Origin of the sequence: Bacteroides fluxus YIT 12057 (genome assembly GCF_000195635.1) — a bacterium.
GTDB classification, from domain to species: domain Bacteria; phylum Bacteroidota; class Bacteroidia; order Bacteroidales; family Bacteroidaceae; genus Bacteroides; species Bacteroides fluxus.
In genome coordinates this window covers 1-57,671 of sequence record NZ_GL882614.1, presented here as the reverse complement: position 1 = coordinate 57,671, position 57,671 = coordinate 1, and the positions used below count along the sequence as shown (strand labels likewise).

Annotated in this window: 47 protein-coding genes; 9 read left to right on the top strand and 38 right to left on the bottom strand. The window is 46.4% G+C overall.

Translation table 11 applies throughout. The features are described from left to right. Positions 1–132: 132 nt before the first annotated feature. The 11 genes from HMPREF9446_RS03310 to HMPREF9446_RS03260 form a co-directional block, all read right to left on the bottom strand. Positions 133–1,998 carry a YgiQ family radical SAM protein gene (locus tag HMPREF9446_RS03310; RefSeq protein ID WP_009123995.1) on the bottom strand — a complete coding sequence of 622 codons (1,866 nt, stop codon included), beginning with the start codon at positions 1,996–1,998 and terminating at the stop codon, positions 133–135. Positions 1,999–2,038: 40 nt separating this feature from the next. Then, the gene (locus tag HMPREF9446_RS03305) at positions 2,039–2,251 is read right to left on the bottom strand and encodes a sulfurtransferase TusA family protein (protein ID WP_009123994.1); all 213 of its coding nucleotides are present in this window, start codon (positions 2,249–2,251) and stop codon (positions 2,039–2,041) included. After that, positions 2,248–2,571, bottom strand: a complete 324-nt coding sequence (locus HMPREF9446_RS03300; RefSeq protein ID WP_039968474.1) for a hypothetical protein — start codon at positions 2,569–2,571, stop codon at positions 2,248–2,250. The genes HMPREF9446_RS03305 and HMPREF9446_RS03300 overlap by 4 nt, the downstream gene beginning before the upstream one ends. Before the next feature lie 76 nt (positions 2,572–2,647). Continuing rightward, positions 2,648–5,575: a golvesin C-terminal-like domain-containing protein gene (locus HMPREF9446_RS03295; RefSeq protein WP_009123992.1), complete on the bottom strand. Its 2,928-nt coding sequence runs from the start codon at positions 5,573–5,575 to the stop codon at positions 2,648–2,650. Between the two features lie 96 nt (positions 5,576–5,671). After that, positions 5,672–7,663, bottom strand: a complete 1,992-nt coding sequence (locus HMPREF9446_RS03290) for a glucosamine-6-phosphate deaminase (RefSeq protein ID WP_009123991.1) — start codon at positions 7,661–7,663, stop codon at positions 5,672–5,674. Positions 7,664–7,762: 99 nt separating this feature from the next. Beyond that, positions 7,763–8,929, bottom strand: a complete 1,167-nt coding sequence (gene nagA / locus HMPREF9446_RS03285; RefSeq protein ID WP_009123990.1) for an N-acetylglucosamine-6-phosphate deacetylase — start codon at positions 8,927–8,929, stop codon at positions 7,763–7,765. Between the two features lie 176 nt (positions 8,930–9,105). Beyond that, positions 9,106–11,433 carry a penicillin-binding protein 1C gene (gene pbpC, locus HMPREF9446_RS03280; protein WP_009123988.1) on the bottom strand — a complete coding sequence of 776 codons (2,328 nt, stop codon included), beginning with the start codon at positions 11,431–11,433 and terminating at the stop codon, positions 9,106–9,108. Between the two features lie 30 nt (positions 11,434–11,463). Beyond that, positions 11,464–17,085, bottom strand: a complete 5,622-nt coding sequence (locus HMPREF9446_RS03275; protein ID WP_039968382.1) for an alpha-2-macroglobulin family protein — start codon at positions 17,083–17,085, stop codon at positions 11,464–11,466. After that, positions 17,066–17,887, bottom strand: coding sequence for an amidohydrolase (locus HMPREF9446_RS03270; protein ID WP_009123986.1), 822 nt, complete (start codon positions 17,885–17,887; stop codon positions 17,066–17,068). The genes HMPREF9446_RS03275 and HMPREF9446_RS03270 overlap by 20 nt, the downstream gene beginning before the upstream one ends. Next, a complete protein-coding gene (locus HMPREF9446_RS03265; RefSeq protein WP_009123985.1) occupies positions 17,884–18,429 on the bottom strand; it encodes a 1-acyl-sn-glycerol-3-phosphate acyltransferase in 546 nt (181 codons plus the stop codon). Before HMPREF9446_RS03265 ends, HMPREF9446_RS03270 begins: the two co-directional genes overlap by 4 nt. Positions 18,430–18,431: 2 nt before the next feature. Further along, the gene (locus tag HMPREF9446_RS03260; RefSeq protein ID WP_009123984.1) at positions 18,432–18,701 is read right to left on the bottom strand and encodes a hypothetical protein; all 270 of its coding nucleotides are present in this window, start codon (positions 18,699–18,701) and stop codon (positions 18,432–18,434) included. A gap of 305 nt (positions 18,702–19,006) precedes the next feature. On the opposite strand from HMPREF9446_RS03260, the gene HMPREF9446_RS03255 reads away from it, so the two are divergent. Genes HMPREF9446_RS03255 through HMPREF9446_RS03245 form a run of 3 tightly spaced genes read left to right on the top strand, consistent with a single transcriptional unit; the run spans position 19,007 to position 24,804 of the window. After that, positions 19,007–20,284 (top strand): efflux RND transporter periplasmic adaptor subunit, encoded by a 1,278-nt coding sequence (locus HMPREF9446_RS03255; protein ID WP_009123983.1) that lies wholly within the window; start codon positions 19,007–19,009, stop codon positions 20,282–20,284. Between the two features lie 7 nt (positions 20,285–20,291). Further along, positions 20,292–23,402 carry an efflux RND transporter permease subunit gene (locus tag HMPREF9446_RS03250; RefSeq protein WP_009123982.1) on the top strand — a complete coding sequence of 1,037 codons (3,111 nt, stop codon included), beginning with the start codon at positions 20,292–20,294 and terminating at the stop codon, positions 23,400–23,402. A gap of 22 nt (positions 23,403–23,424) precedes the next feature. Continuing rightward, a complete protein-coding gene (locus tag HMPREF9446_RS03245) occupies positions 23,425–24,804 on the top strand; it encodes an efflux transporter outer membrane subunit (protein WP_009123981.1) in 1,380 nt (459 codons plus the stop codon). Between the two features lie 44 nt (positions 24,805–24,848). Here the strand turns inward: HMPREF9446_RS03245 and HMPREF9446_RS03240 are convergent, their stop codons facing one another. Continuing rightward, positions 24,849–25,154, bottom strand: a complete 306-nt coding sequence (locus tag HMPREF9446_RS03240; protein WP_009123980.1) for an RNA recognition motif domain-containing protein — start codon at positions 25,152–25,154, stop codon at positions 24,849–24,851. A 441-nt stretch (positions 25,155–25,595) separates the two neighbouring features. On the opposite strand from HMPREF9446_RS03240, the gene HMPREF9446_RS03235 reads away from it, so the two are divergent. Then, positions 25,596–27,242, top strand: a complete 1,647-nt coding sequence (locus HMPREF9446_RS03235) for a diphosphate--fructose-6-phosphate 1-phosphotransferase (RefSeq protein WP_009123978.1) — start codon at positions 25,596–25,598, stop codon at positions 27,240–27,242. Positions 27,243–27,346: 104 nt separating this feature from the next. Then, entirely contained in the window at positions 27,347–28,195 is an 849-nt protein-coding gene (locus HMPREF9446_RS03230; RefSeq protein ID WP_087943533.1) for a glycoside hydrolase family 25 protein, read from the top strand. Between the two features lie 2 nt (positions 28,196–28,197). On the opposite strand, the gene prmA is transcribed toward HMPREF9446_RS03230, so the two are convergent. Further along, the gene (gene prmA, locus HMPREF9446_RS03225; protein ID WP_009123975.1) at positions 28,198–29,040 is read right to left on the bottom strand and encodes a 50S ribosomal protein L11 methyltransferase; all 843 of its coding nucleotides are present in this window, start codon (positions 29,038–29,040) and stop codon (positions 28,198–28,200) included. A gap of 278 nt (positions 29,041–29,318) precedes the next feature. Here prmA and HMPREF9446_RS03220 point away from each other — a divergent pair, with 278 nt between their 5' ends. After that, positions 29,319–30,677, top strand: a complete 1,359-nt coding sequence (locus HMPREF9446_RS03220) for a hypothetical protein (protein ID WP_009123973.1) — start codon at positions 29,319–29,321, stop codon at positions 30,675–30,677. Positions 30,678–30,706: 29 nt separating this feature from the next. Beyond that, a complete protein-coding gene (locus HMPREF9446_RS03215) occupies positions 30,707–32,293 on the top strand; it encodes a hypothetical protein (protein WP_009123972.1) in 1,587 nt (528 codons plus the stop codon). 114 nt (positions 32,294–32,407) lie between these two features. On the opposite strand, the gene HMPREF9446_RS03210 is transcribed toward HMPREF9446_RS03215, so the two are convergent. The 6 genes from HMPREF9446_RS03210 to HMPREF9446_RS03185 all read right to left on the bottom strand — a co-directional run bounded on the left by HMPREF9446_RS03210 (position 32,408) and on the right by HMPREF9446_RS03185 (position 35,905). After that, positions 32,408–33,316, bottom strand: coding sequence for a hypothetical protein (locus HMPREF9446_RS03210; RefSeq protein ID WP_009123971.1), 909 nt, complete (start codon positions 33,314–33,316; stop codon positions 32,408–32,410). Positions 33,317–33,335: 19 nt separating this feature from the next. Next, positions 33,336–33,806 (bottom strand): DUF6108 family protein, encoded by a 471-nt coding sequence (locus tag HMPREF9446_RS03205; protein WP_009123970.1) that lies wholly within the window; start codon positions 33,804–33,806, stop codon positions 33,336–33,338. A 13-nt stretch (positions 33,807–33,819) separates the two neighbouring features. After that, positions 33,820–34,251 carry a hypothetical protein gene (locus tag HMPREF9446_RS03200; RefSeq protein ID WP_009123969.1) on the bottom strand — a complete coding sequence of 144 codons (432 nt, stop codon included), beginning with the start codon at positions 34,249–34,251 and terminating at the stop codon, positions 33,820–33,822. Further along, on the bottom strand, positions 34,248–34,769 hold the full coding sequence (locus HMPREF9446_RS03195) for an RNA polymerase sigma factor (RefSeq protein WP_009123968.1): 522 nt from the start codon (positions 34,767–34,769) through the stop codon (positions 34,248–34,250). Before HMPREF9446_RS03195 ends, HMPREF9446_RS03200 begins: the two co-directional genes overlap by 4 nt. 125 nt (positions 34,770–34,894) lie before the next feature. Further along, entirely contained in the window at positions 34,895–35,452 is a 558-nt protein-coding gene (locus HMPREF9446_RS03190) for an NADH peroxidase (protein WP_009123967.1), read from the bottom strand. Positions 35,453–35,476: 24 nt separating this feature from the next. After that, entirely contained in the window at positions 35,477–35,905 is a 429-nt protein-coding gene (locus HMPREF9446_RS03185; RefSeq protein ID WP_009123966.1) for a Fur family transcriptional regulator, read from the bottom strand. A 346-nt stretch (positions 35,906–36,251) separates the two neighbouring features. On the opposite strand from HMPREF9446_RS03185, the gene HMPREF9446_RS03180 reads away from it, so the two are divergent. Further along, entirely contained in the window at positions 36,252–38,174 is a 1,923-nt protein-coding gene (locus tag HMPREF9446_RS03180; RefSeq protein WP_039968379.1) for an NAD(+) synthase, read from the top strand. On the opposite strand, the gene HMPREF9446_RS03175 is transcribed toward HMPREF9446_RS03180, so the two are convergent. The 15 genes from HMPREF9446_RS03175 to HMPREF9446_RS03110 all read right to left on the bottom strand — a co-directional run bounded on the left by HMPREF9446_RS03175 (position 38,171) and on the right by HMPREF9446_RS03110 (position 53,745). Further along, the gene (locus HMPREF9446_RS03175) at positions 38,171–39,001 is read right to left on the bottom strand and encodes a transporter substrate-binding domain-containing protein (protein ID WP_009123964.1); all 831 of its coding nucleotides are present in this window, start codon (positions 38,999–39,001) and stop codon (positions 38,171–38,173) included. The two genes, HMPREF9446_RS03180 and HMPREF9446_RS03175, sit on opposite strands and share 4 nt — an antisense overlap. A gap of 11 nt (positions 39,002–39,012) precedes the next feature. Continuing rightward, positions 39,013–41,112, bottom strand: coding sequence for a putative porin (locus HMPREF9446_RS03170; RefSeq protein WP_009123963.1), 2,100 nt, complete (start codon positions 41,110–41,112; stop codon positions 39,013–39,015). A 256-nt stretch (positions 41,113–41,368) separates the two neighbouring features. After that, positions 41,369–41,911 (bottom strand): 2-oxoacid:acceptor oxidoreductase family protein, encoded by a 543-nt coding sequence (locus tag HMPREF9446_RS03165; protein WP_009123962.1) that lies wholly within the window; start codon positions 41,909–41,911, stop codon positions 41,369–41,371. Positions 41,912–41,933: 22 nt separating this feature from the next. After that, positions 41,934–42,695, bottom strand: coding sequence for a thiamine pyrophosphate-dependent enzyme (locus HMPREF9446_RS03160; RefSeq protein ID WP_009123961.1), 762 nt, complete (start codon positions 42,693–42,695; stop codon positions 41,934–41,936). Between the two features lie 12 nt (positions 42,696–42,707). After that, positions 42,708–42,881 carry a hypothetical protein gene (locus HMPREF9446_RS18080; protein ID WP_009123960.1) on the bottom strand — a complete coding sequence of 58 codons (174 nt, stop codon included), beginning with the start codon at positions 42,879–42,881 and terminating at the stop codon, positions 42,708–42,710. 103 nt (positions 42,882–42,984) lie between these two features. Then, positions 42,985–44,064 carry a 3-methyl-2-oxobutanoate dehydrogenase subunit VorB gene (locus tag HMPREF9446_RS03155; protein ID WP_009123959.1) on the bottom strand — a complete coding sequence of 360 codons (1,080 nt, stop codon included), beginning with the start codon at positions 44,062–44,064 and terminating at the stop codon, positions 42,985–42,987. Positions 44,065–44,076: 12 nt separating this feature from the next. Beyond that, complete coding sequence (locus HMPREF9446_RS03150) at positions 44,077–44,304, bottom strand: 4Fe-4S dicluster domain-containing protein (protein ID WP_009123958.1); 228 nt, start codon at positions 44,302–44,304, stop codon at positions 44,077–44,079. A gap of 16 nt (positions 44,305–44,320) precedes the next feature. Next, positions 44,321–44,596 (bottom strand): tetratricopeptide repeat protein, encoded by a 276-nt coding sequence (locus HMPREF9446_RS03145; protein ID WP_009123957.1) that lies wholly within the window; start codon positions 44,594–44,596, stop codon positions 44,321–44,323. Positions 44,597–44,766: 170 nt separating this feature from the next. Further along, positions 44,767–46,170: a glycoside hydrolase family 28 protein gene (locus tag HMPREF9446_RS03140; RefSeq protein WP_039968377.1), complete on the bottom strand. Its 1,404-nt coding sequence runs from the start codon at positions 46,168–46,170 to the stop codon at positions 44,767–44,769. 231 nt (positions 46,171–46,401) lie between these two features. Then, positions 46,402–46,842: a ribose 5-phosphate isomerase B gene (gene rpiB / locus HMPREF9446_RS03135; protein ID WP_009123955.1), complete on the bottom strand. Its 441-nt coding sequence runs from the start codon at positions 46,840–46,842 to the stop codon at positions 46,402–46,404. A 107-nt stretch (positions 46,843–46,949) separates the two neighbouring features. After that, positions 46,950–48,959: a transketolase family protein gene (locus HMPREF9446_RS03130; RefSeq protein WP_009123954.1), complete on the bottom strand. Its 2,010-nt coding sequence runs from the start codon at positions 48,957–48,959 to the stop codon at positions 46,950–46,952. A gap of 290 nt (positions 48,960–49,249) precedes the next feature. Next, positions 49,250–49,927 carry an NUDIX hydrolase gene (locus HMPREF9446_RS03125; RefSeq protein ID WP_009123953.1) on the bottom strand — a complete coding sequence of 226 codons (678 nt, stop codon included), beginning with the start codon at positions 49,925–49,927 and terminating at the stop codon, positions 49,250–49,252. Positions 49,928–50,131: 204 nt separating this feature from the next. Next, positions 50,132–51,286, bottom strand: a complete 1,155-nt coding sequence (gene galK / locus HMPREF9446_RS03120) for a galactokinase (protein ID WP_009123951.1) — start codon at positions 51,284–51,286, stop codon at positions 50,132–50,134. A gap of 38 nt (positions 51,287–51,324) precedes the next feature. Further along, complete coding sequence (locus HMPREF9446_RS03115) at positions 51,325–52,605, bottom strand: MFS transporter (protein ID WP_009123950.1); 1,281 nt, start codon at positions 52,603–52,605, stop codon at positions 51,325–51,327. 42 nt (positions 52,606–52,647) lie between these two features. Next, the gene (locus tag HMPREF9446_RS03110; protein ID WP_009123949.1) at positions 52,648–53,745 is read right to left on the bottom strand and encodes an aldose epimerase family protein; all 1,098 of its coding nucleotides are present in this window, start codon (positions 53,743–53,745) and stop codon (positions 52,648–52,650) included. A gap of 196 nt (positions 53,746–53,941) precedes the next feature. Here HMPREF9446_RS03110 and HMPREF9446_RS03105 point away from each other — a divergent pair, with 196 nt between their 5' ends. Further along, a complete protein-coding gene (locus HMPREF9446_RS03105; RefSeq protein WP_009123948.1) occupies positions 53,942–54,913 on the top strand; it encodes a type I phosphomannose isomerase catalytic subunit in 972 nt (323 codons plus the stop codon). A gap of 92 nt (positions 54,914–55,005) precedes the next feature. Here the strand turns inward: HMPREF9446_RS03105 and HMPREF9446_RS03100 are convergent, their stop codons facing one another. From HMPREF9446_RS03100 to HMPREF9446_RS03085, 4 genes are all read right to left on the bottom strand, one after another. Continuing rightward, entirely contained in the window at positions 55,006–55,269 is a 264-nt protein-coding gene (locus HMPREF9446_RS03100; RefSeq protein WP_039968473.1) for a hypothetical protein, read from the bottom strand. A 12-nt stretch (positions 55,270–55,281) separates the two neighbouring features. Further along, positions 55,282–55,641, bottom strand: coding sequence for a phage holin family protein (locus HMPREF9446_RS03095; protein ID WP_009123946.1), 360 nt, complete (start codon positions 55,639–55,641; stop codon positions 55,282–55,284). 22 nt (positions 55,642–55,663) lie between these two features. After that, positions 55,664–55,873, bottom strand: coding sequence for a YtxH domain-containing protein (locus HMPREF9446_RS03090; protein ID WP_009123945.1), 210 nt, complete (start codon positions 55,871–55,873; stop codon positions 55,664–55,666). Positions 55,874–56,202: 329 nt separating this feature from the next. Then, entirely contained in the window at positions 56,203–57,474 is a 1,272-nt protein-coding gene (locus HMPREF9446_RS03085) for a DEAD/DEAH box helicase (RefSeq protein WP_009123944.1), read from the bottom strand. Between the last annotated feature and the right edge of the window lie 197 nt (positions 57,475–57,671).

The following is a 57,671-nucleotide window of genomic DNA, read 5'->3' as shown; positions in this document are numbered from 1 at the left end:
CTGAAATTAAGCCGGTTGCCTCTATGAATTTAATAAAAAGAAAAACAATGAAAAAGAGTCATTTGAATTTAGCAGCGAAAGTGCTGATTTGTGGTGCGTTTATGTTTACATCTTGTGTAGGTTCTTTCTTCATTACCGTTTCCCGTATAGCTTGTCTATCAGATCTGTCCGTCCTATCCGGCGCAATTCATTGATGATATTCTTGCGTTCCTCGGGCTTGTACCAGAAGAAGAACTGGCGTTGCGCCAGCTTTTCGCGTTGCGTCTTGGCGCTGAACACCGGTTCCAACGTATAAGGATGGAAGCCTGTGTACCATGCTTCGGTGGCAACAGTCATGGGGGTAGGGGTAAAGTCCTGCACTTGTTCCAGATGGAAGTCCAGACGCTTGGTGATGACGGCAAGTTCCGCCATGTCCTCTTCCTTGCATCCGGGGTGGCTGCTGATAAAGTAAGGGATAAGCTGTTGGCGCAGTCCTTCTTCACGGTTAATCCTGTCGAATATCTTCTTGAACTCACCGAATTGGTTGAACGAGGGTTTGCGCATGATGTTCAATACATTGTCCGAAGTATGCTCCGGGGCTACTTTCAGACGTCCGCTGACATGGCGGGCGATAAGTTCACGGGTATATTCCTGTGTACTTTTGTTGATATTCGGGTCCTTGCTTTGGTGCAGCAGTAAGTCATAGCGTACACCGCTTCCGATAAATGACTTTTTAATGTCGGGCAAGGCATCTACTGCATGATAGATGTCGAGTAGCGGACGGTGGTCCGTATTCAGGTTAGGGCATACCTTGGGGTAGATGCACGACGGGCGTTTGCATTTCCTGCAAACGGCTTCATCCCGCCCCTTCATCCGGTACATGTTGGCCGACGGGCCTCCTAAATCACTTAAATAACCTTTGAAATCGGGCAGTTCCGTGATGGCTTTTACCTCTTTCAGAATGCTCTCCTTACTGCGGCTTACGATGAACTTGCCTTGATGTGCCGAGATGGTGCAGAATGCGCATCCCCCAAAGCATCCTCTGTGCAGGTTGACGGAAAACTTGATCATGTCGTATGCCGGAATGCGTTTCCCTTTATATTTGGGATGAGGCAGGCGTGTATAGGGCAAATCAAATGACCGGTCCAGTTCCGCTTCCGTCAAGGGAGGGTAGGGAGGATTGACCACTACGGTCTGTTTGCCTGCTTTTTGCAAGATACGGGAAGCCGCATATTTATTGCTCTCTTCTTCAATATGACGGAAATTGGCCGCTTCTTTCTTTTTGTCTTTCAGGCATTCCTCATGGGAAAAGAGGGTAATGTCCCCTTCCTGTGAGGAAATATTCTTTTCAAGATAGACCATTTTGGGGATGTCGGAGATCAGCTGCTTGAAGTCCTCTTTGGTAACAACCGTGGCAGGCACTGTTCCGTCTGTTTCCGCTAATTTGCGTTTCAGCCTTTCTGCAAGTTCCACCACCGGTTTTTCACCCATGCCGTATATCAACGAGTCTGCACCGCTGTCAATGAGAATACTGGGTCGTACACGGTCTTGCCAGTAGTCGTAATGTGTCAGCCGCCGCATGCTTGCCTCGATACCACCCAATACAACGGGGACATCCGGATATAGTTTCTTCAGTATTTGGGTATATACAATGGAAGGATACTCGGGCCGCATGTCCGGACGTGCATCCGGAGTGTAGGCATCATCACTGCGCAGACGTTTGTTGGCCGTATATTTATTGACCATACTGTCCATGCAACCGGGACTGATGCCGAAGAATAACCGGGGACGTCCCAGTTTCTTGAAGTCACGTAAATCGTCACGCCAGTTAGGCTGGGGAATGATGGCTATGCGCAGCCCTTCCGCTTCAAGGATGCGACCGATGACGGCGGCACCGAATGAAGGGTGATCTACGTATGCATCACCACTGAATAAAATAACATCCAATTCATTCCACCCGCGAAGCTCTACTTCTTTCTTGGTTGTAGGCAACCAGTCGGTCAGTCGATATTCTTTCATTGATAAAATAAGTAAATAGGTATAATCAGTTCACCGTCTTTTATACGGTGAACTGCAGTGTCATCTGCTCGCCGTCGTAAATCTCACGGAAGCCGATTCGTTGTTCGGAAAGATACTCTTTCAAGTCGCTGAAGGCGACGGCATCATCCATGATAATCTCCAGCTTTTCTCCTTTCCCGGCCTTGCATAAGGCTGTTATGGCAGGGATAAGCGGGCTATAGTGCTTTTGTCCGCACGTATTGATGGTTTTCATTTATCGTTTCCCTCTTCTATGGTTTCTTGCTTGGAGAGCCATTCCAGATAGAGTTTGATAAGTTGCTGCAATCCGAAAGCTTTCATGTTGTTATGATAGATGACATCGATGCAGAGGTCGAGCAGGTCCTTGCTGTCTTCTTCCTGTGCGGCAATGAGTGAGCGGATATTCAGTTTCAGCTTGTCGAGCACGGTTTCATCTACGATGCCGTTGCTGTCGATGAGATGGCGGAACAGTCCGTATTTTTCGATAGTGGCAAGGTTCTCTTCTGATACTTCTAAACTGCGGGTTCCGCTCGGGTTGGCTTGTATAGCGTACATGATGTTCATATTTTTAGTGATTAATGTTTAATGGTTCATATTCTCTGTTGGAACAAAGATAAGATTTATTTTATGATTACTTCTTTCTTTCACCCAGAAATTGAAGGATTGACGCCATTATGGCATTTCTGTCCGCTTCTTCTTCTATACTTTCAAAGGGGAAACCCATCACGAAAGTACGGTAATCTTTACCTTGGTAAGCAGTGGCGGCAGATACATTTCCGGTGCTGTAGGTCATTACGGGGAATGCCGGGGGTACTGGCAATATGCAGTCGGGGGCAGTAACGGGATAAGCCTGTTCGTTGGGCAGGCGGGGGATGCTGAAAGTGCGTCCCAGGCCTTGAACACGGATATCGTTTCCGGTGGTCTGCAAAGAATTGCCATAACCGTATTTCAACAGGTTCCGGGTAAATTCACGGTCGCCTTGTGATGTGGACATGTCACTGCCTACGTAAGCGCCGCTGACGAGGAGATTTCCACCCGACAGGCAATATGCCGTAAGGACACGTTGCATGGGGGACGAGAAAGTCTTGTAATAAATATTACGGGAAGGGTTGCTGGAGTTGTCTGTCTTTTCCAGTCCGAGGATATAGTCCATGATCGGATAATCTTCCGGAGATATGGTTCCGCTTTCCAACGCTTCGTCACTGCATGATACGAAGCTGTATTTTCCGGTTGCCTGTATGGCTTTGCCGTGTATGAAAGGATAGTCGAAAGTATTCCCCGCAATTTTCATACCTTCATATTCATTGCCGCTGTCCCCTAATTGTCTGCCTGCCGCTTTCCGGTTGAAATTTTGTTGGGAACCGCAGAGTGAGATGTCATATAGGTAAGGTACACCGGGGTCTTGCGCAAGGTCGAAACCGGCTGCCTGGGGAGTGTCTATGACAGCCGGACCGCTGATACGGTCAAAACCGTTGACAATCAGTACGCGTCCTTGTTCATGCTTGGCTTTATATGCGGCAAGGATTTCTGAAGGGAAGCTTTCTCCTCCCCGGTTTATGGCGGTCACTTTGAAAGAATAGACAATGCCCGGCTCTATCTTTACGGTATGGGAGGGGGAACTGACACGGACGCCATTGTCAAAACCACCGTGCCCGATACGTGTATAGACGATGTATTCACGCGGTTTGGCCGTTGGTTCCAGCGGGTCGTCTTCACCTTCCCAGGAAAGCTCCAGGGTATTCTTCTTGCCGAAACGCAGGGCAAAATGGCTGACAGGAAGAGGTTGTACGGTGTAGTCTTTGCCATGCTGGTTGCAGATATACCGCAGGATGGCTTTATAGAGTGCACGGCCTACGGTGAACTTGAAGTTGGGGTCATGTCCCAGGCGCATGTCTGCAAAGTTCTGGTGGGAGAGCAGCTCGACAATGGTAGATGGAACGGCAGGCAGGCGCGTTTCACTGTAATTGCGGTCCCACATACTGCGGCGTGTCCAGTCTATGTTGAATGTGGCGCGGATATCCTGTTGCAGTTGCGTGAGCAGGATGTCGGACAAGTCCCGCGATGCATAGCGGTCTGTCCCGGCATTGAGCCGCCCGTCATTGAAATCTGTGGTATATATGCCGAGGCTGCCTATGATGGCGTCTTCCTTGCTGAAACCGGCATCGCTGTGCAGCGCCATGCTCATTTCAAAAGGAACTCCCAAACCGTCTTCCGCAGGATTGAATACAGACTTTCCGGCGAGGTAGTTCACTGTCCGGGAGCGCACGTTGATATCATCATTCATATCGTTCTTCCCCTCATAGCCTCCATAAACCGAGTAAGGCATGCCTGCCCATTGTGCGGAGTAGCGGGCGCCTTCCAGATAGCGGGGGAGTCCGCTTGTCTTTCCACCGCGCGCAATATTACCCATACCTCCGCCGAAACGGACGGCATCGGCGCATACAACGCCTTTTTCTTTGCTTTCATTGCTCAGAATGACCATTGAATAATCATTTTTGCCTTTGTCGAATGTGAAAGTGCCAAGATATACCCATGTGCCGCCTCCGATCCGTTGGTTTACCTTGAATTCCGTAACGCCTCCTGCATGGAATACAAGATATTTGGCATCGCTTACACTGTTGGGTAAGGTCTGATAGGAAACATATACGGCATATTCTCCTGTTTCAGGGATATCGGGTACCCATTCGGCAAAGGCTTTGTCTTTCTTCTTCTCGGTCTTGGCAAAACGTGCCGTACCTGTGAGGAAAGGGTTCTCGCCGTCTTGATAGACCCGTTTCCGTTGGGCAAATCCCGGCAATCCGGTTTGTTCCCAACGTGCCTTCCGGCTTTTGACATCCAGATAGAGAGAGCCTTTTCCGCCTTTTCCGCTCAATGTCCCGTCATTATCTACAATCACTTCCTGTTTCTGTGTATCCCGTTCGCGCGGGGTGAATACATTGGCACCTGCATTTTCCAGCATGGGTATCAGGTAAGGAAGTAGGAAAGACTGTGTGAATTGGTCTTCACTGGTGCAGAACAGGCGGGGGCGTTGCCAGCCCCACTTATCATGATTATTGATATAATATTGTCCATGGCTTTGCCATAGGGCGATGTGCCGGCCTTCCAGTCCTCGGGTGATTTCATAAGGACGGGAAACGCATGTAACCCAAGGTGCACCTTTGTTTTCCAGATTGTCGAACAGGCGGTCTTTGTCTTTTTTCCCTCTGCGATAGAGGTTGGGGATGAGTTCGTCAATGCTGCGTCCGCCGGCAAACAGGGTAATGCCGAAATAGTTCACAGGCCCCGGAAGAATCTGTCCCAAGTGTCTGTAAATGGCATCTACGTTTTCTTGCCGGAAAGGTTGGTAGGCAAACCGTTCATTGACATAGACGGACAGTTTCTTTTTCCGGAAATCTATATGGAAGCTGTCCAGCTTGCAGGTTCCTATATCTACGGTGTTGGTTGTATATTCATTGAAGAAGTTCTCTAAGCGTTCTTCTACGTTTTGTTCCACTTCTTGTGCGGTAAGGGTGGCGGTTCCTATAAGCAGGGACAGCAATGCTGAATATAGCTTCTTCATAATTAAGGACTGTTGAAACTGGTTGCAAATGTATAAAAAAAGAGTGAGAAGTATCTTCCTTCCCACTCTTCTTTCCGTTATTTAGTAAATCTTATCTTATAGAGGAATATACTCTACAAAAGCTTCCATAGCTTCGTAAGAAGCAAGTCCGAGGCTGTCGTACAATGCTGCCGTGCCGCGGTTGCGGTCCTCACTGCGTTGCCAGAACAGGCGCTCGTCATTGCCCAGGAACGGTGCACTTTCCATCTGTGACTGATGCTTCAGGATAGAGTTACGTTTTGCACGTAGTTCTTCGGGGCTGATAGGTACGGCCATTTCAATGTTCTCGATTTCCCACTCTGCCCACGCACCACGGTACATCCAGATACGGCAGTCTTTCAGCCATTTGGCACCTTCTTCTTTTTCCAGGTCGATGGCGGCAAATACGGCATCCGTACAAACACGGTGTGTGCCATGCGGGTCAGCCAAGTCACCGGCAACAAAAATCTGATGGGGCTTCACTTCACGCAACAGGTTGCGTACGATTTCCACGTCGGCTTCGCTGATCGGATTCTTTTGGATTTTACCGGTCTCATAGAACGGCAGATCCAGGAAATGGCAGTGATCCAACGGGATGTTATTGTAGGTGCAGGCGGTGCGGGCTTCCCCACGACGGATCAGACCCTTGATGGTCAGGATATCACGTGTATCCATATCACCGTCCTTCTTGTCCTTCAGGAACTTGCGGATTTCGGTATATTTATCATTGATTACCTGGTCCTCGCTGTTGTTGAAGATTTGGTTGAACCCGTTGATGAAGTGCAGGAAGCGGATAACTTCTTCATCGCCTACGGCAATGTTACCGGAAGTTTCGTATGCCACATGCACGTCATGTTTCTGTTCTACCAAGCGGCGGATGGTACCCCCCATGGAGATTACATCGTCATCCGGGTGCGGGGAGAACACAACGACACGCTTCGGATACGGTTTGGCACGTTCGGGACGATAGGTATCATCCGCATTCGGTTTGCCGCCCGGCCATCCGGTAATGGTGTGCTGCAAGTCGTTGAATATCTTGATATTTACGTTATAGGCAGAGCCGAACAGGGCCAGCAATTCGCTCAAGCCATTTTCGTTGTAGTCTTTATTGGTCAGCTTCAAGATCGGTTTCCCGGTCAGCTGGCATAACCAGACGATGGCGCTGCGTATCAGTTTATCGTTCCATTCGCAGGAAGTCACCAGCCAGGGACGTTGGATACGCGTCAGGTTGGCGGCTGCGGACAGGTCGATGGCGACGTGCGCATTGTTGTGGGTTTGCAGATAAGATGCAGGGATGGTATCTGTTACCGGTCCTTCCACGCATTCTTTCACCTTGCTTGCTTTTTCCTCGCCCCATGCCAGCAGATATATTTTCTTGGCAGAGAGGATTGTGGCTACTCCCATGGTGATTGAACTGATGGGAGTGCTTTCAATGCTGCCGAACATTTTGGAAGCTTCATTGCGGGAGTCGTTGTCCAGTAATATCAGACGGGTAGTGGAGTTCAAACGTGACCCCGGTTCGTTGAAACCGATATTACCCACACGGCCAATACCCAGCAAGGCGATATCCAGACCACCGAAACTTTCAATGCGCTGTTCGTACAGACGGCAGTATTCAAAGATGGCATCTTTGGCAATGGTGCTGTCCGGAGTGAAAACGTTTTGTTTGTCGATATCTACGTGGTCTATCAACATTTCCTTCAATGCGTTGAAATTGCTGTTGATGGCGTTGGGAGCTAACGGATAGTATTCGTAGAGATTGAATATGACTACATTACGGAAGCTTAGCCCTTCCTCTTGATGCATACGTACCAGATTTGTATATACGTTGCGCGGAGAGTTGCCGCCTGCCAATGCCAATACACAGAAGCGTCCGGCTTTTTGCTTGTCGCGGATCAGCTGTGCGATGTCAAGGGCAATCTGGTTGGCACCTTCTTCAGCAGACTCATAGATGTCGGTCGGAATCTTTTCCAGACGGGTCAATACCGACCTTTCAAACGCATTCTCAGGTCGATAATACCTGGGGGAGACTCTGTTGAGAGTGATTTGAGAGCTTAGATTGGTTTTCATAAATTTTTGATATTAATAAAATGATTAAAGCATTTTGCTGTTCTTATATTTAACAAATATACGAAAAACAATGTTCATTCACGTACTGTTGAAGATAAATTATGATAAAGTATCAGTTTCCGGTACAAGTTTGCCCATGGCCCATACTGCGCGTATGTTCAGATCCTCGTCCATTACGATAATGTCGGCGTCCTTTCCTTTCTGTAAAGAGCCTTTGCGGTCATATACACCCATAATCTTTGCCGGGGTCTCCGAAGCCATGCGTACGGCATCAGCCAAAGGAATTTCAGCTTTTTGTACCACGGTACGTATCAGGCGGTCCATCGTGGCAACGCTGCCGGCAAGGGCAGAGTGGTCGGCAAGTTTGCAAACGCCGTCTTCAATGATGACACGCGGGTCGAAAGCTTCCTGGCTGTCGCTTGCGGCGCATGCCAGTGCGTCTGTGATGAGGCAGGTACGTTCTACACCTTTTATTTTATAGACTAGCCGCAGGATGGTAGGCGGTACGTGAATGCCGTCGGCAACAACTTCCACGGTCATGTCATTCAGCAAATAGATGCTTTCTACCGTGCCTTCGTATTTATATTCCCGGCGTTTGTGGAAACCGGGCATGGCATTATAGAAATGAGTGGCATGGGTATATCCGGCTTCATAGGCAGTACGGATATCCTCGAATTCGGCCTGGGTATGGGCTACGGATGCCAATATGCCTTTGGCTGTAATGTATTTGCCGAATTGCATGGCTCCCGGCAGTTCGGGAGCGGCATCCCAACGCTTGATGCAAGACCAATTTTCTACAATGGGGATATATTCGTTCGGGTCGGGGTTCTTGATGTTTTCGGGAAGCTGCCCGCCGGCCATCGCCATATTCAGGTAATGTCCCTCAAGGTGCAGGCCGAGTATCGGGCTGTCCTTTTCCGCCATCATCTTCGTGCAGGTTTCGGCTGCTTGCGTAATCATGGGTACCGTGGAAGATGAAAGGGTTGGGAAGATACTGGTGGTTCCGTACTTCATGTGAGTCCTGACGGCCGCACGGAATGCGTCTTCCGTACATTCCATAAAATCGCGTCCGCCTCCGCCGTGTGCATGGATTTCCACACCTCCGGGCAGTACATACATGCCTTTTACATCTACTAACTGTGCGCCGATTACGGCCAAGTCACAATTGGTTACTTCCAGAATCTTACCGTCTCTGATAAGTACAGAGCCGTCTTTAAGCCATCCTTGCGGGGTAAGGATACGTGCGTTGATAAGTTGAGTCAACATAGGATTTAGGGGTTAGAATTATTAAATGAATCATGTCGTTGCATGACATCGTTTCAAGGGACAAAAATAGAGACTTTTTAGCGAACATGCACTCCTTCCTTTTAGGTATTTTCATTAAATACTCTAAAAAAATGAATTTGATGCATCTCAGAAACGAATTCGCATGGATATTTGTATCATTCTACAAAAAAGGTGGTAGATATTGAATTTCCTTCACTATCTACTGCTGTAAGGGAATGTTTGCCGGGGGAGGGCTGTAAGGAAATCTTGTGAAAATCTTGTGTCTGGTTCAAGTAGCTTTCATCCAGATGCCAGAAAATGATGGTATTCGGATTACTATGCGCCAGTTCTACAGTCATGAATCCCTTGTTTCCATCCATTTGTCTGGGCAGGGTGATGCGGGCATTCATGGGTGGATAAATGAATTGCATGGGATGCATGGTGTCTTCTCCGCAACCGGGCTTGAATGGGGGAAGTGGCTGATATTCCGGGTGATGCTGTTTGTAGTACCACTCCCATACAGGAGGAAGGGTGAACCAGGATTGCCGGATAGCGGGTTCTGTATCGGCACAATTTTCATAGATGCGGTGGGTGCCGTCTGCGGACAATGTAACAGGGTGGTGATAAGGACAAGCTTCGGTCTTTAGTCCTGCGGGAAGGATGAGCACGGTATCGGTTTCTTCACAGAAACGGCCTTTTAAATGTCCGGAGAGGTGGCATACTTCTGCTTCGACGAATATATCGGACGGACGTTCAAACCAGTTGGGAGATGAGGGGAGCAGGTTGAAAAGGTCGAATAGTACCGGACCGGCTGTGCGTGCACCGACAAGACCGGGCTTTCCTTCTCCCGTAGCATTTCCCACCCATACTCCTACGGCATAACGGGGAGTTACACCGACTGCCCAGGCATCACGAAATCCGTAGCTTGTTCCGGTTTTCCAGGCAACGGGATGCATGGAGGGAATGGATTTCCAGTCTATTTCCTCCGGACGGTTGACTTCAATCAATGCGTTGAAGGTTTGCCATACGGCACCGGGTTGGAATACGGATGACGTCCGGTTCTTGTCATCACGTCCGGTTGGCAACAGGAATGTGCATGGGGTCTGCGGGAGTTTCAGCAGGCTGCGTCCCATATGGGCATAAGCACTTGTTACATCCCATAGGGTAGCTTCCGCACCACCCAGAATCAGAGAGAGCCCGTAATGTGAAGCCGGTTTGTCCAGAGTCTTCAATCCTGCCTGGCGGAGGAAGCTATGGAACTTGGGGACTCCGTATTTTTGTAGCATGGTTACAGATGGAATATTCAGTGAACGTGCCAGCGCTTCGGATGCAGGGACGGCACCTTCAAATTGCTGACTGAAGTTCTGAGGCGCGAATCCATTGATATTGATGGGAATATCCGGTAATAGCATATCGGGAAGCAGGCTGCCTTCCTGCAGCATGGCGTAGTAGAGAAAGGGCTTCAGAATGCTTCCGGTACTTCTGGGAGCTTGGATGACATCCACTTGGTTGCCGGCTTGTTTTTGATTGAAATGAACATTGCCGCAATAGGCTACCGCTTGATTGGTGCGGATATCAATGACTAAAATAGCCAGATTCCGTATGTCGCTCCGGAGGAACTCGTTGCTCCAGCGTTCTGCCAGATTTTCTACCTGTATTTGAAGTCCCTTGTCAATGGAAGACAGGGAGTATTTTCCTTTTTGTTCTTGATAAAAACGGGTGACCAAGTGCGGAGCTGTTTGTGGTAACGGATGGGGCTCTGACGGTAACGGCTCACTGACCGCAAGTTCATAGGTTGACCGGTCGATGATTTCTTGGTCATATAGTTGTTTCAACAGTCGGTTTCGCTTGGTAAGCAGGGCTTCCCGGCTTTTGGAAAGGTGTATCATGGAAGGAGCATTGGGAAGAACTGCCAGCATGGCGGATTCTGCCCATGACAATTCCTCAGCTGAATGTCCGAAATACCGCCATGCCGCTGCATCAAGTCCGACTACGTTACCTCCGAAAGGGGCGTGGGAGACATACATGGACAGGATTTCTTCTTTGGATGCACGGAACTCGAGACGGGTAGCCAGAATCATTTCAATGATTTTCTCTCCGAATGTCCTGGACTCGTTTCTTGCCAGGCGGATAGTCTGCATGGTAAGGGTGCTTCCGCCGCTTACAATGCGTTTGTTCTTTATATTCTGATAAATGGCTCTGCCGATAGATAGCGGATTGACTCCCCAGTGATGATAAAAGTGCCTGTCCTCGAAAGCAACCAGGCATTGTCTGATTTTCGGGGGAGTTGTATTGCGGGGAGGAAAACGCCATTGCCCGTCAGGAGCGATACGTGCGCCGAGCAGCTCACCGTTACGGTCTGCCACAACGGTAGAGTAAGATACATGAAAGAGTTGCCTGGGAAGGCAAAAGATATATATTGTCACCAGAAAGGTAACTGAAACGAGAGTTACTTTTCTGGTGACGGATAGTTTCTTGAAATAGTTTCCGATTCTATTTGCCATACTGGTCCGGTATGATATCTGTCTTTCCTTCTATGGAACTGGAAGGGTGACAGTTGTTTTTCCTGCCTTTGTCCGTGCTTGTGCGGTAGCATCATACATGGCTTCGCACTGGATGGCGGGTAATACGAAGTCTCCGGCATAAGTGGCCTGTAGTCTTACAGTGAACCTCTTCGACTCACTGCGCTTTAGATCGAAATAAGTCAGTACACGGTCATCGCGGATGTCCCGATAGGTATAGTTGCGGGGAGCTGTACTTCCCGGGGCAGCCATTCGCTCATTGTAAATTTCCCAACCCGACGGGATGATATGAGTCAATGCCAGGTTGTTGTAATCGGAAGTACCGCTGATGTTTCCTATGGTGACCACTGCCATGAAGTCTGTTCCCTGTCTGATATTTGCAACGGATATGGGAGATCCTCCCATGTCTGTATATCTTACATCCATACGGAGGTTGTTGCTTATTGCAGGCAATGTATCGTTCAGCAGTTGTATACGTGTAATGAGGGTTGCATTCAAGGTTCCTTTGCCGTGGTTCTTTAAGGTGATACTGCCTTTGCCTGAAGTGGGGGGCAATTCTTTTTCAAATACAGCTTTGGCCGATTTTACGGCAGGCTGCTGTTTGCCGTTCCATTCCCATGTAAAGTCCAGAGTTCCGGAAAGCTTTTCTGCCAATCGTCCCATTGCCATCAAGGCAAAAGCTGTGGATTGGGTGCTGAACCAGTCTTCGCGGGAAAGATTCTGAGATATCTTTTTCGCTTGTTGCAGGGCGGCTTGCTGGCGGTTCATCAAAAGCAGGGTTTCCAGGATCATTGCCTCGTCACGGTCGGATGAGCCATAGACAAAGTTCTGTGACGGATAGGGAACTACCGTAGTACGGATATTGAATATCAGTTCTTCGGCAGGCTTCATCTTTCCTGTCAGGGCGTATGCGGCGGCAAGTCTCCATTTGGCTTGTATGGACAAATCCGGTTGCTCTTTCATCCGGTTCATGGCTCCATATTCGGGAACGCCCGCCAATGCCAGGGTATAAAGCCGGAACGCTTGTTGCAGGCCGGATTGCTCTTGTAGCCAATTGTTTTCCTGTTGGGGCATCCGCCAGTTTTGGGCTGCGGTGCGTTGGAAACGTTTCCATTTGTTCAACGTGTTCTGATTGACGGCATAGCCTTTTTCCTGTGCAAGAACGAGGAACATGCCGGCGTATGAAGTAATCCACTCGTCGGCAGTAGCGTTTCCCGGCCAATAGACGAAACCGCCATTAGGAAGCTGGCGTCCGTAAAGCTGGCGGATGCCTTCCTGTACATTGGCTTTTATTTTTTCGGATTCTTTGGAATCTACTGCTTTGAACTGTCCTATAAATAATAGAGGCAATGCTTTGGAAGCCAACTGCTCTGTACAATTATGCTGGTAGTTGTAGAGGAAGTCAAACCTGCGGCTGATATCCACTGAAGGAATACGTGACGCTTCCAGCATGATTTTACTGTCGGTAGGAGCAGCACCTTGCAGGTTGTAGGGCAGAACGGCCTCTTGTCCGCCCTCTATCCACCGGCTGTTGCGGAGAGTTACGGCGGGATTCGGATTACGCACCTCTATCTCAATTGTTTCTTTGTATTGTTGTCCTTCACTGTCGGCAGTGATGTGAATGCTTGCCTTTCCGGTCTGGTTTCCAGTCTTTATCCGGAAGAATACAAGCTGGTCACCCGGTTGTTTGAAAGTGACGGACTGCCGTGCGTCACCGGTTACCTGTACACCGCTTCCGGAACCCCGGATGGCTACCTTTACATTCCTGACTTCTTTTTCCATGGCGAAGACATTGACAGGTACGGTGATTTCTTCCTGTGTACTGAGTATGCGGGGTAAGGAGGAGAGCAACATCAGCGGTGTGCGGACAAATGATGCCTTTTCGGCTTTACCGTATGCACCGTCTTGTCCTGCCACTACCATTGTACGTACGGATCCTACGTACATGGGTAGCTTGAGGGTATGTGTCTGCTGTTTACCCTTGCCTATATAGAAAGGCCCGATAAACTTTACTATCGGTTTGAAACGGTTGGCTTTGGCATCGGCAGGCTTCAGCATTTCATCGCCACCTGTACTGAACAGAGAAGCATAACGTCCGGCAGAAGCCCCCAATACATCATCATACATATCCCAGGTACGGATGCCTAATGCTTCACGGGCATAAAACTCGTTCCAAGGGTCGGGAGTCTTGAAATTGGTCAAGTCTAGCAGGCCGTCATCAACGATGGCAAGTGTGTAGGTCATGGGCTTGCCGTTCTTTTCGCTGACAGTAACGTTGAAATTGGTTTCCGGGTGCAAGACTTCCGGCATCCGGATTTGCGGTTGCAGAATGGTTTGTTTGTTGGTTACCGGTACAGGAACCACTCCATACATACGTATAGGCAAGTCATTGACGGTCTGCGCATGCGGTTGCAGCAGACTGATATGCAGGTAAACGTTCGGAGCCATTTCAGGAGTCACTTCAAATGAATATCTGGTGTCTCCTTGATTGCTTACTTCCATCCATTCACGTTTCACTACGGTAGAACCGTTTTCCAAAGTCACCAGTGCGCGTCCTCCGGCAGCTGCCGGAACAATAGCTGTGGCTGTTTCCCCAATTTCATAAGAGTCCTTGTCTAAAGAGAAAGCAAGCATCTTGATGCCGCTGGGATCTGTCTTGTTTGAGCGTCCCCGCCATTCCGGCCAGTCTATATAGACAGTGCCGCCGGTGGCATGGCCGCTTTCCTTGTCTTTTACATATACCAGGTATCGTCCCCAATCGGGATAATTGATTCTGAACTTGAAGCTGGTTCTTCCACCGGAGGTTTGCAGATTACCGCTGGCTACCGGAGTGATGGAACTGCTGTTGATGTAGGTTCCGAATGACTCGTTCCGTTTTTCCCACCACCAGCTCCAGTCTATACGATAGATTTTGTATTCCAGATTGGAGCGGTCAGTCAACTGTCCTTTGTCATTTACGGTCACAATGTCAAACCGGTGGTCCTTGTCTGTTTCGATGTATCTTTCTTTCGGTTGGTTCAGGTTGATACCTACGTAAGAAGAAAAAGGAGAGAAAGGAACGGTTTGTGAATGAATGCTGGCATCTCCTCCCGGTTCAAACACGCGGGTGCTGAACGTGGCGTTGAGCATTCCCGGAGCATTGACGGCATTCGGGAGTTTCCACGCAAAGTTCGTTTTGCCTTCTGTATCAAGACAGCCGTCAAATATGTCGCTTTTTATGGTAGTGAATTCAGTAGCCGGATTGTTGAAGATATATTGGCTGTAATTCTTGAATTGGGTATTTACCTTCGATAAGGACATTTCCACTTTCGCTTTAAGGCGTGACGCCGTGGCTCCCGTCAGCCATGCGGAAGAGAGGTCTATGGGGACTTCCTTGGCGGAACCCCGGACAATGTCTTGCGGTAATGTCAGATTGATTTTTAAGCGGTTTGGCTTTACGGTTTCAATACGCAGGCTTTTATGGAAAGAGGTTCCGCCGACTTTGACGTAGGCATTCCAAAGCCCTGTCGGGGCATCTGCTTGGGTAGGGACATCGAACGTATAGAAACCGTTTGTTCCCTGTGCCGATATCATTTTTGAATAGAATTGTCCTTTGGGGGTGTAGATTTCCAATGTTACGGGGTGCTTGTCCGGAATTCTCTTTTCCTGGTCTTCAAGGATGAAGGAGATATGGAGGGTATCTCCCGGTCTCCATACCCCTCTTTCACCATAAATAAAGCCCTTCAGTCCCTTCCGGATTTCTTTTCCGCCTACATCGAAACGGCTGACGGACTGTTCCTCGCCATCCGCTACACGTACGTAGGCTTTTTGTTTTTCAGATTCGGCAACCACAATGAACGGAACGCCTTTGGAGGTGATTTCGGCAAATCCGTCACCGTCGGTCATTCCTGTACCTATAGACTGCAACTGGAAGTTATAGACTGTTATTTGAGCATTGTCTATGGGGTGGGTATCCAATATGTCACTTACTGCAATCCATAACTTGTTTAAGGAATTGCGTTTGACAATCATACCTATATTCGAGGCAAACACGTTGCAGGAGGCTGCCCGGTCAGAATCCATATAATAGGATGGATGGCAGGGATTGTTGCGCTCTTTCCAGTCATATTGGCTCCAGTCCATCTCAATTCCGCCATTATAATAAAAATAGCTTTGAGGGATATCCCAATCGGATTCTTCGTCTCCGGAAGGAATGTTGCCGCTGACTTTGGTAAGTCCGTCTGTTGCGGCATTATCGGAAAATTTCATGTTCCGGTTACCTGTCCCGTTACAGGGATAGGCTGAATATTCCTGGCGAAAGGAAAGTACGACCCGATAAATGGCTCCCGGCTCTTGGCGAATCAGTCCGGCAAGGTCTATTGAATAATCTCCCCAGCGATGTACGTCCTTGGAATTGTCTTTGGCCAGCCAGAGTGTCTTTTTATAGACTAATCTTCCCGAACGTCTTAATTCATTGGCAGATGAGAGGGTATTGGTTTGCATGAATGTGAGTACATTGCTTTCGAAGATGCGGATGACACTCAAATCTACTGCATAGAGATTGACGGCACGGAAAGGAATGACGAGGCTTTGTGAATTGGGCAGGATTGCCGATGAAGCAGACATTGCCACTTCCGGTTTCAGATTGATTTCGCTGAACGAGATAGAGTGTGAGGTGCCGAGCGCTTTTCCGCTGCTGTCTTTTAATCCTTCATGGATGTTCAAGGTCAATTTGTTCAGTTGATCGGCTTCAAAATAGATATATACTCTGTTGTCTTTGATCTGGAGTGTGGAAGAAGAAACTTCCGGCACTTCTATAAGCCCTGTTAAGTCCTGCGTAATAGAAAGTGGGGAGGAGAAAGCTATTTCTATTCCATTTTCCGGTTCTTCAATACGTTCTGCAGAAAGAAAACGGAAACTGTTTCGGGCAGGAACCAGGACATTGACATTTTGTTTCCAGTCTATCCCGATGGAGGACCCGTCTGCGGTTATTGCCAGTTGATAATCTTCATCTTTACGGGGGATATTATTTATTTGGACTATATAGCGGGCGGAATTGTCTGTTGGAATGATACTGAAAGGGAGTTTTTCCCCTTTTTCGTTGTCGACAGACAGAATCTTTTCCACTTCTTCTTTTTTTACGGCATCGCTAAAGCGTAGTTCTCCTTTAATATCCACCTTGTTGGGTTGGGTATCTGTCAGGGAGAGTGCTTCTGTTTGAAGGGCAAAGCTTCGTTCCTGTACCCTGAATGAAAATTTGAATTCTTTTAGATGCTTGTTTACTTCGGCGAAATCTCCTAAACGGAAAGTTCCTTCATAAAGTTCTCCAGGTTTCAGTGCACCCTCTTCAGGGATGAATTCAATTGTATTGTTGCTGATCCAATAGGCTTTCCCTTTCAAGGATGGTGAAAAACTGAAAGGGTTTTCTTTTAACTCATTGTTTAAGTCCACCATAGGTTGGTCATGGGTAAGCTCAATGCGTATGCCGGAATTCTGCGAGATGACTCCTCCTGTATAGGCATTGACATAGGGGGCATATTCCGCGGAAGGAATAATGTCTTTCCGGCTGTTTGTGCATGAAGATAGGGCAATGACAGCCAATAAAAGGAAGAATAGCTTGAAGGCTATGCTACGTTTAGTTTTCATTCGTCCCATAACAAAAGATTTTAAATGAATCCGCATCTTTCCATGCGGGAAATTTTTTTCTGAATTCCTGTAATGAAGAAAGATCAAGCCGGGCTGTGGCAATGCCTTCTTCATTGTCGGGTACACAGGCAAGAAGTTCTCCTTTAGGAGAGTAGATAACACTACCTCCGCTATGCGGAAACAGGTGGTTATCGGTGCCTATACGGTTAACACCGCAGACATAGCTTATGTTTTCCAGGGCGCGTGCTTGCAACAGGATATCCCATACTTTGCGCCGGGACATGGGCCAGTTGGCTACATAGACCAAAAGATCATATTCATTGTTTGCATTACGGCTCCAGACAGGAAAACGGAGGTCGTAACAGACGAGTAAAAGGATATTCCATCCTTTGTAAGAAATGATGAAACGACGGCTGCCGGCAGTGAAATGTTCGGTTTCGTTTCCCATACGGAACAAATGCCGTTTGTCGTAGAAATGCGCGTCTCCTTCAGGAGTAAGGAAAAAAGCCCGGTTATAGTAGTGAGGGAGGTGCGAAGTGACTGTGTTCTCATCACAGGCAATGTAGCTTCCGGCTATTGCCACTTGGTATTCCGCCGCCCATTTCCGTAAGGTGGTAACGGTATAGCCGGACACCGGTTCGGCCAGATGCCCGGTATTCATGCTGAAGCCGGTAGAGAAGGTCTCGGGTAAAACAACAATCTCCGTCTCACCGCGAAGCGTTTCTAACTTTTCGCGGAGGTGACGGAGATTGTCTTGTTTGTTTTCCCAAGCAATATCCGTTTGCAGGATACTGACGCGGAGGTGGTTCATATTGCGAAATTCTCGGGATTCTTTCCTTTGAAACTTTTGAAATAAAGTTTTATTTCATGCATATCCTTCTCTAAGTCTCCGGTAGGCATAATAGCCTTGGTGGAGGTTATGGTTTTAGAAGGATAGTCAATTCCGATAAGCATGATGGGTACTTGGGCTTTCAATGCAATGTAATAGAAACCTTTCTTCCAGTTTGGATTGGCTTTACGGGTTCCTTCCGGAGTGATGGCCAGATGAAAATGTTTGCTTCCGGCAAACTTCGCAGCCATCTGATCAACTAAGGATGTTTTACGTCCTCTATTTACAGGAATACCACCGACGGCTTTGAATATCAGTCCCAAGGGAAAGAAGAACCATTCTTTTTTCATCATGAAACTGGTTTTACGTCCGATGGCTCCATAAAACAGCTTGCCTATAAATAAATCCCAATTGGAAGTATGAGGAGCTGCACAGATTATGCATTTATCATAATTGGGCACTGTCACATTGGTCTTCCAGCCTAACAGGCGATAATAGATAAAACCATAAAGAGTTTTCTTCATCCTTATTTTAATTTGCCCATTGCGTCAATAATCTCATCAACTTTAGCGTTGAAGTCCGAATGGAATTTCTTGTAGAAGTTTTTTACGTTCCCCGGTTCGGTATGGCTGATACGGCTAATAAATTCATCCTGCATCTTCAGGATTTCACCCATGAGTACATCAGCTTTTTGTTTATCGGTTCCGGGTACATACAAACTGTTTACAAGACATTCTGTGAAAAGTTCGCCTGCGATATAATTGACATTTTTCTTTAGTGTTCTTCTACTTGCCATAATCTTTACGTTTTAAGTGAATAATCAGAGTTATTTTCGGTAAAGATAATGCTTTTATTCGTTATTGTAGAGGAAAATTGGGATTTTATGTGTTTTTAATGAGTGGTGAATTGTGGAAATCTTCTACATTTGTGGACTTGTTCTACAGTGACGTTATGGTGTAGATAACTACTATGCCGAACAGATTGCCGTTCTGCTTGTTGATAATTAGTTAGTTATCTTGTCTATCGGACTTGTTGCCCATAGTTTGGCACCGGATTTGTCTTTGGGAATAAAAAAACAGGGTTAAATTTAAACAAACAAGCATGAAACTATTTTTATCAAAAAGAGAGTTGAAGTTAAAAAGAAAAAGGGTAATAATGATGGTTGCCTGCATGGCAGTATTACTGGCAGGTTATATCATTTTTACTTGGCCTAAAAAAGTTCAGCCGGAGGCACCTACTGTCATTGTAGCCCCTGCCGAGAAAGGAGATGTAGAAATATATGGCGAATACGTGGGGCGTATTCGTGCGCAACAGTTTGTGGAAGTGCGTGCACGCGTGGAGGGCTATCTGGAGAGTATGCTTTTTGCGGAAGGAACGTATGTTACTAAAAATCAGGTACTGTTTGTCATTAATCGTGATCAGTATAGTGCGAAGGCGGATAAAGCCCGTGCACAGTTGAAAAAAGATGAGGCACAAGCGTTGAAGGCGAAACGTGATTTGGAACGTATTCGCCCGTTATATGCACAGAATGCCGCCAGCCAGTTGGACTTGGATAATGCACAGGCTGCATACGAAACGGCAGAAGCTTCGGTTGCTATGAGCCAGGCCGATTTGGACCAGGCGGAGCTGGAATTGGGCTATACACTGGTCCGCTCTCCGTTGTCAGGGCATATCAGTGAAAGAAATGTGGATTTGGGAACGTTGGTCGGTCCCGGTGGAAAGTCTTTGCTGGCCACTGTGGTAAAGAGTGATACGGTCTTGGTGGATTTCAGTATGACTGCGCTGGATTATTTGAAAAGTAAAGAGCGTAATATTGAAATAGGACGTCAGGATTCTTCGCGTTCATGGCAGCCTAACATTACGATTACGCTTGCCGACAATACGGTTTATCCTTATAAAGGTTATGTAGATTTTGCAGAACCGCAAGTTGATCCCCAGACCGGTACTTTCTCCGTACGTGCGGAGATGCCCAATCCCAACAGAGTCTTGTTGCCGGGACAATTTACGAAAGTGAAATTATTGTTGGATGTCCGTGAAGGTGCGGTTGCTGTTCCTCAAAAAGCGGTTACCATTGAAAAAGGCGGTGCATATATCTTTGTGATGCGTCGTGATTCTACTGTTGAAAAGCGTTTCATTGAACTGGGACCTGAATTCGGCAATAATTGGGTCATAGAGCGTGGGCTGATAGCCGGGGAACAAGTGGTGACTGAAGGCTTCCATAAGTTGACTCCGGGAATGAAAGTACGTCCTCAGGCACCTGCTCCGAAAAAAGAGGATGATGAACGGCAGAGCGATTCCCTGAATAAGAAATCCGCTTCCAAGAGCAGTGAGCCGGCTGCTTCTGAGAACAAGGCAAAGGATAACAAACCCGTAAAGTAACAGTACAATGAAAGTATCTTTCTTTATAGATCGTCCGGTATTCTCCATTGTGATATCGGTTCTGATTGTTTTGGTCGGTATCATTGGTTTGACAATGCTCCCGGTAGACCAATACCCGCAAATAACACCGCCTGTCGTGAAAATCAGCGCTTCTTATCCGGGGGCAAGTGCACTGACGGTTTCGCAGGCCGTGGCAACTCCTATTGAACAGGAAATCAACGGTACTCCAGGCATGTTGTACATGGAGTCCAATAGTTCTAATTCTGGTGGTTTCTCGGCTACGGTTACGTTTGATGTATCCGCTGATCCGGATTTGGCTGCTGTGGAAATACAGAATCGCGTGAAGTTGGCAGAGAACCGTTTGCCTGCCGAAGTCATTCAAAATGGTATTTCGGTGGAAAAGCAGGCACCCAGTCAGTTGATGACTATATGTTTGACTTCCAGCGATCCGAAGTTCGATGAAATTTATCTGAGTAACTTTGCTACTATCAATGTACTTGACTTGTTACGTCGTATTCCGGGAGTAGGACGTGTTTCCAACATCGGTAGCCGTTACTATGCTATGCAGATATGGGCAGAGCCTGATAAATTGGCAAATTTCGGTCTGACCGTACAGGATTTGCAGAATGCCTTGAAAGACCAGAACCGCGAGTCTGCTGCGGGTGTGCTGGGACAACAGCCTGTAACGGGGTTGGATATCACTATCCCTATTACGACTCAAGGACGTTTGAGTTCAGTGAGCCAGTTTGAGGATATTGTGGTGCGTGCCAATGCCAATGGGTCTATCATTCGTTTGCGTGATGTGGCGCGTGTTTCTCTTGAGGCTTCTTCTTATAGTACGGAAAGTGGTATCAACGGTGAAAATGCAGCGGTGCTCGGCATTTATATGCTTCCCGGTGCCAACGCTATGGAAGTGGCTGATAATGTGAAAAATGCCATGGAAGAGATCAGTGCCAATTTTCCTGAAGGAATGAGCTATGAAATTCCTTTTGATATGACTACTTATATCTCGGAATCTATTCATGAGGTATATAAGACTCTGTTTGAGGCCTTGATACTTGTGGTACTGGTTGTATTTCTTTCTTTGCAAAGCTGGCGTGCTACGGTGATTCCGATTGTTGCCGTTCCCATCTCTTTGATAGGGACTTTTGGATTCATGCTTATATTTGGTTTTTCGCTGAATATATTGACGTTGCTGGGACTGATTCTGGCCATTGGTATTGTGGTGGATGATGCCATTGTGGTGGTAGAGAATGTGGAACATTTGATGGAAACTGAAAAATTGTCGGCATATGAGGCCACAAAGAAGGCAATGAGTGGTTTGACCGGTGCATTGATAGCTACTTCATTGGTACTTTGCGCTGTATTCGTTCCTGTTAGCTTTCTGAGTGGAATTACCGGACAGCTTTACCGTCAGTTTACCATTACAATTGCGGTTTCCGTACTGCTTTCTACGGTGGTAGCTTTGACATTAAGCCCTGTGATGTGTTCTCTGATATTAAGACCGGACAGTGGGAAGAAGAAGAATATTGTTTTTCGGAAAATCAACCAATGGCTAAATTTGGGAAATCATAAATATATCGGAGTTATCAGCCGTGCCATCAAGCATCCGAAACGTCTGATGAGTGCTTTTGGTATGGTATTGATTGCCATTTTCATTATTCACCGCCTGGTACCTACCAGCTTCTTGCCGACAGAAGACCAGGGCTATTTCAAGGTGGAACTGGAGTTGCCGGAAGGTGCAACTTTGGAGCGTACCCGCATCGTGACGGATCGTGCTGTGAAATATTTGGAGCAGAATCCATACGTGGCCTATATACAGAATGTAACAGGTAGCAGTCCGCGTGTGGGCAGCAATCAGGCCCGTAGTGAACTGACGGTGATTTTAAAGCCATGGGAGGACCGTAAGGGCATCTCTGTCGATAAAATCATGGAGAATGTGGAAAAAGACCTGCAGGAATATCCTGAATGTAAAGTTTATCTGTCTACTCCTCCGGTTATTCCCGGATTGGGTACCTCGGGTGGATTTGAAATGCAGCTTGAGGCTCGTGGGGATGCCACTTTGGACAATCTGGTACAGGCGGCAGACACATTGATGTATTATGCGCAGAAAAGTAAGGTGTTAACCGGAATTTCATCTTCTCTGCAATCGGAAATCCCGCAACTTTATTTTGATGTGGACCGTGACAAGGTAAAAATGCTGGGTGTACCTTTGGCTGATGTGTTCTCTACCATGAAGGCTTATACGGGTTCGGTATATGTGAATGACTTTAATATGTTCAACCGTATATATAAGGTGTATATCCAGGCCGAGGCTCCTTACCGCGAGCATAAAGAAAACATCAACCTGTTCTTTGTAAAGGCATCTAACGGGGCGATGGTTCCGTTGACATCTTTGGGCAACGCTTCTTACACCACGGGACCGGGTAGTATCAAACGTTTTAATATGTTTACTACTGCCGTTATACGAGGCTCAGCTGCGCAAGGCTATAGTTCCGGTCAGGCAATGGAAGTTATGGAGCAGATAGCCCGTGATCACCTTCCTGATAACATCGGCCTGGAATGGAGCGGACTTTCTTATCAGGAAAAGCAAGCAGGCGGGCAAACAGGCTTGGTGTTGACATTGGTATTTCTCTTTGTGTTCTTGTTCCTGGCTGCGCAATATGAAAGTTGGACTGTGCCGATTGCCGTATTGCTCTCTTTGCCGGTAGCTGCTTTGGGAGCATACTTGGGGGTTGCTGTCTGTGGTCTGGAAAATGACATCTATTTTCAGATTGGTCTGGTAATGCTGGTAGGACTTGCGGCAAAGAATGCCATCCTTATCGTGGAATTTGCCAAAGTGCAGGTGGATAAGGGAGGGGATTTGGTACAATCGGCTATTCATGCGGCCCAGTTGCGTTTCCGTCCTATCTTGATGACTTCCCTGGCATTTGTCTTGGGCATGTTGCCTATGGTACTGGCAAGTGGTCCGGGTTCTGCAAGCCGTCAGGCTATCGGTACGGGAGTATTTTTCGGAATGATATTTGCCATTGTATTTGGTATTGTACTTGTGCCTTTCTTCTTCGTGCTGGTTTATAAAACGAAAGCAAAAGTGCAGCATAAAATCAAGAAAGACTGATTGACTTAAACAAAAGACTGTTATGAAAAGAAATAAAATATATATCCTTTTACTGCTGAGTATTTTCATGTTCACTTCCTGTAAGGTCGGAAAAAACTATGTCCGTCCTGAGATGCCCTTGCCGGACAGCCTTGTGCACCGGCAGGACAGCGTCAGTATTGCCGACCAGCAATGGCAGGCTGTCTATACGGACAGCACTCTGCGTAACTTGATAGACCGTGCGCTGGAGTATAATAAAGATATGCTCATTGCCGCTGCGCGTGTCAAGGAAATGGCCGCCCAAAAACGTATCAGTGTAGCTAACCTCCTGCCTCAACTGAATGGTAAGGTAAGTGCGAACAGGGAAATGGAAAATTATGGCGGACACAGCCGTGATGTGGATAATACTTATGAAGCGAAGGCTCTTCTTTCTTGGGAACTCGATCTTTGGGGGAATCTGCGTTGGAAGCAGGTGGCTGCCGTAGCCGATTATCTTCAGAGTGTGGAAGCGCAGCGTGCGTTGCGCATGACGATAGTGGCGGAAGTGGCACAGGCATATTATGAACTGGTGGCTCTTGATACGGAACTTGAAATTGTTCGCCAGACACAGAAGGCCCGCGAAGAGGGAGTACGTCTTGCCCGTATTCGTTTTGAGGGAGGATTGACATCCGAGACATCTTACCAGCAGGCTCAAGTGGAGTTGGCACGTACGGCTACACTTGTTCCAGACTTGGAACGCCGTATTTCTTTGAAAGAGAATGATATTGCCTTTCTTGCGGGTGAATTTCCCACCCATATCGAGCGTAGCCGCTTCCTGCAGGAACTGGATGTGCCGCAATCCCTTCCGGTAGGCTTGCCTTCCGATTTGTTGGAGCGCCGTCCGGATATCCGTGCTGCAGAACAACAACTGAAGGCAGAGCATGCCCGGGTGAAGGTGGCTTATACCAATATGTTTCCCCGTCTGGCTCTTACCGGTCAGTTCGGACTGGAGAGTGATGTCTTGTCCAACTTTTTGCAATCACCCTATTCATTGCTGAATGGAGCGGTTTTGACTCCGCTTTTCGGATGGGGTAAGAACCGTGCCGCATTGAAGGCGCAAAAGGCCTCTTATGAAGCCGAGATTCATAGTTACGAGAAAACGGTATTGAATGCTTTCAAGGAAGCCAAGAATGCAATTGTCGATTTCAATAAAATAAAAGAGGTCTATCAGTTGCGTGTGAAATTGGAGCGGTCGGCTAGGAATTATGTGGATTTGGCTCAGTTGCAGTATATCAACGGTGTAATTAATTATATGGATGTACTTGATGCGCAGCGTGGTTATTTTGACGCACAAATAGGAGTAAGCAATGCCATCCGTGATGAATTGATTGCTGTAGTAAATGTGTATAAGGCCTTGGGCGGAGGCTGGCAGGTCGAAGAATAAAAAAAGGCGCTTTTAAGCGCCTTTTTTTTATAAATCACAAAATCTTAATATCTTCTTGAGTTGTAACCACCCCTTCTGTCGCGGTTTCCACCGTTGCGTGGTCTTTCTTCTCTGGGGCGTGCAACGTTTACTGAAATAGTCTTTTGGTCATATTCAGCACCATTCAATTCGTCAATGGCTTTCTGGGCTGCGGTGTCATCAGACATTTCTACGAAGCCGAAACCTCTAGATCTTCCTGTTTCTCTGTCTGTAATGACTCTTGCTGAAGAAACTTCTCCATACTCTGAAAATAAATCGTTCAAATCAGCGTCAGTAGTGCTGAAATTCAAACCTGCAATGTAAATGTTCATTAGAAATTTAATTTAATTAAATAATACTTTGGGGAGTGAGGAGGAAGATTAAAGAATGCGGACTACTTGCTAATACTTTCTATTATTATAAGGAGAACTATGCGATAATGATTCACCAAAACTCAAACCTTGGGCACAAAGGTAGTATAATAAATCGGAGGACAATGATTTATTTTGTTTTTTTTGCCATGGATAATTAAAAATGATATATTTGATTGAAGTACAGAGAAAAATCGTGCATGGAATTTTTTTGTTGTTGGATCTTAACGTTGAAATTCGCCATACTTGTCTCGGTTCGTAACTGCCCGGACTTTTCCAATTCTGCCAACGGGCATTTTAAATATAATTTTTCCCTCTCGTTTGCATATCTTCCGAAAAAAGACGAAATTTGCGTCGCTTTTAAAACGGAACTTTACTAACACCTTTAAATAATTAAAAGAAATGACTAAAAGTGCATTGCAAATTGCAAGGGCTGCTTACCAGCCCAAACTTCCAAAAGCGCTGAAAGGTACTGTCAAAGCTGCAGAAGGTGCAGCTACCCAGTCTGTAGCCAACCAGGAAGAAATCAAGAAACTGTTTCCTAACACGTACGGCATGCCTTTGATTAAGTTTGAAACGACCGATGAAGCTGCTAACTTCCCTGCAATGAATGTGGGCGTTATTCTTTCCGGTGGCCAGGCTCCCGGTGGTCACAATGTGATTTCCGGTATCTTTGACGGTATCAAGAAATTGAACAAGGACAGCAAACTGTATGGTTTCATTTTGGGACCCGGCGGTTTGGTTGACCATAACTACATGGAGCTTACTGCCGACATAATTGATGAGTACCGTAATACAGGCGGTTTCGATATCATCGGTTCGGGTCGTACCAAATTGGAGAAAGAAGAGCAGTTCGAGAAGGGTTATGAGATTTTGAAGGAACTGAACATCAAGGCACTGGTAATCATCGGTGGTGACGACTCCAACACCAATGCTTGCGTGCTGGCTGAATATTATGCAGCAAAGAAATACGGCGTACAGGTTATCGGCTGTCCGAAGACCATTGACGGTGACTTGAAGAACGATATGATTGAAACTTCTTTCGGTTTCGATACTGCTTGCAAGACTTATTCTGAAGTAATCGGCAACATTCAACGTGATTGTAACTCTGCCCGCAAATATTGGCATTTCATCAAATTGATGGGACGTTCGGCTTCTCACATTGCTTTGGAATGTGCATTGCAGGTACAACCTAATATGTGTATCATCTCCGAAGAAGTGGAAGCTAAGGATATGTCATTGGATGATATCGTTACCAACATTGCCAGAGTAGTGGCCGACCGTGCTGCCCAGGGTAATAACTTCGGTACCGTGCTGATTCCCGAAGGCTTGGTAGAGTTCATTCCTGCCATGAAGCGCTTGATTGCAGAATTGAATGACTTCCTTGCCGCCAATGCGGAGGAATTCTCTCAAATTAAGAAGTCTCACCAACGTGACTACATCATCCGCAAACTTTCTCCGGAGAATGCGGCTATCTATGCAAGTCTTCCCGAAGGTGTTGCACGCCAGCTGTCATTGGACCGCGACCCGCACGGAAATGTACAGGTATCTTTGATTGAAACAGAAAAATTGTTGTCAGAGATGGTAGGAACGAAGTTGGCCCAATGGAAAGAAGAAGGCAAGTATGTAGGCAAGTTTGCTGCCCAGCATCACTTCTTCGGCTACGAAGGACGTTGCGCTGCTCCGTCCAATTTCGATGCGGACTACTGCTACTCTTTGGGTTATGCAGCTTCTGCACTGATTGCCAACGGAAAGACTGGCTATATGTCTTCTGTACGCAATACTACTGCTCCGGCCGACGAGTGGATTGCAGGTGGTGTGCCCATTACGATGATGATGAATATGGAACGTCGTCATGGTGAAATGAAACCGGTAATCCAGAAAGCTCTGGTTAAGCTGGACGGCGCTCCTTTCAAGGCATTCGCTGCTCAGCGTGAGCGTTGGGCCATGGAAACAGACTATGTATATCCGGGTCCTATCCAGTACTTTGGTCCTACGGAAGTTTGTGATGAGCCGACCAAGACTCTGCAATTGGAACAAGCTAAATAAATCTTGTAACAAAGCATAAATCATAGAACACAGATTGCACAGATTACGCAAATCCTACTTTGTGTAATTTGCGTAGTTTGTGTTCTTCTTTTTAATTTGCTTCTATGCCGTCCAAAACCAATACCGTTTCACGCCGCAAACTGCCAGCCCGCCGTTCTTCTGCCCGTGGCAAGAAGAAACCGCAAGCTCGTACCATGCCTGTATGGTTACGTAATCTTGTGGCGGCATGCATCGTTCTTGTTTTCTTTGCCGGATTTTATTGGTTTTTTATCCGTCCATATGCTTATCGTTGGAAGCCATGCTACGGACAGAAGGAATATGGCGTCTGCATGCCTTGCAATTATGAAGTGCACGGCATTGATATTTCCCATTATCAAGGCAAGATTGACTGGGACAGGCTGGTACATAACAAAGACACTCAATTCCCCATTCATTTTATCTTCTTGAAAGCCACCGAGGGTGGTGACCATGGCGATGATACCTTCGTGCAAAATTTTGGCAAGGCACGCCAATATGGATTTATCCGCGGTGCTTATCATTATTTCCTCCCTAGGACGGATGCGCAGAAACAGGCCGATTTCTTTATCCGCACCGTCCAGTTGTCCAAAGGTGACCTGCCTCCGGTACTTGATGTGGAAACCACGGGCAAGAAGTCTCCACAAGAATTGAAGACAGCGGTCAAGACCTGGTTGGACAGGGTAGAGGCACATTATGGTGTGAAACCGATTCTTTATACCTCCTATAAATTCAAGATGCGCTATCTCAGCGATTCCATCTTTAATGCTTATCCATATTGGATAGCCCATTACTATGTGGATTCCGTAAAGTACGAGGGCAAATGGCATTTCTGGCAACATACCGATGTGGGGAGTGTGCCCGGCATTGAGAAGGAAGTAGATCTGAATGTGTTCAACGGCACATTTGAAGAACTTCAGTCTTTACTTGTCCGATAGCGTTAAACCTTGAACTTCACCGCCGCCCAACGGTTCTTCTCCTGCTGATGGACGAAGCTTAATCCGTTTCGTTCGGCTTCTGCCTGTATGACAGGGATGTCATCTACATAAAAACCGCTCATGTAAAGTTCGGATCCGGAGTGCATACGGCTTACATAATGCTTCATGTCATTCAATAGGATATTCCGGTTGATATTGGCAATGATTACGTCGAACGGGCCCTTGTCTGCCAACGAAGAAGCGTCTCCCTGGAAAACGGTAATGTCATCTACATGGTTTAACTCTATATTCTCGAGAGAGTTGCGTACGCACCATTCGTCTATATCAATGGCGGTACAAGGCGCGGCGCCGCGCATACGTGCCAGTATGGCAAGGATAGAGGTGCCGCAGCCCATGTCGAGCAGAGACTTTCCCTGAAGGTTGCCGTTCAGCAATTCACCGATGATGAGGCTGGTCGTTTCATGATGCCCTGTCCCGAATGCCATTTGAGGGTTGATGACAATATCATACTCTGCTTTTGGAATATCCCGGTGGAAAGTGCTGTGAATGACGCAGCGGTCATCAATGATGATGGGCTGAAAGAAATTTTTCTCCCATTCTTCATTCCAGTCTTTGTCTTCCGCTTCCTGATAACTGTATTCGACTTGTGTGCCGGGCATGGGAAACTCTGCAAGGGCTGTCTGAAGGCTGTCTTCATTGAAAAGTTGTTTTTGGATATAAGCGGCAATACCATCGGTTTGTTCAATAAAACTTTCGAAACCTGCTTCACCCAATACGGCGGAAAGTACATCGTTGGCAGTCTCTGTGCAGGGAATGGTGCGGAATGTAAATTCTAAATATTTCATCGGAATATAATTGTTTGTTAAATGCAGCGGCCGGCCGTAGGCGGCAAATCCAATTCTGCGTATATTTGTTTATTGACTGCAAAGGTAATGTAAACCGGGAGTATAAAAAATGAACCGGTTCATTTTTTGCACCGGAGTATGGATTACTTTATCAAGTGGCATGTATTTAGGGAATTCCCTACCAATCTTTCGGGAAAATCTGCTGTATGTAGTAAATCCCGGTGCTATCTTTGTGACGTGGAAAAGTATTTAGTTGTAAACCCATAAACCAAACGAATATGAAAAAGATTGTTTTTTTATCGCTTTTTGCTTTGTGCCTGCCGTGGGCACTATCGGCACAGAGTGTGGATGACGACCTTTACTACGTACCTTCCAAGAAGAAGGAAGAAACCAAGCAGACGCAGAAAGCGCCTGTGGTAAAAGAGGAGATAGTAGTAAAGTCCAATGCCCCGACTACGGTTTATACCTCGCCGGGCAGCACGACAGTGGTAGTGAAAGACCGTAAAGGAAATACCCGTGACATAGACGAGTATAATCGTCGTTACGACTCCGGTGATTATGAATTCTCGCAAGAGAATGATACGCTTTACATCAATGAAAAGGAAGATGACGGCTTGGATGGCGAATGGGTGAACGGTGAGTTCGAAGGGTCACAGGATGACTACGAATATGCCACCCGTATTATCCGTTTCCGTAACCCGCGTTATGCCATCAGCATCAGTAGCCCGCTTTATTGGGATGTGGTCTATGGCTTGAATTCCTGGGAGTGGAATGTATATACCGATGGCTTGTATGCCTACGCATTCCCTACCTTCAGCAACCGCTTGTGGTGGGATTGGCGCTATAACTCTTATGGCTGGGGCGGATATCCTTACTATGGTTGGGGATGGAACAGCTGGTACGGTCCGAGCTGGGGATTCAGCTGGGGCTGGGGAGGCTGGTACGGCGGTGGCTGGTGGGGACACCATCATCATCACCACTATCATCCCGGATATTATCCTGGTGGCAGCCATTGGGGCGGCGGATATTGGGACAGAGGCAGTGTATATACCAATCGCCGTTCTTCGGGGCCGTCCTATTCTACCCGGAATGGCAGCGGTTCCACCCGTCGTTCTTCAAATGTTATCAATGGAGGACAGACTGTACGCCGTAGCGCAGTGCAAGGTAGCCAGGGGACTTCAGGACAGGTAAGGCGCAGTGCGGCAGATGGTACCCGCCGTGTAGTAGGTACGCGTTCAGCCTCTTCAACGGCGCGTCCGGGCGTTTCAACCCGTACGGATGCATCCTCTACCCGCCGTTCGGTCTATACTCGTCCAAGCAGTACCCGTAGCAGCAGTTCATTCAACAGGAGTGTGGAAGGAACCCGCCGTACTGTAGGTTCAAGCCGTTCTACATCTACCGGAACTTCGTCTCGCAGTACTTCTACTTATAGCAGGGGTTCTTCGAATACGCGTAGTTATTCTAACGATAACAATGCAAGACGTTCTTATAATAGTACGCGTTCTTACAATAACAGTAGCCGTTCTTCTTCCAGTTTCTCTTCCGGCAGCAGTTCACGTTCTTCCGGTAGCAGTTATTCCACTGGTGGAGGTGGTTCCAGCCGTTCCAGCAGCGGTGGCGGTAGCCGGAGAAGATAAGATGTTGTAGTTAAAAGAAAGAACGAATTATGAAAAAGAAAATAGTAATGATGGCCTTTGCTACGCTTGCCACTGTGAGTGTAGGGGCGCAATCGGCGTATGACGCCATGAATATTGCAAGTAATGATTTGAATGGTACGGCCCGTTTTGTAGGCATGGGCGGTGCGATGGGAGCCTTGGGTGGCGATATCTCTACTATAGGGACAAATCCTGCAGGTATAGGCATTTACCGGAGCAATGATGCCATGTTTACGTTGGGCTTCTCAAGTATAGGTACCGAGAGCAAGATTGGAGGACAGACTTTCAATTCAGACAAGAACCGTTGGAGTTTTGACAATGCCGGTTTTGTAATATCTACTAAGATCGGGAATCAGACGACATTGCGTTATGTGAATTTTGGCTTTAATTATCAGAAGGCAAAGTCTTTTTACCGTACGACGACGATGGGAGGCCAATTGGGTTTTTCGCAAACAGATTTGATGGCGAGTCAGGCAAATGCAATGTTTACCGACCGATATAATCCGGTGGATTTATTTAAGTTGCAGCAAGATAACATGAATCCTTATGATGATAATAGAGTCGGTTGGTTAGGCTCTTTGGGCTTCGATGCGGGCCTGGTGTTGACGGATGACAATCCTGACCTTCCTTTCTTCAACTATGGTTATGAGCCTTTAGCCAATTATCGTTCTCAGGAGCGGGGAGGAATTGACCAGTATGATTTCAATGTAGCCTTTAACATAAAGGACCGTGTGTATATAGGTTTTACTGTTGGAGCCCATGATGTAGATTACCGCAAGTCGTATTATTATTCGGAGGCTAATAAAGAGATTGGCGATGACTATAGCCTCAGCAGTGAAAACCGTATTGAAGGAATCGGGTGGAATGCAAAGCTGGGTGTCATTTTCCGTCCTTTTGAAGAATCACCGTTGCGTGTAGGATTGGCGATTCATACTCCTACCTTTTATAGCCTGTCATATAAGACAAGAGCTGCTATAGAATCAAATCTTTGGTACACGGATGATGAGACCGGTGAAGAATTCCAGGTTCATAGTGCATATAGCACATACTACGAACTGAATGACCGTGACATGAAGCGTGAGTTTGACTTGCGTACCCCGTGGAAGTATAATGTCAGTTTAGGATATACGGTGGGGAGCAGCCTGGCTTTAGGGGCGGAATATGAATATGAGGATTTCTCTTCCATGAAGTTCTATTACCCGGAAGGGGATGAGATGTTGTTTGAGACACAACAGGTAAAGCAAACGGCGCAGGGAGTCCATACGTTCCGTATAGGTGCCGAGTATAAGGTGTTTCCCCAATTTGCTTTCCGTTTAGGATATAATATATCTTCCGCGGCCTATAAGGATGATGCCGTGAAGGTGTTTCCAACCAACTCGATCAATACCGATACCGATTTTGCCAATGCCAAGTCTTTGAGTAACTATACATTGGGTATCGGATACAGAGGCTCGCAGTTTTATGCTGATTTGGCTTATAAGTATTCTACCCAGAAAGCGGATTTTTATCCTTTTGCTTTCTCGGACGATCGTCCGGCTGTGACGAAGGTTACCAATACGCGTAGTCAAGTACTTCTTACTTTGGGCTTACGCTTTTGACGGAAAACTGTTTTCATCGCAAATAACCTTTCATTGCAAATACCTTAGGGTATAAAAGATCCCCGGAATTGTGTCAGACTGCAATTTCGGGGATTCTTTATGGCGGCGGGACGCCTACCAATACCATGCAATACCGAACGAGTAGGGGGATACCTCCATTCCCTTATCTTTCTGGAATAATCCGTAAGTGGAATAACGCAGATAAATGCCGAGATTGCCGTAGCCGGCCTGTGCCAGCAGGTTTACGCCGACCGGGCGCACGTACATTCCTTTGCCTACAGTTTGCTTTTTACCGCCGTTGATGTGTGAGAATGACTTTACACCATGGCGTATCTCAAACTCAGGACCGGCATTGAAGAATATAAGACGGTGATTGCCTAGTTGCTGTTGCCATTCCAGGGTAACGGGGATGCGGAAGAAGAAGTGGCGCAGACGGCTTTTGCTGTAACCGGTCTCTTCATCGCCTTCCGTAAGTACGCTTGCTCCATTTGTTTTCAAGAGGGCACGGTTACCATCTATGCTGAATGACCGATACCCCCAGTTGGCACCGAAATTCAGTCCCCAGTGAGGATTTTTCTTAAAATTGTGATAGACTGAGAGGAAGTTGAATCCGAACTCCCATGATTGTGACAAGTCCAGGTTTGCCTGTTTACCGGTACCGAATGAAAGAAAATCGTTCGACATCCGGCTGAATCCGATATACAGGCCGGAATTGTGCGGCTCGTATGAATTGTATCTTTTCTTTTTGGGTATGAAAGGCAAGGCATCTAAAAAGGTACGTTTATCGGCATCCACCTTTTCAAGGTAAACTCCTTCATAGATTTCCACTTCTTTCTCTTCACCTTCCTCCAGCTGGTCTTCATATACCTTGATGCGCATGTCTCCTTTTCCTTTCAGGATAATGATAGAGTCTCCCCGGGTGGTTACGGTGGCTCTTTGTTCGGGTTCGGCAGGTTGCTGGGCTGCGAGATGGCCTGCGGGCATTGCCAACAGGCAAGTTAGAATAAATGTTCTGGTTTTCATGTTATGTAATGTTTTAATGTTATTCCGGTTTGTAAAGCATATCCATCATTTCTTTCTCACTGAGGAGACCTTCAATGTAAATCAAGGTGCCCATCGTATCTTTCCCTATTTTGAAAAGAATGTATCGGTTGAGTTTTTTTCCGTTGCGCTCCACTTCTTTCAGCTGGTAGTAAGCGCTGCGCAGGACACCGCTTTCCATTACTTCCTGGGTTTTCTTGACATTGGCTTGCTTGTCATTGGCAAGGCATTGTTGTATCTCTTGCCGGTAGGGGCCGATATCTTTGAACACAAGACTCTTGTAGGTAGTCATGCGGTAAGATTTCAAGATACTGCCGTTCAGCTCTACTCTGGTCACATCTTTCCGTTCTCCGTATTTGTTGAACAAGCTGGCTATTTGAAGTCCGTCTTGTGCTTGTACCCATAGCGGCAGGCACATCAGCAGGACGGACAGGAAGAATTTTCGCAGGCAAATAAATATAGATGTTTTCATAACCTTGTTTATATTAATGTTGAAACAGTAAGTTGCTTAGGTCTTCATCCGTAAAGCCGGCATTCTGCAGGGCTTCCAGTGCCTTGGCTTGTACCAGCTTGTCGTCCGTGTAGCGTTTACCGTCGATAATGACGTAATTCTCGGGAGAATAGGAAACGGAGACTATATGGGCGATGCCGGTTAACAGGAGCACTCCGGCGGCAATACCTCCAAGTGTGCGGAACAGGCGGTGCAGGCGAATGCTCTTCTTTCTTTCCGGAGGGATAATATTCCGGTTTGTCTCTTGCCCGGTTTTTATTTCTTGAGCCAGATAGGTAAATAGAGGGCGATACATTTCCAAATGCCCGGGTATCTCCTCTTGGGCAAAGAAGCGGCGTATTTCACGCTCTTCTTCACAGGAAGTCCCTCCTTCGAAATATTTGTCTAACAGTTCATCTATTTTCATGGCTTGTTTCTCCTTTTTCTTTCTTGTATGGTTTGAAGGTAAATGTCTCTTACTTTTTTTCTCGCTCTCGACAGATTGCTGCGTATTGCCTCTGCTCCACAGCCGGTTATTTCGGCTATTTCTTCGGTTTCATACTCCTCGATGTCCTTCATCCGCATGATGGTGCGTTGCAGGGTGGGCAGCGAATCTATGATTTCGTGCATCAGGCGAATCTCATCTTTTATCTCCAGCAACCGTTCCGGAGTTCCTGCGGGCGCCATTGCCTGTACGGTGTCCAAAGGCAGGTTGCCGGTATGTTTGCCCCGCCACAGGTCTATGCAGATATTGTGCGTCAACGTCATGGCAAATGCTTCGATGCTCCGGTATTGTTCAAGGTCAAGCCTTTTGCTCCATAGTTTGAGCAAGGCTTCCTGTACGGCATCTTCTGCATCCTCCGGTTCGTCGGTTAACTTCCGCGCATAGTTCAGTAACTTGGCACGTAGTGGGAGAACGGTTATTTTAAATTCTTTGAGTTCCATTTCTGTAGGTAAGACGGATGAGTCCGGCAAACGTGACATCCAAAAGTAAGAAAAAAGGGAAAAAGGCATAAAAAAAGTGCCCTTCCCGGGTGGGAAGAACACTTCAGTATATTCAAAAAGAAGGATTATTTCTTGAAGTAGCGGTTGTATAGACCTTCGAAGCCTTTACCGTGACGGGCTTCGTCCTTAGCCATTTCATGGACAGTGTCATGGATGGCATCCAGGTTCAACGCTTTGGCACGGGTAGCGATACGCTTTTTGTCTTCGCATGCGCCGGACTCGGCATTCATTCTCTTCTCGAGGTTTGTCTTGGTATCCCATACGCAGTCACCCAACAGTTCTGCAAACTTGGAAGCATGTTCTGCTTCTTCCCAAGCGTAGCGCTTGAAAGCCTCGGCAACTTCAGGATAACCTTCACGGTCTGCCTGGCGACTCATGGCCAAGTACATGCCGACTTCTGTGCATTCACCCATGAAGTGGTTGTTCAGGTCCTTGATCATTTCATCATCACAACCTTTAGCTACACCGATAACATGTTCATCGGCAAATACCAACGGGCCGCCGGCTGTTGCTTCTTCAACTTCAACAAACTTGCTGGCAGGAGCTTTACACAAAGGACATTTCTCAGGAGCTGCGTCTCCTTCATATACGTAACCGCAGACAGTACATCTAAATTTTTTCATTTTCTCAGAAATTAGTTGAATTAGTTATTCTTTTTTGCTTAAAAGTTGTTCTTCTATACAGTATTTACAAATTCCTTTATAATAGTAATGGATTTCTTGCACATCGTGTCCGTTCATATCCATGTCTTCCACTTTTTTGACGTTGGCGGGACATTCCAGATCATAGACCTTTCCGCAATGTTTGCACAGGAAGTGGGCGTGCGGGGTAGTGTCCGCGTCGTAACAGGTGTTCCGTTCGTCAATGGTCAATGTCTGTGCGGCACCTTGTTCACTAAGCAGTTTCAACGTGTTATAGACGGTTGTCTTTGACAGCGTCGGGATACTTGGAGACAATGCCGTATAAATCTCATCCACCGTGGGATGCGTACGATGCTCCATCAGATAGCTCATAATGGATATGCGCTGCACTGAAGGTTTGATATTGTATTCTTGCAATCGTTTTATTGCATCCATGTCATTTAAAATCCAAACTTGTAATTATTACATTTTTATTTCTCTTGCAAAGATAACTATTTCTTTGGAGAATCCAAATAAAAAAGGCGAAAAAAATAGTGGCAGTTTAAATTCTACCGAATGGATTTCCATTGGATGGGGATGCAATACCTTTATTCGGCAGCATCTGACATGTACATGTAGGTAAATGGATATTGTAACAAAGACGTTCTGTATATTATAAGGTAGGCAGGCAAGAAGTATAAAAACGGGTGGTCTTTTAAATAGATTGGGTGAACTTATTGATTATTTTGTGTTTGTAGAGAAATTACCGTATTTTTGTGCCCGAATAAATAATAACGTCCTTATGAATTACGGATATGTAAAAGTAGCGGCGGCTGTGCCTCGCGTCAAGGTAGCGGACTGTAAGTTCAATGCCTCGGAGATTGAAAAAGAAATTATTATTGCCGATGGCAAGGGAGTGCAAATCATTGCTTTTCCTGAATTGTGCGTTACCGGATATACATGTGGAGACCTGTTTGCCCAACAGCTTTTGCTTGAAGAGGCGGAAATGGGATTGATGCAGATATTGAACAATACACGCCAGCTGGATATCATTTCTATACTGGGCATGCCTGTTGCGTTGAATGGCGTACTGCTGAACACGGCAGTCGTTATCCAGAAAGGCAAAGTCCTGGGAGTGGTGCCTAAGACCTATCTTCCCAACTATAAGGAGTTTTATGAGAAGCGCTGGTTTACTTCCGCCTGTGAGGTTTCTGAAACCAGCGTACGCCTTTGCGGCCAGATTATCCCGATGGGCAGAAACCTGTTGTTCGATACTGCCGACACGACCTTCGGCATTGAGATTTGTGAGGATTTGTGGGCTCCTGTCCCCCCGAGTTCGGCTTTGGCGCTACAGGGGGCTGAAATCCTTTTCAATCTTTCGGCGGATAATGAGGGCATCGGCAAGCATGCCTATCTGTGTTCCCTTATCAGCCAGCAGTCTGCCCGTTGCATTGCAGGCTATGTGTTCAGCTCATGCGGTTTCGGGGAATCGACTACCGACGTGGTGTTTGCCGGGAACGGGCTGATTTATGAAAATGGCAGTCTGCTTGCCGCCGGCAAACGTTTCTCGTTTGAAGAGCAGGTTGTAATCAGTGAGATAGATGTGGAATATCTGCGTACGGAACGCCGGGTGAACACTACCTTCGCCGCTTGCCGGTCGTGCAGCGCGCCTGAACTTCCCGTGCATGTGGCTGCGGAATACGTCAATAGCAAGGATTTGAATCTTACGCGTACTTTTGATCCCCATCCTTTTGTTCCGCAAGGAGCTACCCTGGACGAGCGCTGTGAAGAAGTATTTTCCATACAGGTATCGGGACTTGCGCAACGGCTGGTGCATACCAAGGCAAAGAGTGCGGTGATCGGTATTTCCGGTGGATTGGATTCTACATTGGCCTTGCTGGTGTGTGTGAAAACCTTTGATAAGCTGGGCTGGGCTCGCAAAGGCATTATCGGTGTGACCATGCCCGGCTTTGGAACAACCGACCGTACCTATACCAATGCAATGGACTTGATGAATTCCCTGGGCATCACCGTACGTGAGGTCAGCATCAAGGAGGCTTGTATCCAGCACTTCAAGGACATAGACCATGATGCCGATGTGCATGATGTGGTTTATGAGAATTCGCAAGCGCGGGAGCGCACTCAGATTCTGATGGACATTGCCAACCAGACATGGGGGATGGTTGTCGGTACGGGCGATCTTTCGGAACTTGCGTTAGGATGGGCTACTTATAACGGAGACCACATGTCCATGTATGGTGTAAATGGAAGTGTACCCAAGACCTTGGTCAGGCATCTGGTGAAATGGGTGGCTGAAAACGGTATGGATGAGGCTTCCCGCTCTACGTTGCTCGATATAGTGGATACTCCAATCAGTCCGGAGTTGATTCCGGCAGATGAGAACGGCAATATTCAGCAGATAACGGAAGATCTGGTAGGCCCTTATGAGCTGCATGACTTTTTCCTTTATTATTTCCTGCGTTGCGGCTTCCGTCCGGCCAAGATATTCTTTTTGGCGGCACGCACTTTCAAAGGTGTTTATGACGAAGAGACCATTAAGAAATGGCTGCAAACTTTCCTCCGCCGTTTCTTCAACCAGCAGTTTAAACGCTCTTGCTTGCCGGATGGCCCGAAAGTGGGAAGCATTTCCATAAGTCCACGGGGTGACTGGCGCATGCCGAGCGATGCATCTTCGGAAATGTGGCTCAAGGGGATTATGGATTAAGTGAAGGGTTTTCCGTAATATTTTTTATAAATCTTCTTGTATTCTTTCCCTTTCTTGAAAGATGACAGCCAGGAATTGAGGCTGTCCAATAGAACGGGAGACTGCTTGCTTACTGCCCATGAGTAGAATTGGGTAAAGCTGATGTCAGTATTTATATCTATCTGTGGAAGGCTGTCGGCTGCGGTGCGTGCAATGCTTTCGTCACATACGGCATAATCAATGTCTCCGTGGGCAACTAATGAGATTAGTTGCTCCGGGCCGTATTTCTCTATTTCCTGTATGTAAATCGTGTCCCCGATTTCGTTTCCGAGGTTGCGGATACGTAACATGGAAGGAGAATTCTTGACGATATGGAGTGTCTTTCCCGCCAGGTCCAGTTGGCTCCTGATGAATAATGAGTCAGAGTCGGACCGTGCTTTGCGTTGGACCAGCACTTGTTTGTTCAATGCAATGGGAAGGGTGAGCAACAAGGAGTCTTTCCATTCGCTGGTGGCAAGGATTCCATAGGCTATTACATCATATTTCCCTTCACTCAGCCCTTTTAACCGCTTGTCAAAGCTCATTTCGGGCGAAAGTTCCGTCTTTAGCCCATGGTCGCGGGCAAAGGCTTCAATAAGTTCGTAATGAAATCCGGACAGGGTATCACCATCTACGTAGAAGCTGATGGAATTGTATTCCGTTGCAGCATGAATAATGCCTTCGTCCGCTATTTCCGCATAGTCTCTGGGATGCCCCTTCGGCTTTTCTTTTTTCTCGAAGAAGAAAGTCGCGGTAAATGCGGCAATAAGTCCTAGGATGACATATTTCAGTAACTTGGCTTTTTTCATGCTTTGCACAATTAATCATAGAAGTTCCACGAAACGCCGATCTTGAACAAACGGGGGTTGATAGGATAGTGGGGAACCAGGAAATAGTTGGGGCTGCCCATTCCGGCATTGACGTGATACATCATGGCAAAGATACGTGTCCGTTTCAGATGAAGGTTGGCGTAAACGTTCACAATGGGATAACCGCCGATTTCTACCTGGTCGTTCGTCGCTTGCAAGTGGAACTGCTGGGTGGCAGGTGCATAGGCGGGGGCATTGTATTTCGTGAAATATCTGATGTCAGCTCCCAATTGTACTGTCAATACTTTCTTCGCCAGTTTTGCCAGTATGTAGAAGTTGTGGTAGAGTGAAAGTTGCGGCAGCGGCAAAACGGTTGCATTGCTTGTCTTTTGCCAAGTCACCTCGTTGTCCAGATGGAAGACACCCAGGCGGAAATTCTGTGCCAGCGTGGCGGAAAGCACTTGGATGTTTCCTCCGTTCTGTTCCGGCATGGCGCTTTGATTGAAATAGGTGTAGTTCTTGATATTTTCCATACCTGCGCGCAGGTTCGTACCCCAACGGGCAATGTTCAGTTCACCTTCCACACGGGTACGGAATTCTTTGTCCATATTGTCATTGTCCCATGTATAGTGATTGGAGTGGTAATGGCGCATATAGAACGAAGGAAGCGTGTTGCTGACGTAACCGCGGGCGTAGAAGTTTACCGTGTCTTTCCAAAGACGGAAGTTCAGGTCTAAGTTTGCGTTTACCTTGAATTGCCCGATGGCTTTATCAAGCAGCCCCACTTCACCGTTGACGTTATAGTGTAGCAGTCTGCCTTGCCGTTTGGCCAATTCGCCGCCAATGAAAACTTCCTGTTCCGTATAGCGGATGCGGCGCATGTCCGAGAGCGTGTCGGTGTTCATCAGGTCGTATCTGCTGAACTTATGAGAGAGGTAAGCCGTTACTCCTGCCTTGGCATATTTGTTGAATCCTTCCAATAAAGCGATGCCGAATACGTTTTTTACGCTGAAGGCAGTGGTGGAGTCGTTACTGTGGTCTTTGTAGATGTAATAGTCGGGATAGTAATTTTCCGGTTCATTGTTCGAACGGAAGTTATGTCGTGACCGTTCTACCTTGATGGTATGTATGAAGCTGGTGACGGGCACGAACTCTTCGGTGACAATGGTATCTTGGGCGGCAAGGGAAGTACTGTCATTGGCTGCCCTTTTTCCTTTGGTTTGTTTTTTTTCTATTTGGGTGACTTCCCGGTTAAAGCCCAACCGGTAACGTTGTGTCAGATAAACGTAAAAGTCTTTGTTCCGGTTTGAGGTCTGCTCCAGTCTGACGGGGATATTGCTTGACTCGTATTGTTTCTTTCCCTCTGACATGTTTTCCGGATGGGTGATGTACTGGTCGTCTGCGATACCGCCATTCTCGTTCATCTTCATGAAAAAGTTGTTGTAAACGGCTTGCATCTGGTACTTCTCGCCTATATAGCTGGCAAACAATCCCGCATTGAAATGGGAAGTTGCCTGGTTGGCGTAATATCCCCGTCCATACAGGTAGTCTATATTGAAGCCGAAGGCCAGCCTCTTGTTGGCATTGACGGAGAAATAGGATTTGAAACGTTCCTCGCCATTCACTTTGCTTCCTGCCTTGTAATAAGTCAGGTTGGTGTAGGGAACGTTACTGTTGGTGAACTTGACTTCGTCCGGACGGACGAAGAAACTGGAAAAGGGTTCCATGAAAATGGTAGGCTCATCATTGCGGCGTTCAAAGAAGATGCGTGAGAGCCGGGGAGAACCTAGGTTTCCCAGATAGTTATAGTGCCCGAACATGCCTTCTACCAGGTTTGTGTTCTGGAAGTTGAGGCTGGCCGTGTCGGCGGGCATGATAGTACGGTTACCCAAGGTCTCGCTCAGATGCCACATGTATAGTTTGGGCGGAAGACTTTGAATCTCTGTGTTGGTACTGTCTTCCAGATTGTCCGGCAGTGTGTTGGGGTCAACTTGGTTGCCGAACTGGTCCCGGTTGTTGTTGGGATCCATCGGGTTAAGGACACGTTGTGCCCGTGCACCCAATATTCCTATGATAGATAAGAGTATATATGTCAGTACGATTCGTCTCATAATTAGGCGCAAAGATACAATAAAAAATTATTCGCTTACCGAATCCTGTGTTTTTTGCATCTTTTAAAAGAGTCGTACGATTTGCTTCCTTAAACGGATGGCTTGTTTGGGTATATAATTTATGGCTTTATTCTTCAGTGATGACTGTAAGCTCACACACTTATCTGCATCGGTTCACGCACTTGTATAAAAAAACAGCCCTTGCAAACTTTTTGGATTTGCAAGGGCTAAACTTTTTATTGAATAAGGCGAGGGGTCATACTTCTTTGATCAACTCCATTCCCTTCTTGATAGCCTCTTCGTTCATCGGTATCAAGTGATGATGGCGTTCGGGCAACGTCTTTTTCAAACCTCTGAGCACGCTATCCAGCGTAACCATCGGTTTCAGTTTCAGCAATCCGCCCAATACAATCATGTTGAATGCTTTGGCGTTGTTCATTTCGTTGGCAGCATCCATGGCGTCGATGCGATATACATGGATATCTTTGCGTGTAGGCGGATGGATGATGCCGTAACCGTCGTAGATAAGTACACCACCGGGTTTTACTTTACTCTCGAACTTCTCCAATGACGGTTGGTTGAGGATGATGGCTGCGTCGTACTTGCTGAGGATGGGCGAAGATATCTTTTCGTCGCTCACGATAACGGTAACATTGGCTGTACCGCCACGTTGTTCCGGTCCGTAAGCCGGCATCCAGGTTACTTCTTTGCCTTCCATCAGTCCGGAGTATGCCAAAATCTTTCCCATGGACAATACACCCTGTCCACCGAAGCCTGCTATAATGATTTCTTCTTTCATTGTTCTTCTGTCTTTAGCATGTTTATTTATCTTTCAAGTCACCCAGCGGATAGAACGGGAACATGTGCTCTTCCATCCAGGTGTTCGATTTTTCAGGAGACATCTTCCAGCCGGAATTGCAGGTAGAGACTATCTCCACGAGGTTGGAGCCTTTGCCTGCCATAGAGTTTTCGAATGCTTTGCGGATGGCTTTCTTTGCCTTGCGGATGGCGGGAACCGTTTCTACACTTTGGCGGGTAACGTATGCCGTACCTTCCAGCTGGGCGGCGATATCAGCCATCTTCAGCGGATAACCGTGCAGATGCACGTCACGGCCGTAGGGGCTGGTGGAGGTTTTCATGCCAACGAGGGTGGTCGGGGCCATTTGTCCGCCGGTCATACCGTAAATGGCATTGTTGATGAAGATGATGGTGATATTCTCACCGCGGTTCAAGGCATGGATGGTTTCGGCTGTACCGATACAAGCCAGGTCACCGTCTCCCTGGTACGTAAATACCAGACGGTCCGGCCAGAGGCGCTTGATGGCGGTGGCAAGTGCAGGCGCGCGTCCATGGGCAGCTTCTTGCCAGTCAATGTCTATGTAGTTGTAGATAAAAACGGCACATCCCACAGGGGAAATACCTACTGCTTTGTCTTCCAGTCCCATTTCCTCGATTACTTCGGCTACCAGTTTGTGGACCACACCGTGGCTGCATCCCGGGCAGTAGTGCATGGGATTATCGTTCATCAGAGTCGGTTTCTTTGCAACCAGATTCTCGGGTTTGATAATATCTTCTTTTGTCATAATCTCTTCTCCTTATCTGTTGGTGAATCGTATGAAGAACTCCATCAGTTTGACAAATATTGCCGCACCGCAGACGTAGATAAACAGTTTGAAGTCATCTTTCGCTGCAAAATAGATAATGATAGATGCCAAGGCAAGTATCATGAAAAGGATGTTCAGTACGCTTCTTATTTTATCGGGATTCATCGTTCTGTTTACGATTTAATTATTTATGATTTACGATGGGGGGATGTACGGATTTACGGAAGATAACTTTAATCTCGTAACCGTACGATTGCCGAATCGTGCATCAGACTAGTTTTTCTTTCAGCGCGGTTACGATTTCGTCCGGATCGGGTACGATACCGCCCAGGCGGCCGAAGTGTTCCACTTTTACCTTACCGTTGACGGCAAGACGTACATCTTCAACCATCTGTCCGGCATTCAATTCTGTAACAAGCATGCCTTTTACCTTGCCGGCATATGCGGCGATGGCTTTAGTGGGGAACGGCCACAGGGTGATAGGGCGGAGCATACCTACTTTAATGCCTTCTTCGCGTGCCAGTTCCATGGCTTTCTGGCCGATACGTGCCATAGAGCCGAAGGCTACAATCAGGTATTCGGCATCCTCACAATGGATTTCTTCAAAGCGCACCTCGTTCTCTTCAATCGTCTTGTATTTAGCCTGGAAACGGATGTTGTTCTTTTCCATTTCTTCCGGTTTCAACTCAAGAGAAGTGATGATGTTGGGCTTGCGGCCATTCGTCCTGCCGGTAGTAGCCCACGGGCATTGTTCAATGACTTCCGCATCGGTGCGGCGGGCTCTTTGGGCGGGGAGGACTACCTTTTCCATCATCTGGCCGATAACGCCGTCGGCCAGGATAATGGCCGGGTTGCGGTATTTGAAAGCCAGTTCGAATGCCAGTCCCACGAAGTCCGCCATCTCCTGTACGGACGCCGGGGCGAGGGCTATCAGGCGATAGTCACCATGGCCGCCGCCCTTTACTGTCTGGAAGTAGTCTGCCTGGCTCGGCTGGATAGTTCCCAGGCCGGGACCGCCACGCATTACATTCACTACCAGGCAGGGCAATTCGGCACCTGCCAGGTAAGAGATGCCTTCCTGTTTCAAACTGACACCGGGGCTGGAGGAAGAGGTCATTACCATCTTGCCGCTTCCGGCACCGCCATATACCATATTAATAGCTGCCACTTCACTTTCTGCCTGGAGCACTACCATGCCGGTTGTTTCCCACGGCTTCAGTTCGGCAAGGGTTTCCAATACCTCTGATTGGGGAGTAATAGGATAACCGAAGTAACCGTCCACACCATAACGGATGGCTGCCTGGGCGATGGCTTCGTTTCCTTTCATTAATACAACTTCTTCTGCCATATTCTTCTGATTTTATTCAACTTTTACTTTATATACGGAAATGCATCCATCGGGACATACAGTCGCGCAGGATGAACATCCGTTACATTTGTCTTCTACGATCTGCTGGGCATAATTGTACCCTTTCATATTCACCTCTTTGGCGAGGGCTATTACATTGAGCGGACAAGCTACCACACACAGATTGCAGCCTTTGCAACGCTCGGTGTCCACTACGATTGCTCCTTTGATTTTTGCCATAATTTACGTTCTTTATTTATTGATTGTACATATCCTTATTGAAGAAATTCAGGATGTCCATAACCATTTGATGGGCCTGTTGGGCAGGACTTTCCGGGTTGAGGTCGATGGCGTACCGGTAATTGTTCAGCGCTTGCTGCCAGTTGCCTAGCTTCCGGTAGGCATTTCCCCGCAGATAGTAAGCCTCATCCTTGCCGGGAAAGTCGGTTTGTAGCATTTGATCGAGCCGTTGGATGGCTCCTTCTACACTTCCCTGATTGATAAGCTCTTTTATGGTATTAAGTTGCTCCATATCATTCTGAGTTCCGGGTTATTGAACTACAAAGATAGTTTTTATTTGAAGATAACACACATCTTCTCTGTGAAAAATAAGAAAAAGGGGTAAAGAAAAAGCCCGAAGTCTCAGTGTATTCTGTCAGAATGTCAAGACTCCGGGCGGGTATTATAGTGAATGTGGTTGCGTCACTTTACAAGTTTTCCGTTAATGTAGAGATTTCTAAGCGTAACGTCTTTTGCTCCTTTTATGTCATTTCCATCTTTTGCGACATTGTTGAAGTGGCAGTCTTCCACACTGACATTGGATACATGTTTGTCGTCATCCAAACCAATGATGAGTATGCCTAACTTGCTCTTTTCGCAAGTTACGTTTTTCAAGTGTACATTGCGTACGACCGGAGGGAAGCTGCGGTCACACTTTTCCCGGTTTTCGTATTGGAGGTTGATGCGCAGCACGGCTTCGCGGCATTGGCCTACGGTGACATTGCGTACAAATACATTTTCTATGATTCCACCGCGGCAGGTACTGGTCTTGATACGGATGACACGGTCCAGATTGGGGCTGTCCATCTGGCAGTTTTCTACATACAGGTTGCGGTAACCGCCGGAGATTTCACTGCCTATTACCACACCGCCATGGCCGTTCTTCATGAAGCAATTGCGTACGATGATGTTTTCACTGGGTATATTCCACTTGCGTCCATCGGCATTACGCCCGGATTTGATGGCAATGCAGTCATCACCGGTATCGAAGGTGCAGTTCTCGATCAATACGTTCTTGCAGGATTCCGGATCACAGCCGTCTCCGTTGGGGCCGCGGTTGAATACTTTTACGCCTCGAACGGTGAGACTCTCGCAAAACAGCGGGTGGATTACCCAGAATGGTGAGTTCAGCAGGGTGATGTCTTCAATCAGTACTGTATTGCAGGAATAAAGGTTGACGAGTTGGGGACGCAGACCGTCTTCGGGCTTCATTACGCGTTTATAGATAGGAGTGGAGGTCTCTCCGTACATTAACAGACGTTCGCGTCCGCCGTTGCGCTGTGCCACCATTCCTTCTTTCCAGCCGTAACGGGGAGCACCGCACATGGGCCACCAGGTTTCTTTGGAACCTTGTCCGTCTATGGTACCTTTACCGGTGATGGCGATGTTGGTTTCACCGTAGGCATAGATGAGGGGGCGGGCATTGTAACAATCTAATCCTTCCCAACGGGTGATGACTCCGGGGAAATAGAGGCTCTGGTCTGTGGAGAACTTCAGTGTGGCACCTTCCTCTACATGAAAGTTTACATTGCTCTTTAAGGTGATGGGGCCTGTATAGAAAGTTCCTTTGGGTACGATGACCGTACCGCCGCCGTTTAGGCTGCAAGTTACAATGGCACGGTTGATTTCTTCATGGCAGGGGCTGTCCGGTGTATCCGGCTTCGCTCCGAAATCTGTAATAAGATACGTACGTTTGGGAAATGAGGTTTTCTTGATCTGTTTTTCGATTCGGGCGCTCTCCTTGAAGGCTTTGTCAAAGTCTATCGGGTTGGCGGTAGCCATGGCAACCGATAAAAGCAGGGAAAGAAATCCTAATACTCTTTTCATGTTTTCCTTTATTTTTTGGTTATTAGATATCAGCCACAAAAGTACGGAAAGACTGCTGTTCACAGGGACGAGTTTTTGACCGAAAAGGTGTAATATTTGATTGAATCGGGTTAAGGAAGCTGTGCGGGAGGTAGAAGAAGGAAATAAATGATAAAAAACCGGTTACACGTAAATTCGTGGATTGGAAAGTCCCTTCCACGAATTTACGTGTAACCGGTATTTATGGGGCGATTATTTTTTCTGCACCGGGATTTTATCTATCCTCCTTTGATGGCGTCCGCCTTCAAAGGGGGTATTGAAGAATTCAGTCATAATCATGTCTGCTTCTTCAGTGCTGATGAACCGTCCTGGCATTGCAAGTACATTAGCGTCATTGTGTTGGCGTGCCAAATGGGCAATCTCTGCATTCCAACATAGCGCGGCACGGATTCCCTGGTGTTTGTTCAGTGTCATGCTGATGCCTTCACCGCTTCCACAGATTGCGATTCCCGGATAACATTCACCGGCTTCGACAGCTTCGGCAAGGGCATGGGCGAAATCTGGATAATCGCAACTTTCAGTGGAGTAGGTTCCGAAATCCTTGTAAGCCCAACCTTTGGCCTCCAGCCAACCGCGAACATATTCTTTCAGTTCAAATCCTGCATGGTCGGAACAGATTCCAATAGTTTTCATTATATTTACAGTTTTATGATTGGTATATTATATAATAAGTAAGAAGGTGTGCCAAAGCAGATCTTTTTATCAGTCTGTTCGGACACACCTTTCTTTTAATTCTTATTTTAGAGCATTGCTTTTACTTGCTTATATACATTCTCTGCCGTAAAGCCCAGTTTCTCGTCCAATACTTTGTAAGGTGCGGAGAAACCGAAAGATTCCAAGCCCCAGACTTTACCGTTGGCACCTGCCAACCCTTCCAAGGTGACAGGCAGGCCTGCTGTCAGACCGAACACCTTGGCACCGCAAGGAATGATACTTTCCTGGTATCCGGGAGCCTGGTTGCGGAACAAGCCTTCGGACGGTGCAGATACGATACGTACCTTGACACCATCTTTACGCAATAATTCAGTTCCGGCTACCAATGTAGCCACCTCAGAACCGGAAGCGACGAGAATGATATCCGGGTTTTCGTCTGAACCGGCAACGATATAGGCGCCTTTGGCTGCCTGTGCATAGTCGTTGCCTGCAGGCAGGTTGTTGATGTTCTGGCGAGAGAAAATCAGTCCCGTAGGAGTAGTCATGTTCTCCATGGCAAGCTTCCATGCGATCGTTGTCTCTTCTGCGTCTGCCGGACGGAGTACCAGCATGGAGTTGTGTCCTTTGTGGTTCTTCAGTTTCTCCATGAGACGGATTTGTGCTTCTTGTTCTACCGGTTCGTGGGTAGGACCGTCTTCACCGACGCGGAATGCATCGTGTGTCCAGATGAACTTTATGGGTATTTCCATAAGAGCCGCCATACGTATGGCAGGTTTCATATAATCGGAGAATACGAAGAATGTGCCGCAGGCAGGAATAATGCCACCGTGCAGTGCCATACCGATGCAACAGCAAGCCATGGTCAGTTCGGACACGCCTGCCTGGAAGAAGGCACCGCTGAAATCACCTTTCTTGAAAGCGTGGGTTTTCTTGAGGAAACCGTCCGTCTTGTCGGAGTTGGACAGGTCTGCAGAAGCTACTACCATGTTCTCTACTTGGGTAGCAAGTGCACCCAATACAGTTGCGGAAGCGGCGCGGGTTGCCACATTGGCTTTCTGTTCGATGGCTGCCCAATTCACTTCGGGAACTTTGCCGGAGAAGAACAATTCCAGCTTGGCGGCCTTTTCAGGATTGGCTTTTGCCCAAGCTGCTTTGACTGCGTTTTTCTCTTCCATGATTTTTTTCAATTCAGCAGTACGCTTGGCGTAGAGTTCAGCCACTTCGGGGAAGATGATGAACGGATTGACGGGATCGCCACCGAGATTCTTGATTGTGTTCACATAGGCATCGCCTCCGAGAGGAGCACCGTGGGTAGCGCAGTTGGCTTCATAACTGCTGCCGTCTGCCTTGCGGGCGCCTTTACCCATAACGGTATGGCCGATAATCAAAGTAGGTCGTTCTTTTTCAGCTTTGGCCTCGTTTAGAGCGCTGCGAATCTCATCAGGATCATTTCCGTTGATGGTGATGACTTTCCATCCCCATGCTTCATATTTCTTGCCGGTATCTTCGATTGTTACATCCTTGGTTTCGGTGGAAAGCTGGATGTCGTTGGCATCATAGAACATGATAAGATTATCCAGTCCGAGAGCTCCGGCTATGCGTCCGGCACCTTGTGAAATTTCTTCCTGGATACCGCCGTCGGAAATATAGGCGTAAATAGTTTCGTTCATTACTTCTTCGAAACGGGCTTTCATGAACTTGGCGGCGATGGCTGCGCCTACGGCAAATGTATGGCCTTGTCCCAAAGGACCGGAAGTGTTCTCAATGCCGCGTGTGATGTCACGTTCGGGATGTCCTGGAGTAGGGCTTCCCCATTGGCGGAATTCTTTCAATTCATTCAAAGTGAACTTGCCTGCCAGTGCCAAAGTTGAATAAAGCATCGGCGACATATGTCCCGGGTCAAGGAAGAAACGGTCACGACCTTCCCATGCAGGGTTTTCGGGATCATATACAAGGAACTCCGAAAAGAGCACATTTATAAAATCTGCACCACCCATAGCACCACCGGGGTGTCCGGAATTGGCTTTCTCAACCATAGATGCAGCGAGGATACGGATGTTGTCCGCTGCACGGTTCATAAGTTTGTTGTCGTTCATATTGTTTATTATTAGTTTTGGATACTACCTGGTTATTAGCGGGCTGACCTGCTGCTCGTTGATTTTAACAGGACAAAGATAACTCTTTATGTGTAATTAACAACATAGAAAGAGTGTCTTTTATTGTAATTCAATAGTAACAATTGCTTTGACAAGTAGTTTGAACTTTAGCGGCTCTTTATTGATTTTGCCTCTTTGAGCGACGCTGATTTCATATTACCGGAATTATCAGGAGATTTGTATATTCTATTTAATAGTAATGGGTGGGGCTACATTTGTCCGGTGGATACCTAAAGTTTGAGTTTCGGTGTCTTGTGATATACTTTTGCATTGAATCTGTATAGAGCAGCGCCACGCTTGGAACCGGTTTTGTCTATTTTGTCCGTTTTCTCAATATAGTCCATGTCTGCGACTCGTTTACGGAAATTCCGTTTGTCTATTGTTTCACCATAGATTGCCTCATACAGGCCTTGCAGCTGTGACAATGTAAATAGATCGGGCAGGAGATTGAAAACTATAGGTTCTACAGAAACTTTCTGCTGCATCAGGCTGCGTGCTCGTTCCACCATTTGAGGATGGTCGAAAATTAGATTCGGTAGTTCGTTGAGGTTTATCCAGGAGGCATTGTGTCGCTGCACCGGTTCTCTGTCATATTCATTGATATTAATCAGTGCATAGTAGGCAATCGAGATGACTCGTTCTCCCGGATCGCGGTCAATGGCCCCGAATGAACCGACTTGTTCCATATATATGTTATCCAGTCCGGTCAGTTCGTGCAATACTCGTTTGGCTGCGTCATCTATACTTTCATTTTCCTGTACAAAGCCACCCATCAAGGACCATTCGCCCATTGCTGGTTGGAAATTGCGCTTCAATAGTAGTAAATTTAATTCTCCTTCACTGAAACCGAAAATAATGCAGTCTATAGCTACATGGAATTTGGGATTTGAACTGTAGTAATTCTTCATGTTGTATGATGATTGTCTTTCTTTGGGTGTGAAAATAACACTTTTCTTTGGTGTGTGATATACACTTTTATATGTTATGTAACATGGGTGTGGAATATGAACAAGGATATATGGCTGTTTGCAGGAGAAACAGGAGGGAAGGAAAAGAAAAGGCGTCTTTCTACTGTGAAAGACGCCTTCTGCCATTATTGGTCTTGGAGAATTTTATTCTAATCTACGTGCTCCGTCACTGATGACTACATCATAGATTTTCGGGCTTCTGCCGAATTTATTCTTGAATTCTTCTTTTGCTTTTTCTATGAATGTACTATATAGTTCATCTTTTACCAAGTTGATAGTGCATCCGCCGAAACCGCCACCCATAACTCGTGAACCTGTCACACCGCAGTCAAAAGCAAGGTTGTTCAGGAAGTCAAGTTCTTCGCAGCTTACTTCATACAGCTTGCTCATGCCATGATGGGTTTCGTACATTTTTTGTCCTACAGTTTCATAGTCACCTTTTTCCAGTGCGTCACAGACATCAAGTACACGTTGTATTTCCTCAATGACGTATTCGGCACGCATGTAGTCCTCTGCGCTGATATCGGCTTTGGCTTCTTCCAGCATTTCCATGGAACAGTCACGCAAAAACTCTACATGCGGATGTTTCTTTTGGATGGCAGCAACTGCTGCTTCGCAGCTTTGGCGGCGTTTATTGTATGCAGAAGATGCCAATTCATGCTTAACGACAGAATCAACCAGTACCAAGCGATAGCCTTGAGGATCAAACGGGAAATACTGGTATTCCAGTGAACGGCAATCCAGACGGATCAGACTGCCTTTCTTTCCGAATACGGAAGCGAATTGATCCATGATACCGCAATTGACGCCACAATAATTGTGTTCTGTTGCCTGTCCTATTTTGGCCAGTTCAAACTTGTCTATTTTGTTTTCACCGAACAGGTCGTTTAAAGCATAGGCATAGGTGCTTTCCAATGCAGCAGAGGATGACATTCCTGCCCCAAGGGGTACATCGCCTGCAAAAGCTGTATTGAAGCCTTTTATATCCACACCACGTTTCATCATTTCGCGGCATACTCCGAAGATATATCTCGCCCAGCTGGCACGAGGTGCGTCTTCTTCGTTCAGACCGAATTCCACATAATCTTTTAAATCAATGGAATAAGCTCTTACTATATCGGTGCCGTTAGGCTTGATTTCAGCAATCATTCCTTTGTCGATTGCTCCGGGAAATACAAAACCTCCATTATAATCAGTATGTTCACCAATCAAGTTAATGCGTCCCGGAGAAGCATATACTGCTCCTGTTGTTCCGTCAAAATGTTTGATGAAACGGCTTCTTACATATTCTATATCCATGATATTTATATTTTAAGGTAAATAATAGGGAATCTTGCTTATTTTTTTGAATGGTCGGTTTTTGAACCGATCAATGCATAGAATAGGATGTAACCTGCGCAGAACAGAACTACCCAATAGCTGGTCATATAGTCGGTAATGTCGGCTAACCAACCTTGGATGGCCACCATGACGGCACAGCCGAATACCATTGTCATGAACATGCCACTGGCAATTGCCGTGTATTTACCCAGACCTTCAACAGCCATGTTGAATATTCCACCCCACATTACACTGGTGCAAAGACCTACTAGCAGGAATGCAAAAATGCCTATGGGAACTTGAGCCCAGATAAGTTCTAATTTAGCCCAGTCTATACCGGGAACATTCACTGTGATGTCTGCAGGTGCAAACATTCCGAAAGCTACAAGTACAAGACTTGCGATGGAAACTGTCGTAATCATTGTGCGGCTTGAAATCTTTCCACCGATTGCACCGCCAACAAAACGGCCAATAAGCATCATCAGCCAATATACGGCAACAATAAGTCCTACAATCCCTGCATCCATTCCTAATCCGGGAGTGGCGGCATCGGGGGCGGAAGAAAGATATTGCAGAATATAAGTCGGCGTTCCTACTTCGATACCCATATAGAGGAAGATGGCCAGGATACCGAGAACGAAGTGGCGGTATTTTAAGGCTCCTTTAATGAGGCTGGTGTCAACCGGAGCTTGTTCGGGCTCTTCAATCTTGGTAAAGAGAATACCGATAAAACCGATAATAAAGATTGCGAGCGCAATCATCAATGCAGGTGTGGCATCAGCAATATGTGCTTTAGCGGCATCACCAATCAAGGCGCCCATAATGATATATACGGCTACGGCAGCACTACTGTTGAATACACCGCCGATCTGGATAAGTTGGTTTCCTTTATTTCCACCGCCGCCAAGGAGGTTAAGCATAGGATTGACCACGCAGTTGAGGATACACATGGTAAAACCGCTGATAAAAGCACCGATCAGATAAACGAGAAAAGCACTTTCTTTGCCTACATGGCCACTCATCCATTGGACAAGGATACCGATGATTCCTACGAAAAGACCGATTAGGGCTGTTTTTTTATAACCGAATTTTGCAATAAGCATACCTGCCGGAATACCCATTACGAGATAAGCGATAAAGTTACCGTAGTTGCCGATTTGGGAAAGCACGTTGCTGGCACCGAAATCATTTTTCACAATAACCGCCATCGGTGAGCATAGGTTGGTTACGAAAGCAATCATTGCAAAGAGTGCAATCATAATAATGATGGCTCCCCATTGTTTTTTCTGTTGACTCATGATAATTTAAGATATTGAATTTTGGTTAATAATTTTATTGTGTTATTCCTGAATGCCGAATTTGTAGATGGTTATCTGCTGGTATTCATCACCCGGCAGTAATACTGCTGATGGAAAATGAGGCTTGTTAGGTGTGTCGGGGAAGCATTGCGCTTCAAAGCAGATGGCACTTCTTGCAGGGAAAGTCGCTCCATGGGCACCGGTAAAGCCTCCTAACCAATTACCGGTATAAAGCTGTACGCCATTTTCTGTAGTATATACTTCCATGGTACGTCCACTGACAGGCTCTGTACATGTTGCCGCAAGATTTAATTCTCCGCTTTCAGTTTTATTCAAGACATAGCAATGGTCATATCCTGCACCGTTTATCAGTTGCTGGAATTTATCATCGATTCTTTCACCGACCGCATGAGGAGTACGGAAATCCATTGGAGTACCTTCCACTTTCAGTATTTCACCTGTAGGAACAGATACTTCATCGATGGGAACATAAAAATCAGCGTTGATGGTAACTATATTGTTTAAAACAGTGGGAGAGGGATTGGCAATGCCTGCCAGATTGAAAAAGCCGTGGTTGGTCAAATTTACAATAGTAGCTTTGTCGGTAGTAGCCCGGTATTCAATAACCAGAGCGTTGGTCTCGTTTTCCAGGCGATAGGTCATCTCTACTTCCAGAGTGCCGGGGAATCCTTCTTCTCCGTCGGGGGAGGTGTAGTTGAAGATGACAGTCGTGGCGTCTGGCTGAACAGCATCCCATACTTTAGTATGGAAACCAGTCGGACCTCCATGTAAGGAATTGGGGCCATTGTTGATAGCCAGCTGATGTTCTTCACCGTAAAGGGTGAATTTTCCTTTGGCTATACGGTTGCCGTATCTTCCGATAGTTGTACTGAGGAATGGCTCGGGACTATTGATAACGTGGTCTATACTATCATGACCTAATATTACATTTGCATATTTACCATTTTTGTCGGGTACCATTATGGAGAGGATAGCGCATCCGTAGTTGGTTACTGCAACTTCCATTCCTTGAGAATTTTTTAGGATAAATAAATCTGTCTTTTTGTTATTTATATCCTTTTGAAAGTCTTTTTTTTCCAAACCGGACAAATTGTTTTCCATTGGAGCGGTGTTTATCATATCATGGTATATTTAAATTTCTTGCAAATAAAAAGAAATTCTTTTGTTCCCCCAAGTAATTGGAAGGAAATGTGAAGAACATTTTAGGAAAGTTTAGCGTTTAACAATTAGAAGACAAATTGATATTTTTTGTATGTTTGTCCCCATAATCTAAAGAAATCACATCATTAACTGAAAGTTTTAATTAGAACAACGAATGTATCCTCTAAAATTTGAGCCTATCCTAAAGCAGATTCTTTGGGGAGGCGACAAGATTATTCCGTTCAAACATTTGAATGAAACCCTCTCTAATGTGGGTGAGAGTTGGGAAGTATCAGCAGTAGAAGGCAGCGAATCGGTAGTTGCCAATGGGGTTGATAAAGGACTGACACTACCGGAAATGGTTAGAAAGTATAAAGAAGAATTGGTGGGTGAAACTAACTATGCACGTTTTGGAAACAAATTTCCTTTGTTGATAAAATTCATTGATGCGAAGTTGGACTTGTCCATTCAAGTGCATCCGGATGATGAATTGGCAAAGAAACGCCATAATAGTTTTGGTAAAAATGAAATGTGGTATGTTATTGACGCAGACAAGGGTGCCAAACTCATTTCCGGCTTCTCTGAACAGATTACTCCGAAAGAGTACAAAGAACGGGTTTATAACGGTACGTTTGCTGAAGTGTTGCAGACATGTGCTATTGCTCCGGGAGATGTGTTCTATGTACCCGCTGGCCGGGTTCATGGTATTGGAGCCGGTGCATTTGTTGCTGAAATCCAACAGACATCAGATATTACTTACCGTATTTTCGACTATAACCGGAAGGATAAAGATGGAAAGTCGCGTGAACTGCATACCAGTCAGGCTATTGATGCCATTAACTTTTCTGATGTTCAGGATGATTTTCGTACGGCATATGAGCATGTGCAGAATGAACCGGTAGAAATGGTGGCCAGTCCTTATTTTACCACGTCTATTTATGATATGACAGAAGAAATTACATGTGATTATTCGGAACTGGATTCTTTTGTTATCTTCATTTGTGTAGAAGGTGCTTGTGATATCTTGGATAACGAGAAGAATGAAATCTCGTTGGTAGCCGGGGAAACTATTTTGCTTCCGGCAGCCATCCAGGAGATAATGATCAAACCGCGAGGAAGTGTGAAATTGCTTGAGACTTATGTCTGATTGAAGTATTATTGATAGCTAATAATAAGGGCGCAAATGAGAGTTCAACTTTATTTGCGCCCTTACTGTCAGATATCTATAGGCCTTTATTTTTATTTACGTCCTCTTCCGAAAAAGCTTCTGAACTTCTTCATGAGTTTTAATCCTAACATAGCTCCATCGAAGACTGCCATACCGGTATTAAATGCCCTCATCATTGCATTGGCTTTATTGGTGGCAGGAGCAACAGGGGCAAATATATCTCTTGTGATGTCAGTCATAATCTCTTTCTGCATACGTATTTGCCGCAATATGGTATTTTTTTGCTGTGCGATGTTCTCCAAAGTAACGGGGGGGCGATCAAGTGTATTATCCATGGACATTTTATATTAGTTGGATTTATCTAAAAAAAGTCCGGCAATAAATTTTACCGTTGGATTAATGATAAGTCTTTTTCGGAATAAGACAAGTAAAATAATAAGCAGGACATGAAAACAGGCAATGAGAGCATAGCTTGCTATGAGTCCGCCCACTAGTGGAGCCAAGACATAGACCAATGTGAATGACAGGTGAAACAGAACCACTACGCCGAGGATGACAACCAATAACACTAATATAAGTGTTGATAATAGAATAGAAAGTTTTTCAGTAACTTCCAATTTGGTGTATTCCTTTTGTAGTTCCAGATATTTCTTGAACTCAATGAACAGTTGCTGGATATTTTCAACGCTTTTATCGTCTGCGAACATAGTGGTTCTGTTTTGAATGGCTTTATTCTGTTACTTCGCCTTTTATTTCTGCGGCAATTTCATCTACCAGGCTTTCCATCTCGTTCCGGTTCAAACGGATACCTTTTTTACGAAGAATTTCCGCAATTTTATTACGAGTGTCTTCTCCCTTTTCAGGGGCGAATAAGATACCGAGGGTCGCACCTATGGCGGCACCCCCCAAAAAAGCTGCTAAAACATTCAATCCTTTCATGATGTATTCCTTTCTTTTTTTAGAGGTTTATATGACAAAACTAACAATATTTTTTGAATGTTTGTTCAAAATCCCCATCTTTTTTCAGGTTTTATCACGGTTTTGTGACAGATAAATGAGCTACCACGCATCTATCACGGGTATCCGTTACGGGATATATATCTATGTCTCAAATCGATAGAGTGCATTCCGTGACAGCATGACGGATAGATTACGTTTTTAAACTTTATGATGGAGCCCCCTGGGTTATGACAATCCCAGGGGATTCGCTCAATAAAGTTGACTTTTTAAATGAAAACCGTGAGGTTTTATGCCGTAAGATTGAAAAATCATCCTTTCTTTTTTGCTTCAGGTTGTGCAGCTCTTTTTTTTCGTCTCCAAAAATCTCCGTTTGAACGGTTGCCACGGTATTTTTTGTTCTCTTTGGCTTTTACTTTTATTTCTTCGGTTTTCTTTTCTTGTGCCTGAATACCGTCGGTCGTGATAAATGGATGATCTTTTATGATAGGAATTGTTTTTCCTATCAATTTCTGGATATCTTTCAGATAAGGTAACTCCTCTGACTCACAAAATGAAAGTGCTATTCCGTCGTGTCCGGCACGTCCGGTACGTCCGATGCGATGTACGTAGGTTTCCGGAATATTGGGCAACTCATAATTGATGACGTGGGATAACTGATCCACATCAATACCTCTTGCCGCAATGTCTGTTGCAATAAGTACGCGCAATGTGTGACTCTTGAAGCCGGTCAGTGCGCGTTGCCGGGCATTCTGTGACTTGTTGCCATGTATGGCCTCCGCCGGTATTCCTGATTTACTGAGGGTCCGTGCAAGCTTGTCCGCCCCATGTTTGGTTCTGGTAAAGATTAAGACAGATGCTATAGACGGGTCTTTCAATAGATGGATCAGCAAATCCTTTTTCTCTTTTTTCTCTACGAAATAAACCGATTGTGAAATCGTGTCAACGGTAGAGGAAGCCGGAGTCACTTCGACTTTTTCCGGATCGGTCAGCATGGAGTTTGCCAGTGTCTCTATTTCAGGGGGCATTGTTGCAGAAAAGAACAGTGTTTGCCGTTTGGCAGGCAGGAACTTCAATATACGGCGGATATCGTGGATGAAGCCCATGTCAAGCATGCGGTCGGCTTCGTCCAGAACAAAAAAATCAAGTGCTTTCAGGTTGATGAACCCTTGATTGACCAAATCTTGTAAACGTCCCGGGGTAGCCACCAGTATCTGGACGCCTCGTTTCAACTCATCGGTCTGTGGCTTTTGTCCCACACCTCCGAAGATGACTGTATGCCTTAATCCGGTATATCTTCCGTATGCCTCGAAACTTTCGCCTATTTGGATTGCCAATTCTCTGGTTGGAGTTAGGATAAGTGCTTTTATACCTTTACGATTGTCTGTCTTGTATAGTTTCTGTAAGATGGGAATGGAAAAGGCGGCGGTTTTGCCGGTTCCGGTTTGAGCACATCCTAATAAATCTTTTCCTTGTAATAATATAGGGATAGACTTTTCTTGTATGGGGGTAGGAGTAGAGTATCCCTCTTCTTGAAGAGCCTTTAGTATAGGCTCTATCAGTTTTAAATTTTCAAATGTCATGTAGTTAATTAAATGGGCCTCATGCCCTGTTTATATTCGACAAATATACGGTAAGTATTTGGAGGAAATTCAGTTTTGTATTAGGGTTTAATTATATTTAACTAAGGATGCGGAGCGATAATTGTGTGTTATGCTGTACTTTTGTTCCATATTCAGAATAATATAAACCTGTTGGCGGAATTAATTTAGTGCATACT

Bases quoted from the DNA above. Each gene is read 5' to 3' on its own strand.
- HMPREF9446_RS03310 (WP_009123995.1), bottom strand. From the start codon at position 1,998: ATGAAAGAATATCGACTGACCGACTGGTTGCCTACAACCAAGAAAGAA.
- HMPREF9446_RS03305 (WP_009123994.1), bottom strand. From the start codon at position 2,251: ATGAAAACCATCAATACGTGCGGACAAAAGCACTATAGCCCGCTTATC.
- HMPREF9446_RS03300 (WP_039968474.1), bottom strand. From the start codon at position 2,571: ATGTACGCTATACAAGCCAACCCGAGCGGAACCCGCAGTTTAGAAGTA.
- HMPREF9446_RS03295 (WP_009123992.1), bottom strand. From the start codon at position 5,575: ATGAAGAAGCTATATTCAGCATTGCTGTCCCTGCTTATAGGAACCGCC.
- HMPREF9446_RS03290 (WP_009123991.1), bottom strand. From the start codon at position 7,663: ATGAAAACCAATCTAAGCTCTCAAATCACTCTCAACAGAGTCTCCCCC.
- nagA (WP_009123990.1), bottom strand. From the start codon at position 8,929: ATGTTGACTCAACTTATCAACGCACGTATCCTTACCCCGCAAGGATGG.
- pbpC (WP_009123988.1), bottom strand. From the start codon at position 11,433: ATGGCAAATAGAATCGGAAACTATTTCAAGAAACTATCCGTCACCAGA.
- HMPREF9446_RS03275 (WP_039968382.1), bottom strand. From the start codon at position 17,085: ATGGGACGAATGAAAACTAAACGTAGCATAGCCTTCAAGCTATTCTTC.
- HMPREF9446_RS03270 (WP_009123986.1), bottom strand. From the start codon at position 17,887: ATGAACCACCTCCGCGTCAGTATCCTGCAAACGGATATTGCTTGGGAA.
- HMPREF9446_RS03265 (WP_009123985.1), bottom strand. From the start codon at position 18,429: ATGAAGAAAACTCTTTATGGTTTTATCTATTATCGCCTGTTAGGCTGG.
- HMPREF9446_RS03260 (WP_009123984.1), bottom strand. From the start codon at position 18,701: ATGGCAAGTAGAAGAACACTAAAGAAAAATGTCAATTATATCGCAGGC.
- HMPREF9446_RS03255 (WP_009123983.1), top strand. From the start codon at position 19,007: ATGAAACTATTTTTATCAAAAAGAGAGTTGAAGTTAAAAAGAAAAAGG.
- HMPREF9446_RS03250 (WP_009123982.1), top strand. From the start codon at position 20,292: ATGAAAGTATCTTTCTTTATAGATCGTCCGGTATTCTCCATTGTGATA.
- HMPREF9446_RS03245 (WP_009123981.1), top strand. From the start codon at position 23,425: ATGAAAAGAAATAAAATATATATCCTTTTACTGCTGAGTATTTTCATG.
- HMPREF9446_RS03240 (WP_009123980.1), bottom strand. From the start codon at position 25,154: ATGAACATTTACATTGCAGGTTTGAATTTCAGCACTACTGACGCTGAT.
- HMPREF9446_RS03235 (WP_009123978.1), top strand. From the start codon at position 25,596: ATGACTAAAAGTGCATTGCAAATTGCAAGGGCTGCTTACCAGCCCAAA.
- HMPREF9446_RS03230 (WP_087943533.1), top strand. From the start codon at position 27,347: ATGCCGTCCAAAACCAATACCGTTTCACGCCGCAAACTGCCAGCCCGC.
- prmA (WP_009123975.1), bottom strand. From the start codon at position 29,040: ATGAAATATTTAGAATTTACATTCCGCACCATTCCCTGCACAGAGACT.
- HMPREF9446_RS03220 (WP_009123973.1), top strand. From the start codon at position 29,319: ATGAAAAAGATTGTTTTTTTATCGCTTTTTGCTTTGTGCCTGCCGTGG.
- HMPREF9446_RS03215 (WP_009123972.1), top strand. From the start codon at position 30,707: ATGAAAAAGAAAATAGTAATGATGGCCTTTGCTACGCTTGCCACTGTG.
- HMPREF9446_RS03210 (WP_009123971.1), bottom strand. From the start codon at position 33,316: ATGAAAACCAGAACATTTATTCTAACTTGCCTGTTGGCAATGCCCGCA.
- HMPREF9446_RS03205 (WP_009123970.1), bottom strand. From the start codon at position 33,806: ATGAAAACATCTATATTTATTTGCCTGCGAAAATTCTTCCTGTCCGTC.
- HMPREF9446_RS03200 (WP_009123969.1), bottom strand. From the start codon at position 34,251: ATGAAAATAGATGAACTGTTAGACAAATATTTCGAAGGAGGGACTTCC.
- HMPREF9446_RS03195 (WP_009123968.1), bottom strand. From the start codon at position 34,769: ATGGAACTCAAAGAATTTAAAATAACCGTTCTCCCACTACGTGCCAAG.
- HMPREF9446_RS03190 (WP_009123967.1), bottom strand. From the start codon at position 35,452: ATGAAAAAATTTAGATGTACTGTCTGCGGTTACGTATATGAAGGAGAC.
- HMPREF9446_RS03185 (WP_009123966.1), bottom strand. From the start codon at position 35,905: ATGGATGCAATAAAACGATTGCAAGAATACAATATCAAACCTTCAGTG.
- HMPREF9446_RS03180 (WP_039968379.1), top strand. From the start codon at position 36,252: ATGAATTACGGATATGTAAAAGTAGCGGCGGCTGTGCCTCGCGTCAAG.
- HMPREF9446_RS03175 (WP_009123964.1), bottom strand. From the start codon at position 39,001: ATGAAAAAAGCCAAGTTACTGAAATATGTCATCCTAGGACTTATTGCC.
- HMPREF9446_RS03170 (WP_009123963.1), bottom strand. From the start codon at position 41,112: ATGAGACGAATCGTACTGACATATATACTCTTATCTATCATAGGAATA.
- HMPREF9446_RS03165 (WP_009123962.1), bottom strand. From the start codon at position 41,911: ATGAAAGAAGAAATCATTATAGCAGGCTTCGGTGGACAGGGTGTATTG.
- HMPREF9446_RS03160 (WP_009123961.1), bottom strand. From the start codon at position 42,695: ATGACAAAAGAAGATATTATCAAACCCGAGAATCTGGTTGCAAAGAAA.
- HMPREF9446_RS18080 (WP_009123960.1), bottom strand. From the start codon at position 42,881: ATGAATCCCGATAAAATAAGAAGCGTACTGAACATCCTTTTCATGATA.
- HMPREF9446_RS03155 (WP_009123959.1), bottom strand. From the start codon at position 44,064: ATGGCAGAAGAAGTTGTATTAATGAAAGGAAACGAAGCCATCGCCCAG.
- HMPREF9446_RS03150 (WP_009123958.1), bottom strand. From the start codon at position 44,304: ATGGCAAAAATCAAAGGAGCAATCGTAGTGGACACCGAGCGTTGCAAA.
- HMPREF9446_RS03145 (WP_009123957.1), bottom strand. From the start codon at position 44,596: ATGGAGCAACTTAATACCATAAAAGAGCTTATCAATCAGGGAAGTGTA.
- HMPREF9446_RS03140 (WP_039968377.1), bottom strand. From the start codon at position 46,170: ATGAAAAGAGTATTAGGATTTCTTTCCCTGCTTTTATCGGTTGCCATG.
- rpiB (WP_009123955.1), bottom strand. From the start codon at position 46,842: ATGAAAACTATTGGAATCTGTTCCGACCATGCAGGATTTGAACTGAAA.
- HMPREF9446_RS03130 (WP_009123954.1), bottom strand. From the start codon at position 48,959: ATGAACGACAACAAACTTATGAACCGTGCAGCGGACAACATCCGTATC.
- HMPREF9446_RS03125 (WP_009123953.1), bottom strand. From the start codon at position 49,927: ATGAAGAATTACTACAGTTCAAATCCCAAATTCCATGTAGCTATAGAC.
- galK (WP_009123951.1), bottom strand. From the start codon at position 51,286: ATGGATATAGAATATGTAAGAAGCCGTTTCATCAAACATTTTGACGGA.
- HMPREF9446_RS03115 (WP_009123950.1), bottom strand. From the start codon at position 52,605: ATGAGTCAACAGAAAAAACAATGGGGAGCCATCATTATTATGATTGCA.
- HMPREF9446_RS03110 (WP_009123949.1), bottom strand. From the start codon at position 53,745: ATGATAAACACCGCTCCAATGGAAAACAATTTGTCCGGTTTGGAAAAA.
- HMPREF9446_RS03105 (WP_009123948.1), top strand. From the start codon at position 53,942: ATGTATCCTCTAAAATTTGAGCCTATCCTAAAGCAGATTCTTTGGGGA.
- HMPREF9446_RS03100 (WP_039968473.1), bottom strand. From the start codon at position 55,269: ATGGATAATACACTTGATCGCCCCCCCGTTACTTTGGAGAACATCGCA.
- HMPREF9446_RS03095 (WP_009123946.1), bottom strand. From the start codon at position 55,641: ATGTTCGCAGACGATAAAAGCGTTGAAAATATCCAGCAACTGTTCATT.
- HMPREF9446_RS03090 (WP_009123945.1), bottom strand. From the start codon at position 55,873: ATGAAAGGATTGAATGTTTTAGCAGCTTTTTTGGGGGGTGCCGCCATA.
- HMPREF9446_RS03085 (WP_009123944.1), bottom strand. From the start codon at position 57,474: ATGACATTTGAAAATTTAAAACTGATAGAGCCTATACTAAAGGCTCTT.